This window comes from Paracoccus sp. 08, assembly GCF_024105395.1.
Classification (GTDB): Bacteria; Pseudomonadota; Alphaproteobacteria; order Rhodobacterales; family Rhodobacteraceae; genus Paracoccus; species Paracoccus marcusii.
This window is the reverse complement of sequence record NZ_WEKR01000009.1, coordinates 1-55198: the sequence shown is the minus strand read 5'-3', so window position 1 is coordinate 55198 and position 55198 is coordinate 1. Positions and strand designations below refer to the sequence as shown.

The following is a 55198-nucleotide window of genomic DNA, read 5'->3' as shown; positions in this document are numbered from 1 at the left end:
TCATGATCGGCACCGACGGCTTCCAGGAGGCCGACACGGTCGGCATCACCCGCCCCTGCACCAAGCACAACTGGCTGGTCAAGGACACGGACAAGCTGGCCGCGACCATCCACAAGGGTTTCCACGTCGCCACCTCGGGCCGTCCCGGTCCCGTGCTGATCGACATCCCCAAGGACGTGCAGTTCGCGACCGGCACCTATGTCGGGCCCAAGCAGGTCGACACGGGCCGCTATCAGCCGACGAAGAAGGGCGATCTGGGTGCGATTACCCGCCTGGTCGAACTGATCGAGCAGGCCGAGCGTCCGATTCTCTATACCGGCGGCGGCGTCATAAACTCGGGTCCCGGCGCCAGCCAACTGCTGCGCGAGCTGGCCGAAGCGACGGGCTTTCCGGTCACCTCCACGCTGATGGGGCTGGGCTGCTATCCGGCATCGGGCGACAAGTGGCTGGGCATGCTGGGGATGCACGGCACCTACGAGGCGAACCTGGCCATGCATGGCTGCGACCTGATGATCAACATCGGCGCACGCTTCGACGACCGGATCACCGGGCGGATCGCGGATTTCAGCCCCGGATCGGTCAAGGCGCATATCGACATCGACCCGTCGTCCATCAACAAGGTCGTGCGCGTCGACGTGCCGATCGTCGGGGACGTGGGCCATGTGCTGGAGGATCTGCTGAAGGTCTGGAAATCGCGCGGCCGCAAGACGAACAGCGCCGCGGTCCAGCAATGGTGGGGCCAGATCGAGCAATGGCGGGCCCGGAAATGCCTGGCCTATCGCCCTAGCGACACGATCATCAAGCCGCAGCACGCGCTGGAACGGCTGGAGGCGCTGACCAAGGGCCACGACCGCTACATCACCACCGAGGTCGGCCAGCACCAGATGTGGGCGGCGCAATACCTTGGTTTTGAAGGGCCGAACCGCTGGATGACCTCGGGCGGTCTGGGCACGATGGGCTATGGCCTGCCCGCATCCATCGGCGTGCAGATGGCCCACCCCGAGGCACTGGTGATCAACGTCGCGGGCGATGCCAGCTGGCTGATGAACATGCAGGAGATGGGCACGGCCGTGCAGTTCCGCCTGCCGGTCAAGCAGTTCATCCTGAACAACGAACGCCTTGGCATGGTGCGCCAGTGGCAGCAGCTGCTGCATGGCGAGCGTTACAGCCAGTCCTGGTCCGACAGCCTGCCCGATTTCGTCAAGCTGGCCGAGGCCTTCGGCTGCGCCGGCGCGCAGGTGCGCGACCCCAAGGATCTGGACGCCGCCATCCAGCAGATGATCGATTACGACGGCCCCTTCATCCTGGACGTGCTGGTCGAGAAGCACGAGAACTGCTTCCCGATGATCCCTTCCGGCAAACCGCATAACGAGATGCTGCTGGGCGAGGCCGAGACGCAGGGCGTGATCGAATCCGAAGGCGCGGTGCTGGTCTGAGACCGGCCGGAAAGAGAGCAGAACCATGAACGCTTTGAACATCCAGAAGGGCATGTCCAGCCATTCGGCCTATGACCTGCGCGACCCGCACGCCCCGCGCGAGGAGAGCCATACCTTGGCCGTCCTGGTCGAGAACGAGCCGGGCGTTCTGGCCCGGGTGATCGGCCTGTTCGCAGGGCGCGGCTACAATATCGACAGCCTGACCGTGGCCGAGGTCGACCACAGCGGCCACCGCTCGCGCATCACGGTGGTCACGCGCGGCACCCCCGAGGTGATCGAGCAGATCAAGGCGCAGCTGGGCCGCATCGTGGTCGTCCACGAGGTCCACGACCTGACGGTCGAGGGGCCGGTGGTGGAACGCGAACTGGGCCTCTTCAAGGTGCGCGGCACCGGCGACAAGCGCGTCGAGGCGTTGCGCATCGCCGAGATCTTTCGCGCGAACGTGGTCGATTCGACGTTGGAGAGCTTTGTCTTCGAACTGGTCGGCACGCCGTCCAAGCTGGAGGCCTTTGCCGATCTGATGCGTCCCCTTGGCCTGACCGACCTGGCGCGCACCGGGGTCGCCGCACTGTCACGCGGCGCCTGATCGCCCCCTCAGCGCGCGGCCCCACTGCGGGGTCGCGCATAGGTCGTCGCCGGGCGCCGGGTGGACGACGCCACGGATCCGCTTGGCACCGCATCCTGATGCGACACGACGCGCAGGGCTGGCCGCGACGGCTGCTGTTGCGAATCGGCCAGGATCCGCGGCAGCTGCAGACAGCTTTTCTCCGACAGCATGGTCACGTTCAGGGCATGGCGCAGATTGCCGACGGTCCGGGTTTCCAGTTCGACCAGATCACCGGGCTGGGGCCATTCGCCGGGCCCGACGAAATTCGCGGTTCCCTGCAGATAGGCCAGCGTTGCTTGATCTTCGCACCAGATGATCGCCTTTTCACGCGACCCGCTGCTCCATACGACAACCCCGATCATGGGCGCCCCTTCATAGAAAAGGCGCCGAAGCGCCGGATGGTATCGATTCAAGGATCTGTCTTGTGCAAACCTTTGCCGACTAAAGCAGAAAACCGCCGGTATGCCAGCTTTTTCCTTTCACCACGTGAATTTTATTGCAGCCGGAGGTTGTCGCGTTGCGGCGCAGGCACAACCCCACCACCAGCCCTAGCGGATGCGCCCCGCCTGCACGTCGGCGACCGCACGGCGGACCTGCGCCAGGCGTTGCGCGCGCGCCGGATGGGTGCCCAGCACGTGGTTTCCGGGATCGGGGATTCGCTGGAACAGGCCCGAACCGGAGATCGGATCATAGCCTGCGTTCAGCGTGATGATCGCGCCAAGATAGTCCGCCTCCAGCTCCCATTCCTTGGAATAGTAGCGTGCGCCGACCGATGCACCGATCTCCTGCGCGCGGGCGATGGCGCCGGTGTCGCCGCCATAGGCGGAGGCCAGGCTGCCAAGGACGACGGCCGCGGCGGTGGCCGCCCCGGACTTGCGATCCAGGKGGTTCAGGATGTGGTGCGCGGCCTCGTGCCCCACGACAAAGGCGATTTCGTCGGGATTCTGGGTCTGCGCGATCAGTGACAGGGTAAAGCCCACGACCGGGCGCCCGTTGCGGTCGACGGTCTGGAACGCGTTCGGCTCCAGCCCCGGGCGGTCGTCGACGACGAACAGGAAATCGCAGCTGATCGGCGCGGTGCGGCGGTTCAGGCAGTCTTGGCGGACGGCGGGCTCCATCCGGCGCATCACCTGGACAAAGCTGCGCGCAGCGCCGTCCGGCGTTGCCGCGTGCGGGGCCGACGGGGCCGGCAGGACCGGGACCTGCGGGACGGGCGCGGGCATGCGGGCCGTGCCGGGTGCGGGCAGCGGCGCACAGCCCGCGACGGCCACTGCCGCGATCAACCCTGCCAGCCAGCTGCGCGCCATCATCTGTCCCATCGTCCCTGCCCTGTTGCGCCGCCCCGGCGTCGGCGCGATCCTGTCGGCGCAGAATACCCCCTGCCCGTCCGGCGTAAACCCCGACCGCTTGCCGCAGCCCCCCTTTCACGCGATTGTCGGGCCTTTCCCAAGGAGATTCGGATGTTCACCATCGAACACGACTTCGACGCGACCGTGATCACCCTGATCGACGAGGCCGAGGCCCAGACACGCCCGCTGAACGAGGACGTCGTCATCCTGGGCTTTGACGACCGGGTGATTCTGGAACAGATGAGCGATGACGGCGAAGAGGTCGTGCGCATCACCCTGTCCATGCATCAGCTGACCGAACTGCGCCTTGCGCTGAACCTGCCCGAGGGCAATTACCGCATCGAAAAGGAAGGCTAAACGCCCGCCCGCGGCCAGCCTCTCGGCTACCGCCCCTGATCTTACAGGAGATCCGCATGGACCACCGCAACGACGCCGCCCTGCAGTTTCTGGCCACCCGCCGGTCCCACCCGCCCAAGATGATGACCGGCCCGGGCCCGGACCCTGACCAGCTGGCCGATCTGCTGACCCTGGCGGCCCGCGTGCCCGATCATGGCAAGCTGGAGCCGTGGCGCTTTGTCGTGCTGGGCCGCCAAACCCTGGAGGCAATGGCGCCGCTGCTGCGCGACGCGGTCCTGGCCGCGGGGCAGGATCAGGCGGCGGCGGACAAGGCGGCCTCGGCCATGGCATCGCCGGTGATCGTGGCGGTGGTCTTCTCCCCGGTCGACAGTTCCAAGGTTCCCGAATGGGAGCAGGTCCTGTCAACGGGCGCGCTGTGCCTGGGGCTGGTCAACGCGGCGCTGGCATCCGGTTGGGGCGCCGCCTGGCTGACGGGCTTTGCGGCGCTGGACCAATCCTTCGCGCAGGCCAATCTGGGCATCGCGGCGCATGAGCGCGTCGCGGGGCTGATCCATATCGGCACCCGCGGCGCGCAGCCCCCGGAACGCCCGCGCCCCGACATCGCCGCCAAGACCGAGTGGCGGCCATGATGCCCATTCGCGCGCTGCTGCGGGGTTGGGCCGACCTGCTGCGCCCATCGGTGTTGCGGCTGGTGCTGCTGGGCATCGGGCTGACGCTGGTGCTGTTCGTGGCCCTGCAGGCGGCGATCTTCTGGGCGCTGCGGCTGTGGCTGCCGGGCGGGGTCACGCTGCCCTGGCTGGGCCAGATCGAGTTCGGTCAGGTGCTGTCCTGGGGATCGCTGGCGCTGTTTCCGGTGATGGGGATCTTCCTGATGGCCCCGGTCGCCGCCGGTTTTGCGGGCCTCTTCGCGGAAACCGTTGCCGAAAAGGTCGAGGCGATCCATTACCCGGACCGCCGCGGCACGTCGCTGGACTTCTTCGACGGGCTGCTGGAATCCATGGCGGTCGTGCTGGCGGTCCTGGGGGTGCTGGTGATCAGCCTGATCCTGACGCCCTTCATCGGCCCCTTTGCGCCCCTGCTGTTCCTGGGCGCGAACGGCTGGCTGCTGGGGCGCGAGTTCTTTCAGATGGCCGCCCGTCGCCACCTGGACGAAGGCCCGGCCAGCGACCTGCGCCGCGCCCATTCGGCGCGCGTGACCCTGACGGGCGTGCTGGTCGCGGTGGGCCTGGTCATCCCCGTGGTCAACATCGCCGTGCCGCTGCTGGCGGCGGCGGCCTTCACCCACCTGTTCCAGATGATCAGCGGATCCACTGGTCCAGGTTCGAGATATCCGCGCGCGTGATCACGCCGCCCAGGATGATCCACGCCAGCACGGCCCAGATGGCGCTGGTGATGGCCGTGGTCCAGATCAGCTTGCGCCGCCAGTTCACGCCCGACGGCGCGCCCGCATGGGTGCCGGGAATGACCTCTCCGGCATCGGCCTGACTGCGCTGCCCGATGGGCATGACGCAGAACAGGGTCAGGAACCACAGCGAGGCGAACAGAACGATACCGCCGGTCAGGTTCATCAGATTTGCTCCAGTTCGATCAGGCAGCCGTTGAAATCCTTGGGGTGCAGGAACAGCACGGGCTTGCCATGGGCGCCGATCTTCGGCTCTCCGGTGCCCAGCACGCGGGCGCCTTGTGTCTTCATGTGGTCGCGCGCGGCGATGATGTCATCCACCTCGAAGCACATGTGATGGATGCCGCCCGACGGGTTCTTGTCCAGGAACCCGCGAATGGGGCTATCGTCGCCCAGAGGGTACAAAAGCTCGATTTTCGTGTTCGGCAGTTCGATGAACACGACGGTCACGCCGTGGTCGGGTTCGTCCTGGGGCGGACCGACGGTGGCCCCCAGGGTGGTCTGGTACTGTGCCGCCGCCGCCTGCAGGTCGGGGACGGCAATGGCGACATGGTTCAGGCGACCGATCATCGTCACATCCTCCGTTTCAGGCGGTTCTAAGCCCTGGGCGCGCCGCGGGAAAGGAAAAGCATCGCCGTTAACCGGTTCTTAGCGAATCGGGGCTTAACTGGGCGTGAAGACGTGGATGGGGACACAGACATGCTGACGGATATCACGGCCGACACGCCCAAGCCCTTGCCGCAATGGCGTTTGTCGCTGCCCAACAGACCGCTGACAGGCCTGACGGTGCTGGTGATCGAGGATTCGCGCTTTGCCAGCGAGGCCGTGCGGCTGCTGTGTCTCAAGTCCGGTGCGCGGATTCGCCGCGCGGATTGCCTGCGGTCCGCGGCGCGTCATCTGCGCAGCTATCGTCCGGCGGTGGTGGTGATCGACCTGGGCCTGCCCGATGGCGACGGGGTCGCGCTGATCGCCGAACTGCATGCCGCCGAACTGCGGGTGCCAGTGATCCTGGCGATGTCCGGCGATCCCGACCGCGCGTCCGAGGCGCTGGCGGCGGGTGCGGACGGGTTCCTGCCCAAGCCGGTCGAGAGCCTGGCGGTGTTCCAGCAGGCGATCCTGCGGGTGCTGCCCGCTGATACCGGGGCGATGACGCTGCGGGCGCTGCCCGACGACGTGATCCAGCCCGACCCCTCGGGCCTGCGCGACGATCTGGCCCATGTGGCCGAGGTGCTGTCCAGCGCCCATGACACGACCGAGATCGACTATATCGCCCGCTTCCTGGCCGGCGTCGCCCGCTCGGCGCACGACCCCGCGCTGGAGGCTGCGGCCACCGCACTTGCGCGCGACTATAACGCGGGCCACGCGCTTGCGACGGATCTGGCCCGCATCAGCGGCATGGTCCAGGACCGCCTGTCCCGCGTGGCCGAGATGTAGGATCAGGCGGTCATCCGCGGATCGGACCCCATGTCCAGTCCGGGAAAGACAGACCCCTCCAGGGTGGCACGATCGATGCCGAACTTGGCGTGCATCGCCCAGGCCGCATAGGCGCGAATGTCGCGAAGCGGCATCAGGTCGCGCCCGTCGTACAGGTCGCCCTCGGCCAGACCCGGCCAATCGCCCATCATCCGCCCGCCGCGCACGGCGCCCCCCGCCACCAGCAGCGTGCCCCCGGTGCCGTGATCGGTCCCCGCCGATCCGTTCTCGCGGACGGTGCGTCCGAACTCGGTCATCGCCATGACGGTGGTGCGGTCCCAGTTCGCGCCCAGATCCGCCTTCAGCATCAGGATCGTGTCGGCCAGCCGCCCCAGCATCCGCGGCAGCGACCCCGCCTGCCCCGCATGGGTGTCCCACCCGCCGATGGAAAAGCTGGCGATCCGCGTCTGGCCGTTCAGGCGGTCCGCGGCAAAACGCGCGATCTCCAGGTGGTCCTGTCCCGGCTTGCCGGTGGCAAGGTCCGGCGACAGGCTGGCCACGATCTCCATCGCCTGCGCACTGGCGTCGCGGAACAGCGGGTCATCGTGATAGATGCGCGTCAGCAGCTGTTCGGCCTGCTGGCTGAGGTCCATCTGCGCCTTGGGGGTCCAGCTTTTGGCCGGGGCCTGCCCCTGCAGAATGCGCATCTGCGAGACCCCTACAGAATAGGCGGTCTCCGACGCCTGCCCCGGCATCGCCTGCAGCAGCCGGTTCAGCCAGCCGTCCTGCTGGGCATCCAGGTCCAGGTCGGTGCCGGTGCCGGCCTCCAGCATGGTCTGGCCGTCGAAATGGCTGCGCTTGTCGCGATAGGGCGTCGAGACGGCGGGCGCGAAGGTCAGTTGCCCTGCCTGCCACAGCGGCATCAGCTCCGACAGGCCCGGATGCAACGCAAAGAACCCGTCCAGATCGCTGGCGCCGTGATCGGGTCCAAGCGACAGGGTCTGGCGCAGCCCCCGAAGTGCGGGGTCGCCATAGGGCTGAAACGCGTCCAGCCCGTCCATCGCGCCGCGCAGGATGATGACGACCAAGCGATTGTCGCCCGGCGCCGCCGCGAAGGTCGCCGACGACAGCAGCGGATGCGCGGCGGCCGAGCAGCCGATCAGCGCCGTCGATTTCAGGAACAGCCGCCGAGACAGCATCGCGTCACCTCCGGTTGAAATCGGCCGAGGCCAGGATCAGGGCCACGCCCTCGGCCTGGCTTTCGGCGCGCGGCACTGCCCAGGACAGCGCCTCGGACGCGGTGTCTCCCAAGGCCGCACGCAGCAACTGGCGTGCGTCGGGCAGCGGGTCGGTCAGCCGCGACGGCGCGCTCAGCGCCCAGGTGATGCGCATTGCCAAGCCCTGCGGGCTGGCCCAGGCCGCCTGATCCTCGGGCCAGCCGTCGGGCCCCAAGGGGCTGCCCCAGGCCTGCCCCATCGCGGTCATCGGCTGCAGCAACAAACGCTGCAGCTGGCCCGGCTTCATGTCGCGGACCTGCCGCCCGTCGACGCCAAGGCCGCGCAGGGCGGCCACCAGAAAGTCGAAGGGCTGCCGCATCTTCTGGCGGAACTGCTGCCGCAGTTCCGGCGCCTCTGCCAGCGCCAGATTCATCGCGCCCAGATCGCCGCCGGTATCGGCGAACACGGCCGCCAGCCGGTCGACCAGCGGCTGCGGCGGTTCGTCCGCGACGAAATGCACAGCCATCTTGCGGGCGATATGCCGGGCGGTCGCCGGATGGTGGGCCAGGTCGGCGATGACCCCGCGAATGTCGTCCAGACTGGCGCGCCCCCCGCCATAGCGGACGCCCAGAACCGTCTCGGCCCCCGGTTCGGACTGGCCGGGACGAAAGATGCCCGTCTGCCGGGGGTGATAGGCCAGTCCGGTCAGCAGTTCGGCCAGCTGCGTCACGTCCTGCTGAGAATAATCGGCCCCCACGCCAAGGCTGTGCAGTTCGATCATCTCGCGCGCCAGGTTCTCATTCAGTCCCAACGGCTTGTCGGGATTCCTGCGCGCGCGGGCCGAATTGGGGCCGACCGACCGGTCCTGATCCAGATAGCGCACCATCGCCGGATGGATTTCGGCCGCCATCATCATGTCGGCGAACCGACCGGTCAGATGCGGACGGATCGCATCCTGGACAAAGGCGTCGGTCATCAGGTTCCAATAGACCGTGCCACCGGTGACGGTGAAATGATCGGCCCAGAACCAGACCAGACGTTCCCCAAAGCCGGAAGGGTCATCGACTGCGCGCGCGAAACGGTTCTGGATCGCCGCACGATAGATACCGCCCAGCCTGCGCCGATAGGCGACATCGCGATCGCGGGCGGCAGGATCGCCGGCGCGGGCGGCGGCGCCAAGGTCAAGGCCCTTGTCCTGCCAGGCGCGGACCTTGTCCAGCGTCACGGCCTGCGGGCCGAACCGCGTGGCCGCCGCAACCGATGCCGCCATTCCCGCCGGGTCGGCCGGCGGTGTCAGGCGCGGCGACAGGCCAAAGCCAAGGCGGATCGCGGCGATTTCAGCATAGGACGGCATCGGGCGACAGGCTCCGGCTGGTGCTGCTGTGCAGCATCATGCCATGCCCGCCGCCCGGGGTCAGGTCACTCTTTCGGCAACGCGCGCAGACGCAGGTCACGCATCTGCTCGTTGGTGGGCTCTGACGGGGCGCCCATCATCAGGTCCTCGGCGCGCTGGTTCATCGGGAACATGATGACCTCGCGGATGTTCTGCTCGTCGGCCAGCAGCATCACGATGCGGTCGATGCCCGCGGCACAGCCCCCGTGCGGCGGTGCGCCATAGCGGAACGCCTTGACCATGCCGCCGAACCGCTTCTCGACCTCGGATGCCGGATAGCCGGCCAGCTCGAACGCCTTGAACATGATCTCGGGCTTGTGGTTGCGGATCGCGCCGCTGATCAGCTCATAGCCGTTGCAGGCCAGGTCGTACTGGTATCCCAGAACCTCCAGCGGGTCGCCGTTCAGCGCCTCCATCCCGCCCTGCGGCATGGAGAAGGGGTTGTGGCTGAAGTCGATCTTGCCGTCGTCGGTCTTCTCGTACATCGGGAAATCGACGATCCAGGCGAACTTGAACTGGTTTTCGTCGATCAGGCCCAATTCACGGCCGATTTCCGTGCGGGCGCGGCCCGCGACGGCCTCGAACTGGTCGGGACGGCCGCCCAGGAAGAAGGCCGCATCACCCTCGGCCAAGCCCAGCTGCGTGCGGATCGCCTCGGTCTTCTCGACGCCAAGCGCCTTGGCGATGGGACCGGCGGCCTCGGTCGAACCGTCCTCGGCGCGGCGCCAGATGATGTAGCCCATGCCGGGCAGCCCCTGCCCTTGCGCAAAAGCGTTCATGCGGTCGGCGAACTTGCGGCTGCCGCCGGTAGGCGCGGGAATGGCGCGGACCTGCGTGCCCTCCTGCTCCAGCAGCTTGGCGAAGATGCCGAAGCCCGACCCGCGGAAGTGATCGCTGACCACCTGCATCTCGATGGGGTTCCGCAGGTCGGGCTTGTCGGTGCCGTATTTCAGCAGGCTGTCGGCATAGGGGATCAGCGGCCAGTCGGCGTCCACGCGGCGACCGCCGCCGAACTCCTCGAACAGGCCCTGGATGACCGGCTGGACAGTGGCGAACACGTCCTCCTGCCGGACGAAGGACATCTCCATGTCCAGCTGATAGAAGTCGGTCGGGCTGCGGTCGGCGCGCGGGTCCTCGTCGCGGAAGCAGGGGGCGATCTGGAAATACTTGTCGAAGCCCGCGACCATGATCAGCTGCTTGAACTGCTGGGGCGCCTGCGGCAGGGCATAGAACTTGCCCGGATGCAGCCGCGACGGCACCAGGAAGTCGCGCGCGCCCTCAGGGCTGCTGGCCGTGATGATCGGCGTCTGGAATTCGGTGAAGTTCTGGTCCCACATGCGGTTGCGGATCGACCGGATGACCTTGGACCGCAGCATGATGTTGTTGTGCAGGCTGTCGCGGCGCAGGTCCAGAAAGCGATAGGCCAGCCGCGTCTCCTCAGGGTAATCCTGGTCGCCGAAAACCGGCAGGGGCAGTTCGTCCGCGGGTCCCAGCACCTCGATCTCGGTGGCATAGACCTCGATCTCGCCGGTGGGCAGCTTGGCGTTAACCAGCGACGCGTCACGCATCTTGACCCGGCCGTCGATGCGGATGACCGTCTCTGCCCGCAGCTTGTCCATCGCGGCAAAGGCCGGGCTGTCGCTGTCGGCCAGCACCTGCGTCATGCCGTAATGGTCGCGCAGGTCGACGAACAGCACGCCCCCGTGGTCGCGGACCCGGTGGACCCAGCCCGACAGGCGGACGGTGGTTCCGGCATCGGCGGCCTTCAGGTCGCCGCAGGTATGGCTGCGATAGGCGTGCATGAGCGTTTTCCCCAGTTTTTCAGCCCCCGCACAAAGCGCGGGCCGGGCGGGAAGTCAACCTCTTAGAGCGGGCCTTCAGAACGGCCGCACCACGTTGCCGCTGTAGAAATAGACGCCCATGCCGACGGCGAACAGCACGTTCCCGGCCACCGCGTGCAGCGCCCAAGCCGCCGGAAAGCCGTGCCGCAGATAGGCGCGCGCAAAGAACCAGCCGCCCACGAAGGTCATGATCGCCACGATCCAGGACCAGTACATCAGATGCGCGAACGAAAAGATGGCCGCGTTCAGCGCGATGGCCGCCCGCCCCTGGGGCAGGATCGCGCCGTAGCGGTGAAAGAACAGCGGTCGGAAGATCAGCTCCTGCGGCAGCGCCGACAGGATCGGATAGAAGGTCCAGATGACCAGCAGGAATTCGGGCCGGTTGCGGGGGATCGAGAACAGCGCTTCGGGGCGCATCCAGGCCAGGATCAGCCAGCCCGCCGCCAGCGTCGCCAGCGCGATGCCCGCCAGCTCCTGCCAGGGCATCCGCCGCCAGCCCCGCACCAGCACGCGCCAGCGGAACCCGCCGGTGATCCACAGCAGCGCCATCCCGGCCAGGCTGAACACCGCCAGCGCGGTGAACAGCTGATCGGGCGGCAGGAACAATGCGATCGCCAGCGGCGCCCCGACATAGAGCGCCGCGAACTCGACCTGCAGCCAGCGCCGCGGGGCTAGCGAACCAGACGCGCCTGCAACCATCGCGCCCAATCCGCAGCCGAGCCCGCAAAGGCGTTGATGTCCGTGTCACCGCGGATGCCCGGAACGATACCCGTGCCGGTATACTGCCAGAAGGTCCAGCGCTGGCCCGGATAGGTGACACTGGGATGATCCGCGACCGAGCGCAGCCAGAACTCGGCGTTCATGCGGCCCATCTGGTTCTCGCGATAGAAATCGACGGTGGTGTAGATGATCGGGCGCTGACCGTAATGGCGGCCGACGATCTGCATGAACACCTCGGCCTCGCGCAGAACCTCGGCGGCCGGGGGGCGGCGGGGGCAGTTGCGCGAATTGGTCCATTCCATGTCCAGGACGGGCGGCAGCGACCCGGCCTCGCGCGGGACGTTCTGGATGTACCAATAGGCGTTCTCGGCGCCCGAGCGGCAGAAATAGTAGAAATGATAGGCGCCCCGCGGGATCCGGGCCTGCGCGGCCTCGTACCAGTAGCGGCGGAAGTTCGGGTCGGCGTGATCGCCCCCTTCGGTCGCCTTGATGAAGGCGAAGCTGATGCCCGCGCCGCGCACCCGGTTCCAGTCGATGTCCCCCTGCCAGCGCGAGATGTCGATGCCGTGCACCGCATGCCCATAGGGCGCGCCGTTGCGCCACTGGTGCGGCGCGCGGTCGCCCAGCTGCGGGTTCGCCCCGGGTCCGGGCGCGACCTGGTAGCCGCCGGGCGCCTGCCCCCGCGGCGGCGTCCGTCCGCAGGAGACGGCGAATGTCACCACCGCCAACCCCAGTAACAGCTTTGTCAGAAATTTCATGCCTGCCCCTTCTTCTGTCCGAAGATACCGCCCGCGGCGCTTTGCGCGCCATTCTGTGGCCGTTATCTCAAACCCGTGAGGCAATGTCATCGGCCCAAGCCGGTCACGGTTGCGTCAGAAGAACGCCCGGACCGTTTCAGGTCCGGGCGCGGGGAACACGGAGTGTGGGCGCGGCTCAGTTCGCGGGGGCGGGGGCGTCGTCGCCTGCGGGCCGGTCGGCGGTGCCGGTGGGGGCGGTGGTACCATCGGCCGGGGTGTCCGCGCCGGGCGTGGTGGGTTCGCCGACATCCTCGCCCAGACCCTCGGCATCGCTGATCGGGGTGTCGGCGGGCGGGGCGGTCGTGGCGATGCCGTCTTCCTGTTCGTCCACGCCAGGCGTGAAGACGAAGAACACCAGTGCCGCCACGACCAGCGCGACGATGATGGCGATGATCGCGGGCTTGTGGTTGCGCGCGGCTTTTTCCGGCTCGTGGTTGTGGGACATGGGATCACTTTCCTGTTGGACTCGCAAGGAAACGTGGCCGGGGGTGGGCGGTTCCGCAACAGCTTGGCAAACCCTGCGCCCGTCTGCCATGAAGGCCCGACACACGCCCCGATCAGGACCCGCGCCGATGACCGATCCCACGCTGCCCCCCGGACTAGTCGCAGACGGACCTGCGACAGCACGCCGCGCCTTCGTCACCCTGGTCAGCAATGCCGCCTACCTGCCGGGCGCCGAGGCGCTCCTGCGTTCCCTCAGGCTGACCGGGACCTCCGCCGATCTGGCGGTGATGCACCGCGGCCTCGATGCGGATGCGCAGGCCCGCCTGTCGGCGCTTGGGGCCAGGCTGATCCGCGCCGACCTGCTGCCCACGTCGGACGCCTTCGACCAGGCCCACGCCCGCGACGCGCTGCATGCACGGGCCGCATTCCTCAAGGGCGGAAAGCCGGATTTCCATACCCCCTTGGACAATTTCATCAAGCTGCGCCTATGGCAGCTGGACTACGACGCCTGCGTCTTCATCGACGCCGACGCGATCGTGCTGCGCCCGGTCGACAAGCTGTTCGATTTCCCGGAATTCTGCGCCGCGCCCAACGTCTATGACGGGCTGGACGGGTTCGGCCGGATGAATTCGGGCGTCTTCACCGCACGCCCCGATCCCGCGACCTTCGCCGCGATGATGGCCCGTCTGGACCGGCCGGGCGCCTTCTGGCGGCGCACGGACCAGACCTTCCTGCAGGAGTACTTTCCCGACTGGCAGGGGCTGTCGATCCACCACAACCTGCTGCAATACGTCTGGACGCACATGCCGCAGCTTTGGGACTGGACCCAGATCCGCATCCTGCATTTCCAGTACGAAAAGCCTTGGCAGGATCACCCCAAGGCCGACAGTCTGCGCCCGCTGATCGACCTCTGGCGCCAGATCGCGGCAGGCGGACCCCTGCCCGACCTGAACGCCCTGCCCGGCCCGCCCGTCTGATGCGCGTGGCCCTGACCGGCGCGTCCGGGATCGTCGGGCGCTATGCCGCGCGCGCCCTGGGCCGGGCGGGCCACGACGTCACGCCCCTGGACCGGGCCCATGGTTGGGCGTTGGGCGACCCTGCGCCGCTGCAGGGCCATGACGCGCTGATCCACTGTGCCTTCGCCCACGCGCCGGGCCGCTATCGCGGCGGAGAGGGTGATGACCCCGCGGCCTTCATCGCTGCCAACCTGGACGGCACGCGTGCCCTGTTCGATCAGGCCGTGCGGCAGGGGGTCGGGCGGGTGCTGTTCCTGTCCTCGCGCGCGGTGCATGACGGTCATCCGCCGGGGATGCGCCTGCCCGACGACCTGCCCGCCGCGCCGACCACACTCTACGGCCAGGTCAAGGCCGGGGCAGAGGCGCATCTGACATCGCTGCCGCTGGCGGGCTGCGCGATCCGTGCGACCGGCGTCTATGGTCCCGGCCCCGCGCATAAATGGCGGACGTTGTTCGCCGATTACCTGTCCGGTCGCCTCATCACCCCGCGCATCGCGACCGAGGTTCACGCCGCCGACCTCGCCCGGGCGCTGGTCCTGCTTCTGTCGACGGGGGTGCTGCCATCCACCCTCAACTGCAGTGATCTTGTGCTGGATCACCACGACCTACTGGCGATCGTCCGCGACGCCACCGGCAGCCGTCACCCGTTGCCCCCGCGTGCCGATGCGTCACGCCTGCGCGTCCCGGACTGCACCGCACTGATCGGCGCCGGATGGCAACCCGGGGGTGATCGCCTGCTGCGCCACACGATCCGTCGATTGCTGCGGGACTAGGTCACGGATCAGCAATGCCTTCGGGGGGTCCGGGGGGCGGCGCCCCCCGGCGTCGCGGGACGCAATCAGCCTCGCCGGATCGACGCCATGCCCAGCACCCGCGCCCGCTTGCGCGGATCGCTGTCGAACAGCGCCGCCAGCTGCTCGGTGATCGCCCCGGCCAACTGCTCCGCATCGGTGATCGTCACGGCCCGCTGGTAATAGCGGGTGACGTCATGGCCGATGCCGATCGCCAGCAACTCGACGGCGCGGCGCTTCTCGACCATGGCGATCACGTCGCGCAGGTGGCGTTCCAGGAAGTTGGCAGGGTTGACCGACAGGGTGCTGTCATCGACCGGCGCGCCGTCCGAGATCACCATCAGGATCTTGCGTGCCTCGGGGCGGCGGGTCAGGCGCTTGTGCGCCCATTCCAGCGCCTCGCCGTCGATGTTCTCCTTCAGCAGCCCCTCCTTCATCATCAGCCCCAGATTGGGGCGGACGCGGCGCCAAGGCGCATCGGCGGACTTGTAGACGATGTGGCGCAGGTCGTTCAGGCGGCCGGGCTGGGCCGGACGGCCCGCGGCCAGCCATGCCTCGCGCGACTGCCCGCCCTTCCAGGCGCGTGTGGTAAAGCCCAGGATCTCGACCTTCACGTTGCACCGCTCCAGCGTGCGGGCCAGCACGTCGGCGCAGATCGCCGCGATGCTGATCGGACGCCCGCGCATCGACCCGGAATTGTCGATCAGCAGCGTCACGACCGTGTCGCGGAACTCGGTGTCCTTCTCGATCTTGAAGGACAGCGGCATGGTCGGGTTCGCCACCACACGGGCCAGGCGGCCGGCGTCCAGGACGCCCTCCTCCTTGTCGAACTCCCAGCTGCGGTTCTGCTGGGCCTGCAGGCGGCGCTGCAGCTTGTTGGCCAGGCGGCTGACGGCCCCGCGCAGGGGCTCCAGCTGCTTGTCCAGATAGGCGCGCAGGCGCTCCAGCTCGGCGATGTCGGCCAGATCCTCGGCGCGGATCTCCTCGTCCCAGGTCTGGGCAAAGACGCGGTAATCGGGGCTGGCCTCGCTGACCGGGGGCGGCAGGTCGGGCGGGCTGTCCTGATCGGGCATCTCCGCCTCGTCCGCCATCTCGTCCTCGGCGGTGTCGTCCATGCCGACCTGGGCCTGGCGCTCGTCCTGGGTCTGCTCCTGGCTGCGCTCGGGGCTGGCGTCGCTCTCCTCGCTGTCGTCCTGATCCTGCGATTCGCTGTCGCCGGATTCCTCGTCCTGCTCGGCGTTCTCGTCGCTGTCGTCATCCTCGGGCTGGTCCGGATCCTCGCCCAGCTGGTCACCATAACCCAGGTCGGTGATGATCCGCCGCGACAGCCGAGAGAACGCGGCCTGATCCGCCAGCGCGTCGTTCACGTCCGCCAGCGCCCCCGAGGCCTGGCTCTCGACAAAGGGCCGCCACAGGTCGGCGACATGCTGCGCGCCCGCGGGCAGCGCACGCCCGGTCGCCGCCTGGCGCAGGATGTAACCCGCCGCCACCGACAGCGGCGCATCGGCCGGGGCCTTGATCTGGGCATAGCCCTTCTTGTCGGCCTCGGCGCCGATCTTGGCGTCGATGTTGGACAGCGCCCCCGGCATGTCGCGCGCGCCAAGTGCCTCGCAGCGCGCGGTCTCCAGCGCCTCGTACAGCTCGCGGGCCATGGGGCCCGCGGGGGAATAGCGGGCATGGGTGCCCGCATCGTGGTGGCGCATCCGCATGGCCAGCGCGTCGGCCGTGCCGCGCGCCAACAGCACCTCGTCGCGGCCCATGCGGCGGCTGATCTGCGGCAGGCGCATCGTGTCGCCCGCAACCCCGGCCGGGTCCGCGCTGAAGGTCACGTTCAGTTCGTGTTCGCCCGCCAGCGCGCGCGTCGCCTCGGTCAGGGCCTTCTTGAACGGGTCGGCGGGGTTGTCGGATTTCTTCATCTGCGGATGGCCCCCTTGGCCGCGCGGGCCTCAGCCCGCCTTGGCGGCTGCGCTTTCCGGCAATTCCTCGTCGAACAGGCGCTGATAGAACTCTGCCACGGTCTGGCGCTCCAGCTCGTCGCATTTGTTCAGGAAGGTCAGGCGGAACGCGTATCCCACGTTGTCGAAGATGCGCGCGTTCTGCGCCCAGGAAATGACCGTGCGCGGGCTCATGACGGTGGACAGGTCGCCCTGCATGAAGGCGGTCCGCGTCAGGTCGGCCAGCGTCACCATCTGGTTGATGGTCTTGCGGCCCTTCTCGGTGTTGTAATGCGGCACCTTGGCCAGCACGATCGCGGCTTCGGCGTCGTGACGCAGATAGTTCAGCGTCGCGACCAGCGACCAGCGGTCCATCTGGCCCTGGTTGATCTGCTGGGTGCCGTGATAGAGGCCGGTCGTGTCGCCCAGGCCCACCGTGTTGGCGGTGGCGAACAGCCGGAAATAGGGGTTCGGCGTGATGACCTCGTTCTGGTCCAGCAGCGTCAGCTTGCCGTCGGCCTCCAGCACGCGCTGGATCACGAACATCACGTCCGCGCGGCCCGCGTCGTATTCGTCGAAGACGATCGCGGTCGGGTTCCTCAGCGCCCAAGGCAGGATGCCCTCATGGAACACGGTGACCTGCTTGCCGTCGACAAGCTTGATCGCATCCTTGCCGATCAGGTCGATCCGGCTGACATGGCTGTCCAGGTTCACGCGCACGCAGGGCCAGTTCAGGCGCGCCGCGATCTGTTCGATATGGGTGGACTTGCCCGTCCCGTGATACCCCTGGACCATGACGCGGCGGTTGTAGGCAAAGCCTGCCAGGATCGCCATCGTCGTGTCGGGATCGAACTTGTAGGTGCTGTCGATCTCGGGGACGCGATCCGTGCGGTCGGCAAAGCCCTTGACCTTCATGTCGCTGTCCAGACCGAACACCTCGCGCAGGTCGATCTCTTCGGTGGGTTTCGCGTTCATGTCCAGCATCGGCCCTAGCCCTTTCCATCACATCGGCGCATTGATCGCGCATTCGGGCAACGGGTGCAAGGCACGGCGCGGGCGGCCGCCACCCCGTGCGCGCGTTGACGCGCGAGGGTGTGCTTCATAAGGTGCCCACAACCCTTGGAAGGATGCCCCGGTTTTGACAGACGCACGCCGTTCCGAACTGGAAACCCTGATCGCCCGCACCGCCATGGGTGATCGCGACGCCTTTGACCGCCTGTACGACGCGACATCGGCCAAGCTGCACGCCGTGTGCCTGTCCGTCCTCAAGGACCGCCCCGAGGCCGAGGAGACCCTGCAGGAGGTCTATATCCGCGTGTGGCAAAGCGCCGCGCGCTATGCCTCGAACGGGCTGTCGCCGATGACCTGGCTGATCACCATCGCCCGCAACCGATCCATCGACAGGCTGCGTGCCCGCGGATCACGACCGGTGACCGCGCCCGAAGATGCCGCGGCCTTCGTCGCCTGCAGCGCGCCGGGTCCCGAATCGGCGACGATCATGGCCCAGGAACGCCGCATGCTGGATGACTGCCTGGCCAGGCTGGCCGAGGCGCAGGCGGGCGCCGTGCGTGCCGTCTACCTCGAGGGGGTCAGCTATGCCGACCTGGCCGCGCGTGAGGGGCTTCCCATCAACACCGTGCGCAGCTGGCTGCGCCGCAGCCTGCTGCGACTGAAGGATTGCGTAAGCCAATGACCGACGACGCCCCGCTGACCCCGTCCCAGGAAGACCAGGCGCTGGCGGCCGAGCTGGCGCTTGGCCTCTTGGACGGACCCGAGGCCGCCGCCGCGACGGCCCGCATGTCCACCGACCCGGATTTCGCCCGCATCGTCCACGACTGGTACGAACGCATGGCCGGCATCGCCGAGGCGCTGACCCCGGTCATGGCCCCTGCCCGCGCGCGCCAGGCGATCCGCGAACGGTTGGGCCACGTCACCCCGCCCCTGGCCAACGACCCGACCGAACGGCGGGCCTGGTGGCGCGGTCCGATGGGCGCGCTGGCCGGGTTGCTGGCCGTCGCCGCGACCGCCGCGTTCCTGTGGCTGCCCGGGCTGCAGCAGCCCGCCGCCCCCGCCTATCAGGCACAGCTTGCGACCCAGGATCAGGCCCTGCGCGTCGCTGCCCGCATCGACGGGCGCGACATGGAGATCGCGCTGGAAAGCGGCGCCGCCCCCGATGACCGCGACTGGGAGATCTGGTGGGTGAAACCCGACGGCTCGGCCCCGGTATCGATCGGGCTGGTCCCGCGCGACGGCACCCTGCGCATGACGCTGCCGGACGGGCTGGACCCCTCGGCCGACATCCAGATCGCGCTGTCGGACGAACCGGCGGGCGGATCGCCGACCGGCCAGGCGACCGGGCCGGTCGTGGCCATCGCGCCGCTCACGTCCTTGTGATCGCGGATTGACCGGGGGGTTGCGCAACTAACCCGCGCCTGCCGCGTGTTTGGGACTGTCGGGCGCAGAAATGCCGCCCAGAACCAAAACCGGAGGAAGTCCATGACCACCCGCTTTACCAAAGTCGGCGCTTCGATCATCGCTGCCACCATCGCGCTTGGCGCACCGGCCTTTGCCCAGAACACCATGGTGGGCGGCGCCGAGATGTTCCCGAACCGCAACATCGTCGAAAACGCCGTGAACTCGGCCGACCATACCACGCTGGTCGCCGCCGTGCAGGCCGCGGGCCTGGTCGAGACGCTGTCGGGCCCGGGCCCGTTCACCGTCTTCGCCCCCACCAACGCGGCCTTCGAAAAGCTGCCCGACGGCACCGTCGAGGACCTGCTGAAGCCCGAGAGCCTGCAGACCCTGCAGACCATCCTGACCTGCCACGTCGTCCCGACCGAGGCGATGTCGTCCGCCGTGGGCCGCATGATCCAGCAGGGCGGCGGTTCGGCCGCGCTGGAGACCGTGGGCGGCTGCACGCTGACCGCCAGCATCCGCGCCAGCGACAACGCCCTGCAGATCACCGACGAGAACGGCAACGTCGCCACCGTCCTGATCCCCGACGTGGACCAGTCGAACGGCGTGATCCACTCGATCGACACCGTGCTGCTGCCGGCGTCCTAAGACGCCCCGCAGGACCTGCCGTCCCCCGACAGGCAGGTCATGGCCCGCGCAGTCCCCTCTGCGCGGGCCTTTTTGCATGCCGATCCGTGAGTGATGGTGAAACCGCTTGCCTCGACGCGCGTTGCCGGGTGCTGATGGGCTGCGGCACGGCGCCGCATCGGGCCAATTTCCGAAGGGACACTGCATGAGCGGGTTGATCGCGCTTCTTGACGACGTAGCGGCAATTTCAAAGGTGGCGGCGGCATCGATCGACGACGTGGCGGGCCAGGCGGCCAAGGCGGGCGCCAAAGCCGCGGGCGCGGTCATCGACGACGCGGCGGTGACGCCGAAATACGTCCACGGCTTCGACGCAAGCCGCGAGATCCCCATCGTCTGGAAGATCGCCCGCGGATCGCTGTTCAACAAGCTGGTGATCCTGCTGCCGGTCGCGCTGCTGCTGTCGGCCTTTGCGCCTTGGGCCATTCCGCCCCTGCTGATGCTGGGCGGCGCGTATCTGTGCTACGAGGGCGCGCACAAGGTCGCGCACCTGTTCCACAAGACCGACACCCATGACAGCGAAAAGCACACCCATCCCGACACCGACGGTGCCGCGCTGGAGGAGGCCCGCGTCGCCGGCGCCATCAAGACCGACTTCATCCTGTCGGCCGAGATCATGACAATCGCCCTGTCCACCATCCCGACCGACGACAGCCTGCTGATGAAGGCGGTCATCCTGGCGCTGGTCGCCGTGGCGATCACAGTCGCGGTCTATGGGTTCGTGGCGCTGGTGGTGAAGGCCGACGATGTCGGGGTGCACCTGGCACAGCGCCGCACCGGCGCCGTCGCCGCCCTGGGCCGCGGCATCGTCAAGGTCATGCCCGGCTTCATGAAGACGCTGACCGTGGTCGGCACCGCCGCGATGATCTGGGTCGGCGGGCAGATCATCGTGCACGGCCTGGAGCAGCTGGGCTGGGGCGCGCCCTATCACCTGATCCATGACTGGGCCGAGGCCGCCGCCGCCGCCGTGCCCGCGGCCCCCGGCGTGGTCGCATGGGTTGTCACCGCCTTTTGCGACGGCGTCATCGGCCTGATCCTGGGACTGGCCCTGCTGCCGGTGGCGACCAAGGTCATCAACCCGATCATCGGCGCCGTGATGGGGGCATTCGCGCAACTTCGTAAAAAACCGAACGCCAACGAAACCCGTTGACCCAAACCTCCCGACGTCACAAGACTGTCACATGAGCGTTGCGATGCTGTCGTGAACTGCCGATAGGCGGGGTCAGCATCGCAACTCTGTAAGGGAGGGAAGACAACATGATCCGATACGGAACCGCATCCGCTGTGGCGCTGGTGGCGTCGCTGACTGCCGCGCAGGCAGAAACGAACATCGAATGGTGGCACGCCATGGGCGGCGAGCTGGGCGCGAAACTGGAGGAGATCGCCCAGGGCTTCAACGACAGCCAGGACGAATACACCGTCACCCCCGCCTACAAGGGCACCTACCCCGAGACGATGACCGCCGCGATCGCCGCGTTCCGCGCGAACCAGCAGCCCGCCATCGTCCAGGTGTTCGAGGTCGGCACCGGCACCATGATGGCCGCCCAGGGCGCCATCGTCCCGGTCCACGAACTGATGGAGCAGCACGGCCAGGCCTTCGACCAGGCGGCGTTCCTGCCGGCCGTCGTCGGCTATTACACCGATGCCGACGGCAACATGCTGTCGATGCCCTTCAACAGTTCGACGCCGATCCTGTACTACAACAAGACCGTGTTCGAGAAGGCGGGCCTGGACCCGAACACCCCTCCCAAGACCTGGGCCGAGCTGGAGCAGTTCAGCAAGCAGATCATGGAATCGGGCGCCGCGACCTGCGGCTTCACCACCCAGTGGATTAGCTGGGCCCAGACCGAGAACCTGTCGGCCTGGCACAACCAGCCCATCGGCACGCTGGAGAACGGCTTTGGCGGTCTGGACGCGCGCCTGTCGCTGAACGGTCCCGTTCAGGTGAAGCACTGGGACAACCTCAAGCGCTGGTCCGACGAAGGCATCTTCAAGTACGGCGGCCCGGTGGGCGCTGACAACGCGGCCCCGATGCTGTACTCGCAGGAATGCGCGATGATGATGGGCAGCTCGGCCAGCCGTGCAGGCGTCATCGCCAACTCGACCGCGTACGAGGTCGGCTATGGCATGCTGCCCTATTACGACGACGTCGAGGGCGCACCGCAGAACTCGATCATCGGGGGCGCCTCGCTGTGGGTGCTGTCGGGCAAGACGGACGAGGAATACGCGGCGACCGCGGCGTTCTTCGAATACCTGACCCAGCCCGAGGTGCAGGCCGATTGGGCATCCTTCACCGGCTACCTGCCCATCACCGCCGCCGCGCGTGAGCAGATGGCAGGCTATTATGCCGAGAACCCCGGCGCCGACACCGGCATCAACCAGATCACCCTGAACGAGCCGACCGAGAACTCCAAGGGTCTGCGGTTCGGCAGCTATGTCCAGATCCGCGGCGTCATCGACGAGGAGTTCGAGCAGCTGCTGTCGGGCGACAAGGACGCACAGGGCGCGCTGGACGCGGTTGTCAGCCGCGGCGACGCGCTGCTGGAAGAGTTCCAGGCCCAGAACCAGTAACGTCCCCACCCTCCTTCGGCCGGGGCCGCGCATCAGGCGCGGCCCCGGTCTTTTCCCGTTTTCGCCCCAAGGTCCCGCGATGAAGCGCACCATTTTCCGAAACCAGCTGCTGCCATGGCTGCTGCTGGCCCCCCAGCTGATCATCACCTTCATCTTTTTCCTGTGGCCCGCCGGTCAGGCCATCCGTCAAAGCTTTCTGCGCGAGGATGCCTTCGGTACCCGGACGACCTTTGTCGGACTGGAAAACTTTGCCCGCCTGTGGGGCAGCCCCGAATATCTTAACAGCCTGCAGGTGACGGCGGTCTTCGCCATCTCGGTCACGGTGCTGTCGATGGGGCTGTCGCTGCTGCTGGCGATCGCGGTGGACCGGATGATCCGCAGCACGCGTGTCTATACGACGCTGCTGGTCTGGCCCTATGCGGTGGCGCCTGCGGTCGCGGGCATCCTGTGGTGGTTCATCTTCAATCCGACCATCGGCATCATGCCCTATCTGCTGGGGGGCTTGGGCTATGACTGGAACCACATCCAGGACAAGGGCGACGCCATGACGCTGGTCGTCATCGCCAGCGCGTGGAAACAGATCAGCTACAACTTCCTGTTCTTCCTGGCAGGGCTGCAGGCGATCCCGGCCAGCCTGCGCGAGGCCGCGGCCATCGACGGGGCGGGTCCGGTGCGGCGCTTCTTCGACATCACCTTTCCGCTGCTGTCGCCGACGACGTTCTTCCTGCTGGTCGTCAACATCGTCTATGCGATGTTCGACACGTTCGGCGTGATCGACGCCACGACCGAGGGCGGCCCGGCACAGGCCACCAACATCATGGTCTACAAGGTCTATTTCGACGGCTTCGTCGGGCAGAACCTGGGCTCGTCCGCCGCGCAGTCGGTGGTTCTGATGGCGCTGGTCCTGGTGCTGACGGTGATCCAGTTCCGGTTCGTTGAGAAGAAGGTGGCCTACTGATGATCGAGAACCGTCCCTTCCTGAACCTGGCCGCCCACCTGACGCTGATCCTGGGCGTCTGCGTCGTGGCGCTGCCGGTCTGGGTGGCCTTCGTGGCCTCGACCCACAGCGCGACCGCCTTCATGTCGGGCACCATCCCGATGTGGCCGGGCGACCAGATGATCCAGAACTACAGCCAGATGCTGGGCGCGGGCGTGTCCACCAGCGGCACGCCCCCGGTCGGCGTGATGATGTTGAACAGCCTGATCATGGCGCTGGCCATCGCCATCGGCAAGATCGTCATCTCGGTCCTGTCGGCCTTCGCGGTGGTCTATTTCCGCTTTCCGCTGCGCGGCCTGGCCTTCTGGTGCATCTTCATCACGCTGATGCTGCCGGTCGAGGTGCGCATCGTGCCCACCTTCCAGGTGGTCGCCGATCTGGGCATGCTGAACAGCTATGCCGGCCTGTCGATCCCGCTGATCGCGTCGGCCACGGCCACCTTCCTGTTCCGCCAGGTCTTCCTGACCATCCCGGACGAGCTGACCGAGGCCGCCCGCATCGACGGCGCCGGGCCCATGAAGTTCTTTCGCGACATCCTGCTGCCCTTGTCGCGCACCAATATCGCAGCCCTGTTCGTGATCCTGTTCATCTATGGCTGGAACCAGTATCTCTGGCCGCTGCTGATCACGACCAGTTCGGATTATTACACCATCGTTGCGGGGATCAAGCGCATGGCAGATGCCGTGGACGGTCTGCCGCAATGGCACCTGGTCATGGCGACCGCGATGCTGGCGATGATCCCACCCGTGATCGTGGTGGTCGCCATGCAGCGCCTGTTCGTCAAAGGTCTTGTCGAGACGGAGAAATAAGATGGCATCCATCACCCTCAACAATGTCGGCAAGGTCTATGCCGGCGGCGCCCGCGCCGTGGGCGGCGTCAATATCGACATCGCGGATGGCGAATTCCTGGTCCTGGTCGGCCCGTCGGGCTGCGGAAAATCCACGCTGCTGCGCATGGTCGCGGGGCTGGAGAGCATCACCGAGGGCGAGGTCCGGATCGGCGACCGCGTGGTCAACGAGATCGAGCCCGCCGATCGCGACATCGCCATGGTGTTCCAGAACTATGCCCTGTACCCGCACATGTCGGTGCGCCAGAACCTGGCATACGGCCTGAAGAACCGCGGCACCCCCAAGGCCGAGATCGAGCGGCGCGTGGGAATCGCCTCGGACATCCTGCAGATCGGCCCGTTCCTGGACCGCAAGCCGCGCGCCCTTTCGGGCGGCCAGCGTCAGCGCGTCGCCATGGGCCGCGCCATCGTGCGCGAACCGGCCGCGTTCCTCTTTGACGAGCCGCTGTCGAACCTGGACGCGAAACTGCGCGTCGCCATGCGGCTGGAGATCAAGGAGCTGCAGAAGCGCCTGCGCACGACCTCGATCTATGTGACCCATGACCAGCTGGAGGCGATGACGCTGGCCGACCGGCTGGTGGTGCTGAACGGCGGGCAGATCGAACAGATCGGCACGCCGCTGGAGGTCTATCGCCGCCCGGCATCGGCCTTCGTCGCCAGCTTCATCGGCAGTCCGGCCATGAACCTGATCGAGGCCAGCGCCGTCCCGCACCTGCCCGGAACCGGGCATGCGGGCCATGTGGGCATCCGCCCCGAGGATCTGAGCGTCACCGCCGACGGCCCGATCGAGATGTCGGTGCTGGCGGTCGAGGAACTGGGCGCGCAGCGGCTGGTCCACGGCAAGACCGGCGATGCCCGCATCACCATCACCCTGCCGTCCGATGCCCCCCTGTCCGATCACATGCGCCTGTCCTATCGCCCCGGCGGGCTGCACCTGTTTGACAAGGTCAGCGGCAAGCGCATGGACTGACTAGAATGAAACGTGAACATCCGACCCTTGCGGGTCGGGCGTTCCGTGCTACCTTGGGGTGAACCAACGCGGAAAGGTCGCCCCATGTGCCTGTCGTTCGGCTGCTCTCACCACAATCCCATCGCCTGCATCGTGCCGCCCTATATGCTGCGGGTGCTGGCGCTGCGGGGTGACCCCGCGACGGCGGACATGGCGCGCACGCTGCTGCGCCATGACGAACAGCTGCGCGAGGAGCGCGCGGCCTGGGCCAGCCTGCCGCCCGCGCCGCAGGGCATCGCCCCCGATCCCGACCTGTGCTGCCCCGACCGCCGCATCCATGACGGCGAATTCCGCGCCGCCCTTCCCGGCCGCCTGGTCCGGGCCGAGGGCGACGCGCCGTCCGGCATCGCGGATGCCGACTTGGCCTATGACAGCGCCGGCCAGGTCTTCGCGATGTTCGCCGAGGAATACGGCCGCAATTCGCTGGACGGACGCGGCATGCCGCTGGTGGCGACGGTCCAGCACCGCCGCAACTACAACAACGCCTTCTGGGACGGGCAGCAGATGGCCTATGGCACGGGCGACGGCAAGATCTTCCGGACCTTCCTGCAGCTGTCGGTCATCGCGCATGAGATGACCCATGGCGTCATCCAGCATTCCGGCGGGCTGATCTATGAGAACCAATCCGGCGCGCTGAACGAACATGTGGCCGACGTCTTTGGCGCGCTGGCCGAACAGCGGGTGCTGGGCCAGACCGCGCATCAGGCCGACTGGCTGATCGGGCGCGGCATCCTGGGCGCGGGCATCAACGGCGTGGCGCTGCGCAGCATCAAGGCACCGGGCACGGCCTATGCCGACGACCTGCTGGGCACCGATCCCCAGCCCTGGCACATGGATCAGTTCAACACCACGACCGACGACAATGGCGGCGTGCACATCAATTCGGGCATTCCGAACCATGCCTTCTACCTGTTCTGCAGCTATCTGGGCGGCAACGCGTGGGAGCTGCCGGGCCGCATCTGGTACCGGACGCTGCAGGACCTGAACAATCCGATGGCCAGCTTTTCCGATTTCGCCGACCAGACCCTGCGCAGCGCGGCAGCACTGACGGGCGCGGGCAGCCAACAGGCGCTGCTGCTGCGGCGCGCGTGGAAACTTGTGGGAATCGCGGTCTGATCCTATGATCCGCGGACCGGAGGACCGCATGATCATAGAGATCCGCAGCCACGGCGGCTTTGGCGGCATCACTGCCGCCACCTCGCGCCGCATCGACACCGACGCCCAACCCGAACCCCGGGCGCAGGAACTGTGCGCGGCCTTCCACCCCAAGGCATTGGCCGACATGGCGGCCACCCCCTGTCCCGGCTGCCCGGACCGGATGCGCTATGCGATCACCGTGACGGACGCGACCGGCCCGCACGCCATCACTCTTTCTGAGGGTCAGATGCCCCCCGAGATGCTGGACCTGCTGGACGATCTTTAGATCCAGCCCTTCCAACGCAGGAACAGCCATGTCCCCAGGGTCGTCCCGCCCATCAGGATCAGGGCAAAGGCATAGCCCCAGGGTTCGTCCAGTTCCGGCATGTTCGTGAAGTTCATCCCATAGACGCTGGCGATCAGCGTCGGCGGCAGGAACAGCGCCGCGACGACCGACAGGATGCGGACCGTGTTGTTCTGTTGCAGGTTGATCAGGCCAAGCGTGGTGTCCACCGCCAGGCTGACCCGCCCGCCCAGGAAATCGGCATGCACCTCCAGCGCCTGGATGTCGCGCATCTGGGCACGGGTGGCGGCGCGCAGGCGGCCCTCCTCGGGGCGGTCCTCCAGCGTGGCGGTATAGAACGCCTGCATCCGCTCGACCGTCAGCAGGGCCAGGCGGACGCGCGCCATCGTCTCGGCCTCGCGTCCGACATCCTGCAGCGCGGCCTGAAGCCGGTCCGAGGCCGCGGCGACCGCGCGGCGTTCGAACACCGCGGCGGTGGTCTGGTCCAGCGTGCGGCCCGCCCCTTCCAGGATGTCGGCCAGCCGGGCGATGATCTCCTCGACAAGGCCCAGGAACAGGCGGTCGGGCGTGCCGCAGCCTAGGGTCGAGCGTTCGGCGCGTTCGGGATAGGTCAGGAACGGCCGCGGCGAATGGTGGCGCACCGTCACCAGCCGGTCCGTCGACAGGATGAACGTCACCGGCATCGAGATCCGGTCACCCCCGGCGCGCTCTCCCGGCAGCATCGCGGTCATGTAGTCCAGCCCGTCCTCGCGATAGAGGCGGTTGGACAGCTCGATCTCCTCCATCTCGGCCAGGCTGGGAACAGGCACGCCAAGCACGCGCAGCTGCGCGATCTCGGCGTCGTTCGGCTGGATCAGGTCAATCCATGCCGCGTCCGCGACATCGCGTTCTGCGGCAAGGCGCACCAGGCGACCGTTCTCGATGGAATAGGCGTAATACATGCGACGCTCCGGTCGGTTCGCCCCCGTGGTGCCCTACCGCGGACAAACGATCAAGCGGATGTGGAAAGGGGCGCCCCGGATGGGACGCCCTTGATCAACCGTTGCGGCACGGCGATCACTTGTCGCGATAGTAATCGTCAATCTCGCGGTCGGCCTGGTCCTTGGTCCAGCCGTATTTTTCCTGCAGCTTGCCGGCCAGCTTGTCCTTGTTGCCGTCGATCTGATCCAGCTCGTCGTCGGTCAGTTCGCCCCATTTGACCTTGGTCGCGCCTTTCAGCTGCTTCCATTTGCCTTCGATGATATCCCAGTTCATATCCGCCTCCTTTTCAGACGTTCATATGCCGGAATAACGCCCGCAGCCGTGGCAGGTTCCTAGCGGACAAGGTCCGGCGGAACGCCGCCGTCGATATGGGCCTGCAGGTTCGCCAGCGCGCGCAGGCCCATGCGGGTGCGCGTGTCGTCGGTGGCCGTTCCCAGATGCGGCAGCAGCGTGGCATTGGGGGCATCCAGCAGGGCCTGGGGCACATGAGGCTCCTGCGCATAGACGTCCAGGCCCGCGCCCGCGATGCGGCCGTCCACCAGGGCTGCGATCAAGGCGTCCTCGTCCACCACGTCGCCGCGGGCGATGTTGACCAGCACGCCTTGGGGGCCCAGGGCGTCCAATTCGGCCGCGCCGATCAGGCCGCGCGTGGCCGCACCCCCCGGCACGGCGATCACCGCCACGTCGCAGGCCGCAAGCATGGCGCGCAGATTGCCGATCTGGCGGGCCGGAAAGTCCAGCCCCGCGACGGCCGAACGGTTGAAGAACACCACCTCCATCCCGAAGCCCAGATGCGCGCGCCGCGCGATGGCCTGACCGATCCGGCCCATGCCGACGATGCCCACGGTGCGGCCCGACATCTCGGCGCCCAGCAGCTGCGTGGGGTTCCACCCGGTCCAGCCGCCCGCGCGCAGCAGGCGTTCGCCCTCGGACGCGCGGCGCAGCACCATCAGCATCAGCGTCAGCGCAATGTCGGCGGTGGCGTCGGTCACCACGTCGGGCGTGTTCGTGACCGCCACACCGGCGGCGCGGGCCGCGGCGATGTCGATATGGTTGAACCCCGCGCCGAAATTGGCCAGCAGCCTGCAGCGCAGATCGCCCTGGAAGGCCTCGGCCCCGAACGCATCGCCAAGGGTCGGGATGATCGCGTCATAGTCGCGCATCGCCTGCCCCGCCTGATCGACGGTCAGGGGCGTGTTGTCGCGGAAGGTCGCGTCGCAGGCCGCGCGGATGGCGGCGGTGGCGCGGTCGGTCATCGGGCGGGTGACAAGAACCTTCAATAGAGGCGGCCTCCGTTGGGGACGGTCAGGTCGGGGCGGATCAGCACGACCTCATTGTCGGGGTCGGGCACGCCCAGGACCAGCACCTCGGACATGACGGGGCCGATCTGGCGGGGCGGAAAGTTCACGACGCACAGCACCTGCGTGCCGACCAGCGTCTGGGGGTCGTAATGGCGGGTGACCTGGGCCGAGGACTTGCGCTCTCCCAGATCGCCCAGGTCCAGCCACAGCTTGATCGCGGGCTTGCGCGCTTCGGGGAAGGGTTCGGCGCGGGTGATGGTGCCGACGCGGATGTCGACCTTCAGGAAATCGTCAAAGGTGATCATCCGCGACCCAGCTCCCGCCCGCGTTCGGTCGCGGCCGCCACGGTGCGCACCATCAGCGGCATCAGGCCGGTGCCTTCGTCCATCAGCACCGCCAGCCCCGCCGCTGTCGTCCCGTTGGGAGAGGTCACATTGCGGCGCAGCACGGCCGGGTCCTCGTCCGCATGGACGGCCAGCGCACCGGCGCCGGCTACGGTCATGCGCGCCAGTTCCAGCGACAGCGCGGGCGACAGGCCCTGCGCGGCACCTGCGGCGGCCATGGCCTCGATCAGGTGGAACACATAGGCCGGGCCGCTGCCCGACAGGCCGGTGACGGCGTCCATCTGACCCTCATGCTCCAGCCGGACGACGCGGCCCACGGCGCGCATCAGCGCCTCGGCCAGGTCCAGGTGCGCGGGCGTTGCGGCACCGTTGCCGATCATCGCGGAAATGCCCTGACCGATGGCCGCGGGCGTGTTGGGCATCACCCGGATCACGGGGGCGCCGGGAAAGGCCGCCTCGAAGGTCGCGATGGTGGTGCCCGCCGCGACCGATATCACCAGGCTGCCCGACAGGTCCGGCATCGCGGCCAGCGCGCCGCCCATCATCTGCGGCTTGACCGCCAGCACGACCACGGCCGGATCAGCCGGCAGGTCCGCATTCACGCGCAACCCGCGGTCCTGCCATTCCGGTGCCAGGTTCGGGTCGATGACCGTGACCGCGCCCGCGTCCAGCCCGCGCGCCAGCCACCCCTGCAGCATCGCCCCACCCATGCGGCCGCATCCGACCAGGACCAGTCCGCGCGCGTTGATGTCGTCGAAATCGTTCATGTCAGGCCCGTCCGTAGGTTTCGCCTAAGGCAATCTCCAGCGCCGCGGCGGGCGAGGTGCCGCCCCACCCGGCCAACTGGAACGAAGGATAGAACCGCTCGCACGCGGCCAGGGCGGTGCCGATCATCCGGTCCACCTGTTCGGGCGACGCGATCGCGTCCCCCGCCAGCACCAGCCCGTACCGCCAGACCATCTGTCGCTGCGGCGCGCAGAAGGTGAAGGCCCCGTCCCAGACTCGGTCGTTGGCCAGGTTGATCGTCTGATAGATGGCCGGCATGCGGTCCGCCGGCGGGTCCATGTCGAAGCTGCAGATCAGCCGCAGGACCGCGTCGCGGGGCGACCATGCCAGGGTCAGCGCATAGCGGCGCCACTGGCCGTCCACATCCATGACGATCTGATCCTCGGCCAGGCGGTCGAACTCCCAGGCATGGTGGGTGGCCACGGCCTCGACGATGTCGATGGGGTGGATGCCGTCGATGCGCATGGTGGAATCGATCTGCGTCATGGTCTGCCTGTGGCTGCGGTCTTGCGCCGCGGTGGTCCTTGGGTGGCCACACAACACCGGGGGTCGGCGGCCATGGCGCTTACAACATATCGTGGTCGGCTTTACCACTGGTGTAAAGTCCGAATTGCCCCCGCGGCGGTGGTATCCTAGCAGGGGCGGACAGGACCAAGGGGGCGGCATGGCACGCGATCACGGCGGCAATCTGGATGCGGCGCAGGCACGGTTCGGCACGGGCGACTGGATCGATCTGTCGACCGGTATCAACCGCAGGCCCTGGCCGGTCCAGCCCCTGTCGGACACGGCCTTTCGCGCGCTGCCGATGGCCAGGGCGGAACGGGCGCTGATCCGGGTCGCCGCGGAATGGTTCGGCTGCGCGGACGACCATGTCCTGCCGATGGCGGGGGCCACGGCCGCGATCCAGCTGGTGCCGCGCCTGCGGCCCGCGGGCCATGCCGCGGTGCTGACGCCCAGCTACAACGAACATGCGGCCAGCCTGACAGCTGCGGGCTGGCGCGTCACCCCCGCCCCCGACCTGGACAGGATGGATGGCGCCGACCTGGCCGTCGTCGTGAACCCCAACAACCCCGACGGGCGGGAATGGTCGCCCCTGGTCCTGGCCGCGCTGGCACGGCGGGTCGGCCTGCTGATCGTCGACGAAAGTTTCGCGGATGCGCGCCCCGACCTGTCGCTGGCCCGGTCCCTGCCCGCCAATGCGGTGGTGCTGCGCAGCTTTGGCAAGTTCTGGGGTCTGGCCGGGCTGCGGCTTGGCTTTGCGCTGGCGGACCCGGCCCTGCTGTCGCCGCTGCGCGAGGCCGCGGGCCCTTGGTCCGTCAGCGGCCCCGCGCTGGAGATCGCGACCGCCGCCATGGCCGACCGGGCCTGGGCCGACGACACCGTCACCTATCACGCCGAAGCCGCGCTGAACCTTGACCGGCTGGCCGCGCGCGCGGGCTGGCGGCCCTTGGGCGGGACGCACCTGTTCCGTCTGTACGACACGCCGGACGCGCAGGCGGCCCAGGACACGCTGGCCCGCGCACATGTCTGGACCCGGCGCTTTCCCTATTCGGACCGCTGGCTGCGGCTTGGCATTCCCGGCAGCCGGGACGAGTTCGCCCGCGCCGGGCAGGCCCTGACCGGCTAGCGCTTGCGCAGGAATTCCGTGCGCAGGACCAGGCCCCTGATGCCGTCGTGGCGACAGTCGACCTCTGCCGGGTCGTCGGTCAGGCGGATGCCGCGGATCACGGTGCCCTGCTTGATCACGGTGCTGCTGCCCTTGACCTTCAGGTCCTTGATGACGACCACCTGGTCGCCGTCGGCCAGCGGCGTGCCCGCGCTGTCGCGCACGATGCCGGCGGCGGCGGCCTCGGCCGCGACCTCGGCGGCGGGGCGCCATTCGCCCGTGGCCTCGTCATAGACATAGTCGTCATCGGCCATGGTCTGCCCTTTCGCGGCTGGCGGCGCAGGGTGCCGCCCGTCACGCCTTAGGGCGCGGGGGCGGGCCGCGCAACCTCTGGCGCAGGGCGCGGGGTTTGGCCATGATGGGCCTGCGAAAAGGATGCCCCCGATGATGCGACTTGCTCTGTTCCTGACGATGCTGGCCGCCCCCGCGGCCTTGGCCGACGCGCCGCTGATGGTGCTGGACCGCACGCAGCTGCCGTTCGACCTGGGGCCCGGGAACCCCGCCAACAGCCCCGCACGGCCGGGCAATGCGCCCCATGCGGCCTGGAACTCGGCCGGAAATACCGCGAACGCGCCGACCGCACCGGGCAACCGCCCCAGCGACCGCGTGAACGAGGGGAGAGTGATCTTCACCTMGGACGGGTCGGTGGTGGGCTATTACGCGCCGAACGCGGTCGGGGTGCTGAACCTGTTCGACACCCAGGGCCGGCGCATCGCCTATCGCCCGGCGCGGGGCACGAAAAGCCTGTTCACTGTGCAGGGCGCCTGGTGCGGCACGGTCGACGGGCAGCGCGACGGCAGTCTGGTGCTGGCGGTCACGCCGGATTGCGCGCGCCAGTTCATGCGCTGACACCCTATCGTCACATTCCGTCCCTAGACCGCAGCAAAGCCACCGGAGACGCAGATGAACGACTACAAGGACTGGCTGCAGGCAGAACTGCAGGAGACCCTGGACGAGGATATCGAGCTGGAGATGGAGGACGCCGCCCTGTCGGCCGAGATCCGGCGCATCTATCGCAGCCACCATCCCGACCAGATGGACCGCAAGCTGTATTTCCGCGAACTGCTGCGCCTTCAATCCGAACTGATCCGCCTTCAGGACTGGGTCAGCCACAACAACGAACGCGTCGTGGTCCTGTTCGAGGGGCGCGACAGCGCCGGCAAGGGCGGCGCCATCAAGCGCATCACGCAGCGGCTGAACCCGCGCGTGGCCCGCGTTGTCGCCCTGCCCGCCCCGTCCGACCGGGAGAAGACGCAGTGGTATTTCCAGCGCTATGTCCCCCACCTGCCGGCGGGCGGAGAGATCGTGCTGTTCGACCGCAGCTGGTACAACCGTGCGGGCGTCGAACGCGTCATGGGCTTTGCCACCGAGGATCAGGTCGAACAGTTCTTCCAGGACGTGCCCGAATTCGAACGCATGCTGGTCCGGTCGGGCATCCGGCTGGTCAAGTACTGGTTCTCGATCACGGACGAGGAGCAGCAGATGCGGTTCCAGATGCGCATCCACGACCCACTCAAGCAGTGGAAGCTGTCGCCCATGGACCTGCAGTCCCGCGTCCGGTGGGAGGCCTATACCAAGGCCAAGGAGGACATGTTCGAACGCACGAACATCCCCGAGGCGCCCTGGTACATCGTGCCCGGCAACGACAAGAAGCGCGCACGGCTGAACTGCATCGACCACCTGCTGGGCCTGATTCCCTATGGCGACGTGGACCACGAACAGATCACCCTGCCCGACCGCGTCTTCAACCCCGATTATGAGCGCGACGCGGTCCCCCGCGAGCTGTATGTTCCGCAAAAATACTGAACCGGGGCGATGATGCTGGAATATCATGTCTATGACGTCTTCACCGACCGGCCCTTTGCGGGCAATCCGCTGGCCGTGGTCATGGGGGCCGATGCCCTGAGCACGCGGCAGATGCAGACCATCGCCCGCCAGTTCAACCTGTCCGAGACGATCTTCGTCATGGCGCCGCGCGATCCCGCACACCGCGCCCGCGTCCGCATCTTCCTGCCGCTGGCAGAGATCCCCTTTGCGGGTCACCCCACCATCGGCTGCGCGCTGCACCTGTCGGCGGGCGACGGCGATCTGGTGCTGGAGGAGGAGGCCGGGCCGGTCCCCGTGACCATCCGCAACGGTCTGGCCGAATTCGCGGCCCCCGTGCTGCCGCAGCTGGGCGATGCGGTTGCCGCTGACCTGGCGGCGGCGGGCCTGGGCCTCGGCGCGGATCAGGTGGGTTTCGACACGCACCGCCCGGTCGTGGCCCATGCGGGTCCGGCCTTCATCTTCGTGCCGCTGCGCGATGCGCAGGCCCTGGCGGATGCCCGCCCGGCCGGGGCCGCATTCGAGGCGCTGACGGCACCGGTTGGCAAGGTCTATGCCTATGCCCCCGACGGCGCAGGGTTTCGCGCGCGCATGTTCGCCCCCGGCAGCGGCGTCCCCGAGGACCCCGCCACCGGATCGGCCACCGCGACCCTGGCCGCCCCCCTGCTGACCGCAGGCGTCCTGCCCGAGGGAGAGACGCGCCTGTCCCTGCGCCAGGGGGTCGAGATGGGGCGCCCGTCGCAGCTGGGCCTGCGCATCGCCGTCAAGGGCGGCGCGCTGGCGCAGGTCTGCGTGTCCGGCCGTGCCGTTCCCGTGGCCCAAGGCCGCATCCGCATTCCGGAGGACACATGACCAAGGCTTATTGGATCGCCCATGTGACGATCGACGACCCGGAGGCCTATGACGCCTATCGCCGGGCCAATGCGGAGCCCTTTGCCGAATACGGCGCGCGCTTCCTGGTGCGCGGTGGCCCGCAGCAGGTGGTCGAGGGCCATGCCCGCCCCCGCAGCGTGGTGATCGAGTTCCCGTCGCTGGAGGCGGCACAAGCCTGTTACGACAGTCCCGGCTATCAGGCGGCCAAGGCGCTGCGCGAGCCGGTCTCTGCCGCAGATGTGATCATCGTCGAGGGCTGGCCCGGCTAGACCGCGGCCGTCTGCAGGGGCATCCTTCGGCCATGTTCATGGACCTACTGACACGCCTGATGGGCGATACCGCCGCGCCGATCGACCGCGACGATGCCGAACTGGCCATCGCCGCGCTGCTGGTGCGCGTGGCACGGGCCGACGATCATTACGATCAGGCCGAACGCGACCGCATCGAGCAGGTCCTGTCCCGCCGCGGCCTGACTGCGGCCGAGGCCGCCGCCCGCCGCGCCCAGGCCGAGGCGCTGGAGGCGGAGGCCAGCGACACCGTCCGCTTCACCCGCCAGATCAAGGACCGCATCGCGCTGGAGGATCGTCGTGCCGTTCTGGCCGCGCTGTGGGAGGTCGCCTATGCCGACAACAGCCGCGGCGCGGATGAGGACAGCCTGATCCGCCTGGTCTCCAGCCTTCTGGGCGTGACCGACCGCGAATCGGCCGAGATCCGTCAGCAGGTGCTGGCCCGGATGGGCCTAGAACCCTAACCGGTCGCGCAGCCCGAACCACGCCATCCCCGCCACCAGCAGCGGCTTGCGCAGGGCCGCACCGCCCGGAAAGGGCCGGGTGGGAACGGCGGCCATGGCGTCGAACCGTTCGGCTTGGCCCGCCACGGCCTCGGCCATCAACTGCCCCGCCAGCGTGGCCATCGCCACGCCATGCCCGGAATAGCCGCTGGCCGACAGGCAGTTCGGCGCGGGCCGGGTGAAGCAGGGCATGCGGTTCATGGTGATGGCCAGCGTCCCGCCCCAGGCATGGGTCAGGGGCACGTCCTGCAGCTGCGGATAGACCGACAGCAGATGCGGGCGGACCACCGCCGCAATGTCGCGCGGAAAGCGGTAGGTGACCGTCTCTCCACCGCCGAAGACCAGCCGCCGGTCGTCGTCGACGCGCCAGTAGTTCACCACGAACTTCGTGTCCGCCACCGCGATGCGGTCCGGCAGGATCTCGGGGTGATCATCCAGCGGCGGGGTCGCGACGATATAGTTGTTGATGGGCATGACCCGCGCGGCCACGCCCTGGTCCAGATCGCCCAGATAGCCGTTGCAGGCCAGGATCACGTGATCGGCCCGCAGCACGCCCTGATCGGTGCGGATAATGCTGGGCGCACCATGGGTCAGGCCGGTGACCTGCGCGCGCTCATGGATCACGACGCCTGCCTCCTGCGCCAGCCGCGCCATCCCCAGGGCCAGCGCCAGCGGCTGGACGTGCCCCGCGCCGCGGTCCAGATCGCCGCCGACATAGGCCGTGCTGCCCAAGGCCGCCGCCAGCCCGTCGCGGTCCAGGGGCGTGACTCGGTCGTAGCCGTAATGCCGTGCCAGATGGTCGGCCATGTGGCGCGCGTGTTCGACCTCCGCCCCGCTGCGGCAGGCATGGGCGATGCCGTCGCGGACCCGCACGCCCGCTTCGGCGGCGATGGTGCGGACGGCGGCCTTGGCCTCCTCGGCCAGATCCCACAAGCGGCGGGCCATGTCGCGGCCCAACTGCGCCTCCAGCCAGTCAACTTCCTGCCGCTGGCCGGACCCGATCTGGCCGCCGTTGCGGCCCGAGGCGCCGAACCCCACGCGCTGCGCCTCCAGCACCCGGACCGACAGGCCCCGCCGCGCCAGATGCAGCGCGGCCGACAGCCCGGTATAGCCCGCCCCGATCACCGCGACATCCGCCCGCGCCTCGCCCCGCAGGGGCGGCAGGTCGGGCTGCGGCCCGCACTGGTCGGCATAGAGGCTGGGCGGATAGGCCCCTAGCCGGTCGTTCAGGTGCAGCAGGTTCATACGTTCAGCAGCAGATGTTCGCGTTCCCACGGGCTGATGACCTGCAGGAACTCCTTGTATTCGTTGCGCTTGACCGATTCGTAGACCGCGCAGAAATCCTCGCCCAAGACGCCGCGCATGGGCGCGCTCTCCGACATCAGGTCCAGCGCGTCGCCCAGGTTGTAGGGCAGCTCGTCCTCGGACATGTAGGCGTCGCCCAGGCATTCGGCGCGCGGGTTCTCGGCTTCCAGCAGGCCCAGATAGCCGCAGGCCAAGCTGGCCGCAATGCCCAGATAGGGGTTGCAGTCCATGCCCGCCAGCCGGTTCTCCAGCCGCCGCGCCTCCGGCCCCGAGATCGGCACGCGCAGGCCGGTGGTGCGGTTGTCGCGCCCCCATTCCAGGTTGATGGGCGCCGCGAAATCCGGGACATAGCGGCGATAGCTGTTCACATAGGGCGCCAGCAGCGCGATGGCCGCGGGCAGGTGCCGCTGCATTCCGGCGATGAAATGCAGGAAGGCCGGGGTCTCGCGGCCTTTTTCATCGGAAAAGATGTTCTGGCCAGTGGCGATGTCCGTGATCGAGTGGTGGATGTGCATCGCGCTGCCGGGTTCACCCTCGATGGGCTTGGCCATGAAAGTCGCAAAGCAGTCGTGGCGCAACGCAGCCTCGCGGATCAGCCGCTTGAAATAAAATATCTCGTCCGCCAGGGCCACCGGATCGCCGTGGTTCAGGTTGATCTCGACCTGGCCCGCGCCGCCCTCCTGCAGGATGCCGTCGATCTCGAAGCCCTGGGCCTCGGCAAAATCGTAGATGTCGTCGATGACCTTGCCGTATTCGTCGACCGCCGACATGGAATAGGCCTGTTTCGCGGCGGCCCGCCTGCCCGTGCGGCCCATGGGCGGGATGATCGGCTGGTTCGGGTCGATGTTGCGGGCGACCAGGAAGAACTCCATCTCGGGCGCCACGACCGGGTTCCAGCCTTTGTCGCGGTACAGCTGCACCACGCGTTTCAGCACGTTGCGCGGCGCGATGGGCATGGGGTTGCCCTGCTGGTCGGTCGCGTCATGGATGACCTGGATGGTCCAGTCGGCGGTCCAGGGCGCGGCGGTGGCGGTCGAATAATCCGGAACCATCACCATGTCCGGTTCGGTGAACGCGCCCGACGGGTTGTCGGCCCATTCCCCGGTGATCGTCTGCAGAAAGATCGAGTTGGGCAGGTAGAACTGGTTCTGCCGCGCGAATTTCGACGCAGGCATTGCCTTGCCACGGGCCACGCCCGCAATGTCGGCCACGATGCATTCGACCTCGTCCAGGCGGCGCCCGGACATGAAGTCGCGCGCGGCCTGGGGCAGTTTCTCGGTCCAGTCGCTCATGCGGCACCTTTGTCGGCTCGCGCCAGAGCGCGGGGTTGCTTGAAGAAGGCCTCGATCCGGTCGGCCAGCAGGGACGCGCCATCGGCCTGCCCCATGCGGGCCGCAGCCCCGGCCAGCAGGTCGTCCGGCACGACGCCCTTGGCGCGGGTGTCCATCAGCCCTTGGATGAAGTCGTCGCCGAATTCCGGATGCGCCTGCACGGTGAAGGCCCGGTCGCCATAGATCAGCGCGGCGTTTTCGCAGAACGCGTTGCGGCCCGCGACATGCGCGCCGGGCGGCAGGGTCACGACCTGATCCTGGTGCCAGGCGTTCAGCGTGACGGGCTGGCCGCCGAAATCGTAATCCTGCGCGCCCACGGCCCAACCGCCGGGATGCTTGACCACGGTGCCGCCCAGGGCCTGCGCGATGATCTGATGACCAAAGCAGATGCCGACCATCGGCACGCCTGCGTCATGGACGCGGCGGATGAAATCCTCCAGCGGCGGGATGAAGGCGTGATCCTCATAGGCCCCGTGGCGCGAACCGGTCAGCAGCCAGCCGTCGGCATCGTGGATGTCCTGTGGAAACTCCATCCCCTCGACATGCCAGGTGGTGAAGTCGAATCCGCGCCCGGCCAGCAGGCGCACGAACATGTCCGGATAGTCGCCCAAATCCCGCTTCAGCTGCGCCGGCGACTGGCCGCATTGAAGGATGCCGATCCGCATGAAAAACCTTGATGTTGCTTGTGTCCGAAGCCTAGTCGCCCCGCAGGGGGGGCCGCAAGGGGGGCGTTTGCGCCTTTTGGCGGTCTGGCCGCGCGGACGCACAGGCGCTAGGCTGCGCGCAACGGAAAGGATGCACCCATGCCCCATCAGCGCCCCGAGATCGACCCGGACGGCCTTGACGAATTCTCGGTCGTGTTCACCGACCGGTCACTGAACCACATGTCGAAACGCTTTCAGCAGGTCATGCGCGACCTGTCGGCGGGTCTGTGCGAGGTCTATGGCGCGGCCCAGGTGGCGATCGTACCGGGCGGCGGCAGCTATGCGATGGAATCGGTCGCGCGCCAGTTCGGGCGCGACGCGCATGCGCTGATCGTCAGGAACGGCTGGTTCAGCTATCGCTGGAGCCAGATCTTCGACGCGGGCACCTTTGCCCGCGAGGTGACCGTGGTCAAGGCCCGCCCGCAAGGGAACGCGCCCCAGCCCGCCTATGCGCCCCCGCCCATCGACGAGGTCGTGGCCCGCATCCGCGAGACGCGCCCCGACGCGGTCTTTGCCCCGCATGTGGAGACCTCGGCCGGGCTGATCCTGCCCGACGACTATATCACCGCGCTGGCCGATGCCGCGCATGAGGTGGGCGCCCTGATGGTGCTGGACTGCATCGCGTCGGGTGCGATCTGGGTCGACATGCGGGCCACGGGCGTCGACGTGCTGATCTCGGCCCCGCAAAAGGGCTGGTCGGCGTCGCCCGCCGCAGGCCTTGTCATGTTGTCCGATCGCGCCGCCGAACGGCTGGCCACCACCGACAGCGACAGCTTTGCGCTGGATCTGAAGAAATGGCGCGCGATCATGCAGGCCTATCTGGATGGCGGCCATGCCTATCACGCGACCATGCCCACCGACGCGCTGCTGGGCCTGCGCGACGCGATGGAGGAGACCCGCGCGATGGGGTTCGCCGCCGCGCGCGACGCGCAATGGCGCCTTGGCCGGGCGGTCCGCGACGAACTGTCCGCGCGCGGCATCCGCTCGGTCGCGGCCGAGGGGTTCCAGGCGCCGGGCGTCGTGGTCAGCTATACCGACGACCCCGAGGTCAAGTCTGGCAAGGCCTTTGCCGCCCTCGGCACCCAGATCGCGGCGGGCGTGCCGTTGGCCGTGGATGAGGGGGCCGACTTCTCGACCTTCCGCATCGGGCTGTTCGGTCTGGACAAGCTGCGCGATGTCGACGCCGTGACCATGTGGCGACAGGACCCCGACATGACGCTGACGATCGACCTGGAAAGCCCGCTTGGGCCCGACTTGGACCTGCTGTTCCAACGCCACACTGCCGAGATGCATGCCGATACCCCGCCGGGATCGATCCACATGATGCCCAAGGAGGCGCTGGAGAACCCCGCCATCGCTTTCTTCGTCGTGCGCGACGCGGGCCAACCTGTGGCCATGGGCGCCATCAAGGATCTGGGCGCATCCGAGGGAGAGCTTAAATCCATGCACGTGCTGTCCGAACAGCGGGGGCGGGGCGTATCGCGGATGCTGCTGCGGCACATGCTGGGTCACGCACGGAAGGCGGGCTATGCCAAGCTGTCGCTGGAAACCGGCGTGCAGCCGGGATTTGTCGCGGCACGCGGCCTCTACGCCCGCGAGGGGTTCACGGAGTGCCCGCCCTTTGGCAGCTATCGCGCCGACCCGCATTCGGTCTTCATGACGCTGATGTTGTAATGCAAACGGCGCGCATCCTGCGATGCGCGCCGTCGTCTTCCTGTCGATCAATCAGTGCTCGTGCGTGGGCAGAGCCTTCAGATCATCCTTGGTCCAGTTGGTCCGGGCATGCACGGTGCCGCTTTCGTCGCGCATGAAGTCCAGATCGGTCGCCGGAATCATGACCGGCTTGGCGCCGATGCCCAAGAACCCGCCTACGTCCAGCACGACCTTGGCCGATGCACCCATGCCATGCGTGTGCGACACGCTGCCGACGGTTTCGTCGCCCGGGCCATAGACGGTGGCGCCGTCCAGAACGGCCTCGGTCAGTTCGTCGTGGGTCAGTCGCGTGTGATTTGCGTGGTCCATGTCGACCTCCTTCAGGTGGTGTGGCACATCAACACCGGCCCCGCGGGTGCCGTTCCATCGTCATGGGATGGCCCTGCGCACAAGTTCGTGCTTGCCGGGGCGATTAGCGTCTGGATTGCCGATGCGCCTGCCGCTAAGAAAGGCCAGCCCGCGGGCCCCGTAGCTCAACTGGATAGAGCAATTGACTTCTAATCAATAGGTTGCAGGTTCGAATCCTGCCGGGGTCGCCATTTTCCGTTTCAGCTCAGACCCTTACCGCACCAATCGGTGCATCTTTTCCTGTCCATAAGGACAGGATGACGCCGCCACCGACTTCAGACAAAAGAGGCTTATCGGCCGGGCGTCCTTGGTGGTTGGTTTAAAGAGTTCAGACGCCCGGCCGATCTGTCACCCCTGCGGTCAAGTGCCATCCGCGGGCGTCCCCAGATCCCACCACAACCCCGCCATGATCGCCAGCGCCTGTCGCGACAGGCTTTGCAACGCATGTTCGTCGGGCGCGTGCTGACAGCAGCCGCGATAGGAATGGGGCACCCAGATCGTCGGCAGGCCCAAGATTTCCGCAAAACATTCGTTGGGCAGCGATCCGGCCAGGTTCGGCAGCAGATGCGGGTCCTGCCCGGTCGTCCGCCGGACCGACACCGCGACCCGGCGCACCCAGTCATGGTCGGGCATCAGCCGCGTGGCATGGGCGGGATCGCCGTCCCGCGGCACGATGCGCACCGCGTGATGGCCGTGGCGGTCCAGGTGGCGGCGCAGCGCCGGCAGGATGTCGCTCGGATCGGTCCCCACGACATAGCGCAGCTGGCAGGTCGCCCGCGCGCGGCCCGCGATGGCGTTCACGGGTGCGTCGGGCACGCCGGCGGTCATCGCCAGCACCGCAAAGCTGTTCCAGCCAAAGGCGCGTTCGGTGGGTGTCAGCCCGACTTCTCCCCAGTCGGCATCGACCTGGGGGCCGCCCGCCTCGATCACCGGCAGGTCGCGCAGGGCGTCGCGCAGCGCGGGCGTCAGGCTGTCGGGACGCCATTCCGGGACCTGGATCTGGCCGCGCCGATCGCAGATCGTGGCCAGCGCATGGGCCAGGATCATCGCCGGATCGGCCAGAAGACCGCCCCAGTTGCCCGAATGATGCGCCCCCGACCGCAGCTCCAGCACCAGATCAAAGGCCAGCGCCGCGCGCGATCCCATGAACAGCGTCGGCACGTCGGCCTGCAGGCGCGGGCCGTCAGACGCGATCAGCACATCGGCCGCCAGCGCATCGGCATGGTCCCGGCAAACCTGGGCCAGGCCGGGCGATCCGGTCTCCTCGGACATCTCGAAGATGATCCGCATGTTGAAGCCCAGATGCCCGCGCGTGTCGATGACCGCCTGCAGCGCGGCCAGGTTGATCAGGTGTTGCCCCTTGTTGTCGGCCGCGCCACGGCCATACAGGCGGTCGCCCTCGGCGGTCAGGACAAAGGGCGACAGCCCGTCGCGCCACTGGTCGGTCTGGGCATGGACCACGTCGCCATGACCATAGGTCAGGACCGTGGTCAGGGCCGGATCCTCGATCCGTTCCGCGATCAGCAAGGGGCCGCCGCGCGGGTCGGGGTTGTCCAGCACCCGCGTGGCGAAGCCCAGACCGGACAGGCGCGGTATCATCGCCTCGGTCAGATAGCGGTCCAGATGGGGCCGCTGCGCCGGGTCCTGGCTTTCGGTCGGATGTGCCACCAAGGCCGCCAGATCGGCCTGGAATCCGCCCTGGTCGAAATAACCTTCGGCGCGGGCGACCGCATCCTGTCGCGCATCGGTCATGGGCGGGCCTCCGGGCGGTATCCGGCGGACGCCTCGATCAGGTGGGTGGTATAGGGCTGGGCGCCCTGCCCCGCCCGCAGATGGGACGCCGGCAGGATCTCGACGATGCGGCCGCGCTGCATCACGGCCAGCCGGTCGCACATATGGGCGATCACCGACAGGTCGTGGCTGACCATCAGATAGGTCAGCCCGTGTTCGTCGCGCAGATCGGCCAGCAGGTTCAAGATCTCGGCCTGGACGCTGACGTCCAGCGCGCTGGTCGGCTCGTCCAGCAGCAGCAGGCGCGGCTCCGCCGCCAGGGCGCGGGCGATCGCCACGCGCTGACGCTGTCCCCCGGACAGCTGGTGCGGATAGCGGAAGCGGAACCCCCGGCCCAGACCCACGTCGTCCAGCAGCTTGACGATGCGCTGGTCGATCCTGTCCATGCCCTGCAGGCGCAGGGTCTCGGCCAGGACAGCATCGACGGAATGGCGCGGATGCAGGCTGGCATAGGGGTCCTGGAACACCATCTGGACGGTGCGAAAGAACGCCCGGTCGCGCCGCTCTCCCTTCTGAGCCTGACCGTCGACCGCGATCCGGCCGGACCAGCCGGGGATCAGACCTGCGATGGCGCGCAGGATGGTCGACTTGCCCGAACCGCTTTCGCCGACCAGGCCAAAGCTTTCGCCCTGCGCCACGTCGAAGGCCGCATTGTGAACGGCGGTGACGCGGTCGGGCTCCTGCCCGAACCAGACGGTCAGATCGGCAACGCTCAGCATCTCAGGGGCCTTTCACGACGGGGTCGCGCCAGCTGTCCTGGCGCTGGAGGACGGACAGGCGCGACACCGGCGCGTCCAGCCGCGGCAGGCTGTCCAGAAGCCCGCGGGTATAGGGGTGCTGCGCCCGGTGCAGGTCGCGGGCGGGCAGCGTCTCGACCACGCGGCCGGCATACATGATCAGCACGCGGTCGCAGAACTGCGCCACCAGGTTCAGGTCATGGCTGATGAAGATCAGCCCCATGCCGCGGTCGCGGACCAGCCGGTCCATGATGTGCAGCACCTCGGTCCGGACCGACACGTCCAGCGCGCTGGTCGGTTCGTCCGCGATCAGGATGTGCGGATCGGGGGCCAGCATCATGGCGATCATGATGCGCTGACCCATGCCGCCCGACACCTCGTGGGGATAGCTGTCCATGACGCGTTCGGGGTCACGGATCTGCACGGCCTCAAGCATCTCCAAGGCCTTTGCGCGGGCGGCGGCGCGGGGCGCGCGCGCGTGCAGGCGATAGGCCTCGATGATCTGCTGGCCCACGGTCATCACCGGGTTCAGGCTGAACTTGGGGTCCTGCATGACCATGCTGATGCGCCCGCCGCGGATGGCGCGCATCTGCCGGTCGGGCAGGTTCAGGATGGACTGGCCCTCCAGCTCCATCCGGGCGGCCTCGACCCGACCGGGCGGACGCACCAGGCCCAGGATCGCGCGGCCGGTCATGGACTTGCCCGACCCGCTTTCGCCCACGACGCCGAGGCGTTCGCGGCCCAGGTCGAAGTCGATGCCGCGCACGGCCTGAAACTCGCCCTGCCGGGTCGGGAAGGTGACGCGCAGGTCGCGCACGGACAGAAGGGGTTCGGTCACGACTTGTCTCCCTTGGGGTCCAACACGTCGCGCAGCCCGTCGCCCAGCAGGTTGAAGGCCATCGACACCAGAAAGATCGCGATGCCGGGCATGGCGGCGACCCACCAGAAGTCGAGGATGTAGCCCCGCCCGTCCGAGATCATCGCCCCCCATTCGGGCAGCGGCGGCTGTGCGCCGAGGCCCAGAAAGCCCAGGCCCGCCGCCGACAGGATGATCCCCGCCATGTCCAGCGCCACCCGCACGATCAGCGACGACAGGCACAGCGGCCAGATGTGGCGGATCAGCAGGCGCAGCCGCCCCGCCCCCTGCAGGCGCGCGGCGGCGATGAAGTCGGCGTTGCGGATGGTCAGCGTCTCGGCCCGCGCCAGGCGCGCATAGGGCGGCCAGGCGGTCAGCGCCAGTGCCAGCACCGCGTTGCCGATGCTGGGCCCCAGGGCCGCGACGAAGGCCAGCGCCAGGATCAGCTTGGGGAAGGCCAGGAAGATGTCGGTCACCCGCATCAGCACCTGGTCCACCCAGCCCCCGGCGAACCCCGCCACCGTGCCGATCAGCAGCCCGATGACCGGCGCGATCAGCGCGACCGTGCCCACGATGAACAGCGTGATGCGCGAGCCGTGGATCAGCCGCGAGAGGATGTCGCGCCCCAAGGCGTCGGTGCCCAGCCAATGCGCGGCCGACGGCGGCTGCAGCCGGTCGGCCAGGTTCTGGGCATAGGGGTCCTGCGGCGCGATCCAGGGCGCCAGGATCGCCATGCCGATCAGCAGCGCCAGGATGATCAGTCCGACCATCGCCAGCCTGTTGGCGCGGAAGGTCAGCCAGCCCTGATAGATCGCGCCAAGCCGCGCCTGGCGGCGGGTCTGGGGCGCGTCGGACAGCAGCCAGTCGCGGCGTGTCATGGCGCTCATGTCGACCTCGGGTCCAGGAAACGGTACAGGATGTCGCTGAACAGGTTCAGCACGACGAAGCACACGCCCACGACCACCGTGCCGCCCAGCACCGCGTTCATGTCGCCCGACAGAAGGCCGCGGGTGATGTAGCTGCCCAAGCCCGGCCAGCTGAAGATGATCTCGGTCAGGACCGACCCCTCCAGCAGAGAGCCGAAGGACAGCGCGATGACCGTCACCAGCGGGATCGCGATGTTGCGGAAGGCATGGCCCCAGATGACGGCGCGTTCGGACAGGCCCTTGACGCGGGCGGTGGTGATGTATTCCGCCGACAGCTGTTCCAGCATGAAGCTGCGCGTCATGCGGCTGATATAGGCCAGCGAATAATAGCCCAGCAGGCTGGCCGGCAGGATGATGTGAGAGAACGCGTCGCGGAATGCGCCCCAGTCCCCGGCGATCAGGCTGTCGACCAGGATCATGCCGGTCACGTTCGGCACCATCCCGTCATAGATGATTCCCTGCCGCCCCGGCCCCCCGACCCAACCCAGCATGCCATAGAAGATCAGCAGGCCCATCAGCCCCAGCCAGAAGATCGGCATCGAATAGCCGACCAGCGCCACGACCCGCGCGACCTGGTCGATGACGCCGCCGCGCCGCGCCGCCGCGATCACGCCCAGGGGCACACCGATCACGACGCCGATGAAGGTCCCCAGGGCCGCCAGCTCGAAGGTCGCGGGAAAGACGCGGGCGATGTCCTGTGCCACCGGCTGCCCGGTGGAGATGGACCGTCCGAAATCGCCGCGCAGCACGTCGCCCACATAGGACAGGAACTGCACGATCAGCGGCTGGTCCAGACCCATCGCGACATAGGCGGCGTCGTACTGGGCCTGGGTGGCGCGGTCGCCCACCMCCTTCAGCACCGGGTCGATCGGCATGACCCGCCCGATGATGAAGGTGACCAGCAGCAGCCCCAGGAGCGTCAGCGCCAGCGACAGGACGGTCCCCGCCACGCTGCGCACGCGCCTGCGGGTCAGGGCGCGGCGCCGCGACGATGCGGTCGCGGCGCCGGTCGGATCGGTCAGGGCCATTTATTCGCCCTTCGTCACCTGACGATACATGACCGACGAAATGGCGCCGCCGCTCCACCAGTTCTGGACGCCGTCGCGCAGGCCGACCTGTTCGATGCGCTGGAACAGCGGCACGATGGGGGCCTCGGCCTGGTACTGGCGCTGGATGTCCTGGTACATCGCGGCGCGGGCGTCGGCGTCCTGCTCCAGGGTGGCTGCGACAGTGGCCTCGTTCATCTCGGCCGGCACCTCATAGGCGTTGCGCCAGGCCAGCAGGCCCACGGCGGCGGCCTCGTCGCTGTTGTCGGGGTTATAGGCGAAGGTCGCGGCATTGGTGTTCGGGTCCGAATAATCCGGGCCCCATTCGCCCAGGAAGATCGGCACCTCGCGGGCGCGATAGGCGTCCAGCACCTGCGCGCCGGTCATCTGCTCGATCTCCAGGGTCAGGCCGACCTGGGCCATCGACGCCTGCAGGGTCTGGGCCACGTCCACGTATTCGCGCAGGTCGCGCACGCGGGTGGTGATGGTGCCGCCCTCGATCCCCGCATCGGCCAGGATCTGGCGGGCCTTCTCGACGTCATAGGTCCAGGGCTGCTCGTCCAGCACGCCCAGATAGCCCTGGGGCAGGAAGGTCTGGTGGGTGACGAACTGACCCTTCAGGAAGCTGCCGGTGATGCCTTCGTAATCGACGAGGTGCTTCATCGCCTCGACCACGGCGGGGTTCGACAGCAGCTCGTCCTTCTGGTTCAGGCCCATGTAGAGGATGCGGCCGCGCGGCTCGTCCTGGATGGTCACGCCCTCGACCGCGGCGATGGATTCCACATCCGTCGGCGTCAGGTTGCGCGCCACGTCGATGTCGCCCTGCTCCAGCAGCAGCCGTTGCGCGCTGGATTCGGCGACGTTGCGCACGATCACGCGCTTCATCTCGGGGGCGCCCTGCCAGTATTCCTCATAGGCGGTCAGCTGCACCGCCTCGTTCGGACGCCAGGCCGACAGCACATAGGCGCCCGACCCGGCTTCGTTCGTGTTAAGCCAGGCATTGCCCATGTCGCCGTCGACCTCGTTGGCCATGACGGTCTCCATGTCGACCACGCTGGCGATGTTGGCGGTCAGGCAGTTCAGCACGAAGGTCGGCGCATAGGGCTTGTCCATCGTCAGCGTCAGCGTGTTGCCGTCGGCGGTGATCATCTGATCGACGTTGTCGGCGGTAAAGCCGAACTGGGTCAGGATGAAGGCCGGGGTCTTGTCCAGCTTGACCGCGCGCTGCAGCGACCAGGCGGCGTCCGCGGCGCGCACGGGGTTGCCCGAATGGAAGGTCGCATCCTCGCGCAGCGTGAAGGTGATGGACAGGCCGTCCTCGGACACCGCCCATTCGGTCGCAAGGCTGGGCTGGAAGCCCGCGTCCGGGTCCAGCGGGTTGAAATCGACCAGCCGGTCATAGGTGTTGTTGTTGACGTCGTTGCCCGCGAACTCGAAGCTTACCGCCGGGTCCAGGCTGATGATGTCGTCGATCGTGTGGGCCACGACCAGGGTGTCGGCCGGCGTCTCGGCCCAGGCCGCGGGTGCAAGCGCCAGCGCCGAGGCCAGAAGCATGGCGCGCATGGTCAGGGGATATGTCATGTGAGGTTCCTGTCGGTGATCGGCCCCCGCTGTGTCGCGGGGTTGCATGTCATGCAGCCTGCCGCAGGCCCGTCCGGCATTCAATGCCAATCTGACGGCCGGCCCGACGGGAAGGACCTAGCCCGCCCTGACATCCCCGACGACCGGCCCGTCCAGCGCGGACGCGTCGCGCAGCGGGTGATCGGCGCTCATCACCTGTCCGCTGACGCGGTTCCGCCCGGCCAGCTTGCTGCGATACAGCATCCTGTCGGCCCCGGTCAGCCAGAAGGCGTTGTCGCTGCCCATGTCGCAACGCCCGGACGCCACGCCGATGCTGATCGTCACCACCTGCCCCACCTGCGACGCGCGGTGCGGGATGGCCAGCGCCTCGACACCGGCGCGCATCGTCTCGGCCAGGTGAAGGGCGCCGTCCAGGTCGGTGCCGGGCAGGATGCAGGCGAACTCCTCGCCGCCATAGCGCGCGCACAGGTCGCCCGACCGGCGGATCGCCTGCGCCAGCGCCTGCGACACGGCCTTGAGGCAGATGTCGCCCTCGGGGTGGCCATAGCTGTCGTTGAAGCCCTTGAAGTGATCGATATCCAGCATCAGCACCGCGATCAGACCGCCGTCGCGCGCCTGCCGGTGCAGCTCCGCCTGCAGGCGGCGTTCCAGCATGCGCCGGTTGGCCAGCCCCGTCAGCGGATCGCGCAGCGCCTGTTCGGTCAACTGGTCGCGCATCCGCTTCATCTGGACGTGGTTGCGCACGCGCCGCTGCAGGGCGGCCGGGCGGACCGGCTTGGTGACATAGTCGATCGCACCGACCGCCAACCCGCGCAACTCGGCCTCGTCATCGCCCAGGGCGGTGGCGAAGATCACCGGAATGTCGCTGAGCAGCGGGTCGGCCTTGAAGATGCGGCACAGCTGATAGCCGTCCATGCCGGGCATCACCACGTCCAGCAGGATCAGGTCCGGCCTGCTTTCGCGGGCCACCTGCACGGCCTGTTCGCCGGACAGGGCAAAGCAGATCTCGTATTCGTCCTCCAGCACGGCGGTGACGATCTCGATGTTGGCGGGTTCGTCGTCGATCACAAGGATGACGGGGCGGTTGTCCATGTTCATATCCCTGGTTGACCGGTGTCGGGGTGGGGGCCGTTCAGCAGCGCATCCGCCGCGGCATAATCCAGCCGCAGCAGCGCGCGGCGCACGGGATGGTCGTCCATCGCCATGCGGTCCAGCTGCAGCGCCTCGGCCAGCGCGTCAAAGCTGGCACGGGCGGCCATGCTGCGACGGCGGACCTGGTCGCGCAGATGGCCGCGCAGCTGGGCAATCCGCGCGCTGTCGCCGGCCGGGGTGGGCGGCGACGCGGCCGCGTGGGGCGTGCCCGCCGCCGCCGTCAGGCTGTCGGCGGCGGCGATCGCCGCAGCCAGCGGGCCGGACAGCTGCGCCAACAGCGCGTCGATGCCGATCGTGTCATCGGCCTGCAGAGACGCCTCGATCTGCCCGGCAAGGGCCGCGATCCGGGGCAGCTCCAGCGAGGCCGCGACCCCCTTCAGGGTATGGGCGGCGCGATGCGCGTCCTGTCGTCGTCCGTCTTCGATCAGCTGCGCGATCTGCGCGACAGCATCGCGGTTCCCTTCGGCAAAGGACAGGATCAGGCGGCGCAGCAGCGGCCGCTTGCCGTTCACCCGCGCCAGCGCGGCGGGGATGTCGAAGGGCGGCAGGTGGTCGGGCAGGTCCGCGGCGCCAACCCCCTCGGCCCGCGGGGCCGGGGCGGCGGCGGTGGGCACGATCCGCATGTGGCGTGCCAGCACCGCGATCAGGCGCGCGGGATCGACGGGCTTGGTCACGTGATCGCACATCCCCGCCTTTATGCAGGCGCGGCGTTCGTCGTCATAGGCATGCGCGGTCAGCGCGATGATGGGCAGGGCCTCGGCCGTGTGCGTCAGGCGGATCTGCCGCGTGGCGGTCAGCCCGTCCATCTCCGGCATCTGCATGTCCATCAGCACGGCGGCATAGCCCGCCGCACCGGCCTCGACCATCCGGCAGGCGACAAGCCCGTTCTCGGCGCAATCGACCAGCAGGCCCGCATCACCCAAAAGCGCGACCGCGATCTCCTGGTTGATCGGATTGTCCTCGACCAGCAGCACGCGTTGACCGCGCATCGCCTCGGGCAGAAGGGGGGCGGCGGGCAGGTCGGGCGCGACCTCGGGGACATGGCGTTCGGCCAGCCCGGGCAGCTGCTTGAGCGCATCCAGTAGGTTGCGCGCGTTGATGGGCTTGGCCAGGAACAGGTCGATCGTCTCTCCGCCGGCCTCGGCCATGACGGCGTCGACGCCGTGCGCGGTCATCACCATCGTGGCGGGCATCCCCCGTAGATCCMCCCGCCGCAGCGCGCGCAGCGTCTGCAGCCCGTCCAGATCAGGCATCTTCCAGTCCAGGATCACCAGGTCATAGGGATGGCCCCGCTGATCCGCCGCCTGCACCATGTCCAGCGCCGCGCGGCCCGAGGGCGCTAGGATCACCCGGATCTGCCAGCGGGCAAAGATCGCCTCCAGCATCTTCAGCGCGATGGGGCTGTCATCCGCGATCAGGATGCGCAGGGCGCGGATCACGCTGCAGGGCATGATCGCTTCGGCGGCGTCCACCTGTCCGATCCCCAGGCACAGCGAGAAGGTGAACCGGCTGCCCTGCCCCGGCACGCTCTCCGCGCGGATCCAGCCGTCCATCTGCTGGACGATCTGCTTGCAGATCGCCAGCCCCAGCCCCGTCCCCCCGAACCGCCGCGTGGTCGAGCTGTCGGCCTGCGTGAACGGCGTGAACAGCCGGCCGACCTGGTCGGGCGTCATGCCGATGCCGCAATCGCTGACCGAGATCTCGACCCGGGCCTGGTCGTCCTGCCGTTCGACCAGGCGGGCGGTCAGCACGATCTCTCCATCCTCGCTGAACTTGGTCGCGTTGCTCAACAGGTTCAGCAGCACCTGGTTCAGGCGCAGCTCATCCCCGACCAGCATCTCGGGCAGGCGTTCGTCGATCTCCTGGCGCAAGGTCAGGCGGCGGGCGGCCATGGTGTCGGCCACCATCTGGACCTGGCATGACATCGCCGAACGCAGGTCGAAGGGCCGCGCTTCCAGGGTCAGTGCCCCCGCCTCGTTCTTGGAAAAGTCCAGCAGGTCGTTGATCAGACGCAATAGGACGCCCCCCGCGGTGCTGATCCGGCTGACATGCTCGCGCTGGCGCGGTTCCAGCGTGGTTCGCTGGACCAGGTGGCAAAAGCCCAGGATGGCGTTGATGGGGGTGCGGATCTCGTGGCTCATGTTGGCCAGGAACATGCTCTTGGTGCGGTTCGCCTCCTCGGCCTCGCGGGTGCGTTCCTCCAGCGCGGCGCTTTTTGCCACGATCTCGTCGCTCATTTTGCCGATGCGGTCGAAGGACTGGACGACCTTGTCGCTGACCCAGACCAGAACCGTGGTCTGAAATGCCACGATGGCCCCGTGCAACAGCACCCGCGCCACGTCGCCGTCGGTCGAGAACACGGCATTCGGCAGCAGATAGAACAGCACCAGATGATGCACGGTGATCGCCGCTGCCGACATGATCAGGGCCGACCGGTCGAACCATGCCAGATTCAGCGCCAGCACGGCATAGAAGTACATGTGCATGTCCATCTGCCAGGCGTGCCCCTCGAACGCCAGCAGGAACAGCGCAGGCTCGCCCACCAGGGCCACGGCGGCGATGTTGCGCGTCACCGGCCGAGTGCGGCGCAGCCGCCACAGCAGGTGATAAAGCGCGGCAAGCCCCCCGGCCAGCGCCATCGCCGTAAGCGGTGACATGCTGCCCACCCACGCCGCGGCCAGGCCGATCACCGGGACATGCGCCCAGAACAGCGTGACCAGCATCCGGCCATAGCGCGCCCGCAGCGCGTTCAGTTCGACGTTCATCGTGCCCCCTCCGCGTCCGACGCGACGCATCCCAAAGATCCCGGCGCGGGCAGCACCAGCCATGCGCCCCGCTGGCGGACGCGGTCCTCGAACCCGTCGTCGCCCGACAGCACGACCGACAGGCCGGGCAGCGCGCCAAAGGCGATCACCCCGCCCCCGGCGGCATGGACCAGGTCCAGAACCTGCGCCCGATGCAGGCCGGGACGGGTCATGACAAGGAACTGTCCCGGCGCGCCCGGGCGGGTCAATGCATGGCCCGCCAGCGCGACCAGCCCCGCCAGCGCCAGCGCCAGCGCCGGCAAAAGCGCGCTCACCGCACCCCCCTCGCTTTCGCGCGCCGTCATGTCGGCACCGGTTCCAGATGTCACGATGTGCTCCTGCCCTATCCTTGGACTGCACAATATCTTGCATCGCGTCGTCCGTCCGCAGACCGGTCGAATGCAAGAATGTCCAAAACGATGCGGTTCATACGGAACCACTGGCGTCACCGTGCGCCCACGGGGGGTCCGGGGGCGCGCAGCCCCCGGCCACCGCGGGACGCAATTCGCGTGCACCGGCCCTCGCAGACGGGGCGCCGAACCCCGTCCCCGCCCGGCGCTGTCATGGCTGCCTAAAAATCATGGGACAAACCGGATCAGTCGCCCCGCACGACTGTATTTCCCTATTCTGAGATGGGGCAGTAGCGGCAGGCCAGTCGATCGTCGCTGCATCTTGAAGTGTGTGATCTCAAAAGCATTGCCCACCCGCGGGGTCGTTTGATCGACCGGCCCTTGCTTCCTGCGTGCTGCTCGTGCCCAGTACTCCCTCCACCGGATGCCATAAATGACAGTGCCGCACCGCCCATCGCTTTCCGTGACGTTGATTGCGGAATCCACGCGCGGTGCTCCGCTTAGGCGGTGGTCGGGCAATCAAGGATGTACAGCCCCGGACATCTCCGCGTCCCGGGCATTCCGGTCGAACCCAGTACCTGACCGACACTTCACCTGGACGAGGGCTTTCGACGCCGTGCAGCTTTGAAGACGCGGGTCAGGCCATGGACCTGTCGGCCTATCCGACCTAGGGTCGCTGCGCCGGCACGTTACACGCGCCCCGTCACCGGCCATGCGGCGGCTCCGGACAGGCACGGTCCGGATCAACCGCCATGGTCGCTGGTGCGATCATGCTCTGTCGGCCGGGGCCTGCGGGTAACCGGGCATCGGCAGCGATCCGGGCTGCACCGCCTGTCGCGAACGTGGCCAACACAAGACCGTGCCGAATGAAATCTGAGGAGCCCTCCATGACCCACCGCATCGCCCTGATCCCCGGAGACGGCATCGGCATTCCCGTGACCGAGGCCGCCCTGCGCGTCATGGAGGCCGGCGGCGCCGACATCGCGACCGAGAGCTTTCCCTGGTCCTGCGATCATTACCTGCAGCACGGCCGCATGATGCCCGAGGACGGCATCGAGACCTTGCGCGGCTTCGATGCCATCTTCCTGGGCGCCGTTGGCTGGCCGGCCCGCGTGCCCGATGCCGTGTCGCTGCACGGGCTGCTGCTGCCCATCCGCAAGGCCTTCGTCCAATACGCCAACATCCGCCCGCACCGCCTGCTGCCCGGCGTCGAGGGACCGCTGAAGACCCGCGATTTCGACATTCTCTGCATCCGCGAGAACACCGAAGGCGAATATTCCGGCGCTGGCGGCCGCGTCCATCAGGGCACCCCGGACGAGGTCGCGGTCGAGACCTCGATCTTCACCCGCGCGGGCGTGGAACGCATCCTGCGCTTCGGCTTCGAACAGGCGCAGGGGCGGCGGGGCAAGCTGGCCTCGGTCACGAAATCCAACGCGCAGCGCCACAGCATGGTCTTCTGGGACGAGGTCACCGACGAACTGGCCGCCGAATACCCGGACGTCGCTGTCACCCGCTACCACATCGACGCAATGTGCGCGCGGATGGTCATGGCCCCCGAGAGCCTGGACGTGGTGGTCGCCTCTAACCTTTTCGGCGACATCCTGACGGATCTGGGCGCGGCGATCCAGGGGGGCCTGGGCTTCGCGGCCTCTGCCAATATCGACCCGACGCGCCGCAACCCGTCGATGTTCGAGCCCGTCCACGGCTCGGCCCCCGACATCGCGGATCAGGGGATCGCCAACCCTATGGCGGCGTTCTGGTCGGCGGCGATGATGCTGGACCACCTGGGCCAGACCGCCCCCGCCGCCCGCATCATGGCCGCACTGGAGGCCGCCACCGCCCGCGGCATCGGCACCCACCCGGGCCGCGACACCACCGACGCCGTCACCACGGCCGTTCTGGCGCAGCTGTAATGACCGCACCGACCCGCGCTCCCCGTCGGTCTCTACCGACCCAAGCCCGGCGATCCGGCGAGCGCTGACAGATGCGTGGGTCGGTGCCGATACCAGCGCCACAGAAGATCCTGACCTCGCGCCGGGCATTCCTTGGGCACAGTCGCGGTTATCGAACCGAACATGGTTGAACGACGATGACTGGTGCCGCCCGTGCCAGCAGTCGCATATCTATGCAAAACGCCGTTCTGCGAATGCTTTTGCAAAACACCATAGCGGTGATTCCTGGACACACTGCGCTGATTCTGGCGCTGTCGAAAGGCTAGTCAGCATCGTAATTCCGGGTCTGGATTGTTACTGATGCTAATCTCACGCCTTGGTTCGCTGAGGTGACCCATCGACAGATAGCCAGTTCCGTCCAGCGACGGTACTACTGCCTAAGCGCGGTTTTACAGTAGGACCGTTGATCAACGTGATGATCACGACAAGATTGCTCCGGTCGTGCGTCGATAATGTTGGGAAAGTATACTGCCCTGACAAACGGACGTTATGGCAGTTGTAATTGTGCTTTTGGTGAAACTGCGGAACACGACGTCCGGCGTCGTCGCACGTCGTGATAAACCTGCCAGAGGGCCTTGCCGTCATTCGGGCCGACAGTATGCGGCCAGTCCGCCGCTTTCGTTGGATTGACATGTGTAAGAGCACGGTGGTGAACGATCAACGGATGCCTTCATTACTACGCCTCTCGGCGGAGAAAGCATCTACGTCCTTGTCGAGGCGAGGCTAGTCAGTTGCACGGAGACCATGGCAGCGTAGCAGTCCTAACGACGCGACATGCATGCATATCAATTTTTGGATAGCATGCTCCGTAGGCCTAACCAGCAAATCTCTGCATGGTCCGAGCATTCCTCCCTTCCATCGCAAAACCGACAGAAGGGCTGAATTTATAGAAAGCGGAACAGGAAAAAGCGCCGCTGGAAACGTGTCTTATCCCATGATGCCGTCACCGGTTATCATCGAATTGTGCCGCAGCAGCCATATTCACCCCGCGGTCTTGATGGCGTCCAGCTACGGACGCGCGAGAGGACACTGAATTGTCGGAACTCGGATATCGCCCGATAGCGTCACGAGTACGACTTACTTTGACGCCGAGGATGAAGCCTGGCCTAGGGTCAGGACCCATTAATCGGGTTTCGACCCCCTTGCCGGCGTGTTTCACGCTCCCGAACTGATGGGGGCATGCTGAGCAATCTTTTTTGGCTGAGTGACGAGCAGATGGCGCGGCTGCGGCCGTTCTTTCCAAAGAGCCATGGCCGCCCACGGGTCGATGATCGGCGGGTCTTGAGCGGGATAATCTTCATCAATCGTAATGGCTTGCGTTGGTCCGATGCGCCGCCAGAGTGTGGTCCACCGAA

The 55198-nt window shown here is 67.8% G+C and carries 59 protein-coding genes, 1 tRNA gene and 1 pseudogene (1 of these 61 cut by a window edge); 29 read left to right on the top strand and 32 right to left on the bottom strand.

The window, feature by feature from the left end; genetic code table 11:
* Positions 1–1436 carry the 3' portion of an acetolactate synthase 3 large subunit gene (locus tag GBO37_RS04840; RefSeq protein WP_045981602.1) on the top strand. It extends 319 nt beyond the left edge of the window, so 1436 of the gene's 1755 nt are visible here — the last part of the coding sequence; the start codon falls outside the window, past its left edge; it ends in the stop codon at positions 1434–1436.
* Between the two features lie 25 nt (positions 1437–1461).
* Positions 1462–2022, top strand: a complete 561-nt coding sequence (gene ilvN / locus GBO37_RS04835; RefSeq protein ID WP_045981603.1) for an acetolactate synthase small subunit — start codon at positions 1462–1464, stop codon at positions 2020–2022.
* An 8-nt stretch (positions 2023–2030) separates the two neighbouring features.
* On the opposite strand, the gene GBO37_RS04830 is transcribed toward ilvN, so the two are convergent.
* Together GBO37_RS04830 and GBO37_RS04825 are read right to left on the bottom strand one after the other, a co-directional pair.
* Positions 2031–2405 (bottom strand): hypothetical protein, encoded by a 375-nt coding sequence (locus GBO37_RS04830; protein ID WP_252927544.1) that lies wholly within the window; start codon positions 2403–2405, stop codon positions 2031–2033.
* Between the two features lie 186 nt (positions 2406–2591).
* A complete protein-coding gene (locus tag GBO37_RS04825; protein WP_252927543.1) occupies positions 2592–3362 on the bottom strand; it encodes a M48 family metalloprotease in 771 nt (256 codons plus the stop codon).
* Between the two features lie 141 nt (positions 3363–3503).
* On the opposite strand from GBO37_RS04825, the gene GBO37_RS04820 reads away from it, so the two are divergent.
* The 3 genes from GBO37_RS04820 to GBO37_RS04810 are packed head-to-tail and all read left to right on the top strand — an operon-like array spanning position 3504 to position 5091.
* Positions 3504–3749, top strand: a complete 246-nt coding sequence (locus GBO37_RS04820; protein WP_042246064.1) for a hypothetical protein — start codon at positions 3504–3506, stop codon at positions 3747–3749.
* Between the two features lie 56 nt (positions 3750–3805).
* On the top strand, positions 3806–4378 hold the full coding sequence (locus GBO37_RS04815) for a nitroreductase (RefSeq protein ID WP_252927541.1): 573 nt from the start codon (positions 3806–3808) through the stop codon (positions 4376–4378).
* Positions 4375–5091 (top strand): EI24 domain-containing protein, encoded by a 717-nt coding sequence (locus GBO37_RS04810; protein WP_252927540.1) that lies wholly within the window; start codon positions 4375–4377, stop codon positions 5089–5091. The genes GBO37_RS04815 and GBO37_RS04810 overlap by 4 nt, the downstream gene beginning before the upstream one ends.
* Here the strand turns inward: GBO37_RS04810 and GBO37_RS04805 are convergent.
* On the bottom strand, positions 5048–5317 hold the full coding sequence (locus tag GBO37_RS04805; protein ID WP_045981605.1) for a DUF1467 family protein: 270 nt from the start codon (positions 5315–5317) through the stop codon (positions 5048–5050). The two genes, GBO37_RS04810 and GBO37_RS04805, sit on opposite strands and share 44 nt — an antisense overlap.
* A complete protein-coding gene (gene mce, locus GBO37_RS04800; RefSeq protein WP_042246072.1) occupies positions 5317–5721 on the bottom strand; it encodes a methylmalonyl-CoA epimerase in 405 nt (134 codons plus the stop codon). Before mce ends, GBO37_RS04805 begins: the two co-directional genes overlap by 1 nt.
* 129 nt (positions 5722–5850) lie before the next feature.
* Here mce and GBO37_RS04795 point away from each other — a divergent pair, with 129 nt between their 5' ends.
* Positions 5851–6585 (top strand): response regulator, encoded by a 735-nt coding sequence (locus GBO37_RS04795; RefSeq protein WP_081994695.1) that lies wholly within the window; start codon positions 5851–5853, stop codon positions 6583–6585.
* Positions 6586–6587: 2 nt separating this feature from the next.
* On the opposite strand, the gene GBO37_RS04790 is transcribed toward GBO37_RS04795, so the two are convergent.
* From GBO37_RS04790 to GBO37_RS04765, 6 genes are all read right to left on the bottom strand, one after another.
* Positions 6588–7763: a DUF1501 domain-containing protein gene (locus tag GBO37_RS04790; RefSeq protein WP_252927539.1), complete on the bottom strand. Its 1176-nt coding sequence runs from the start codon at positions 7761–7763 to the stop codon at positions 6588–6590.
* A gap of 4 nt (positions 7764–7767) precedes the next feature.
* The gene (locus GBO37_RS04785; protein ID WP_252927536.1) at positions 7768–9135 is read right to left on the bottom strand and encodes a DUF1800 family protein; all 1368 of its coding nucleotides are present in this window, start codon (positions 9133–9135) and stop codon (positions 7768–7770) included.
* A gap of 65 nt (positions 9136–9200) precedes the next feature.
* Positions 9201–10976, bottom strand: coding sequence for an aspartate--tRNA ligase (gene aspS / locus GBO37_RS04780; protein ID WP_252927535.1), 1776 nt, complete (start codon positions 10974–10976; stop codon positions 9201–9203).
* A 75-nt stretch (positions 10977–11051) separates the two neighbouring features.
* A complete protein-coding gene (locus tag GBO37_RS04775; protein ID WP_046000981.1) occupies positions 11052–11714 on the bottom strand; it encodes a CPBP family intramembrane glutamic endopeptidase in 663 nt (220 codons plus the stop codon).
* Positions 11687–12493, bottom strand: a complete 807-nt coding sequence (locus tag GBO37_RS04770) for a GH25 family lysozyme (protein WP_139598450.1) — start codon at positions 12491–12493, stop codon at positions 11687–11689. Before GBO37_RS04770 ends, GBO37_RS04775 begins: the two co-directional genes overlap by 28 nt.
* 175 nt (positions 12494–12668) lie before the next feature.
* Positions 12669–12977, bottom strand: a complete 309-nt coding sequence (locus GBO37_RS04765) for a tripartite tricarboxylate transporter TctB family protein (protein WP_148912037.1) — start codon at positions 12975–12977, stop codon at positions 12669–12671.
* Positions 12978–13104: 127 nt separating this feature from the next.
* Here GBO37_RS04765 and GBO37_RS04760 point away from each other — a divergent pair, with 127 nt between their 5' ends.
* Both GBO37_RS04760 and GBO37_RS04755 read left to right on the top strand, forming a co-directional pair.
* Entirely contained in the window at positions 13105–13953 is an 849-nt protein-coding gene (locus GBO37_RS04760; protein ID WP_252927533.1) for a glycosyl transferase, read from the top strand.
* Positions 13953–14765 (top strand): NAD(P)-dependent oxidoreductase, encoded by an 813-nt coding sequence (locus tag GBO37_RS04755; protein WP_252927532.1) that lies wholly within the window; start codon positions 13953–13955, stop codon positions 14763–14765. The genes GBO37_RS04760 and GBO37_RS04755 overlap by 1 nt, the downstream gene beginning before the upstream one ends.
* A gap of 65 nt (positions 14766–14830) precedes the next feature.
* Here GBO37_RS04755 and cobT read toward each other — a convergent pair whose 3' ends face one another.
* Positions 14831–16699: a cobaltochelatase subunit CobT gene (gene cobT, locus GBO37_RS04750; protein WP_148912034.1), complete on the bottom strand. Its 1869-nt coding sequence runs from the start codon at positions 16697–16699 to the stop codon at positions 14831–14833.
* A gap of 30 nt (positions 16700–16729) precedes the next feature.
* Positions 16730–17701: a cobaltochelatase subunit CobS gene (gene cobS / locus GBO37_RS04745; protein ID WP_045981614.1), complete on the bottom strand. Its 972-nt coding sequence runs from the start codon at positions 17699–17701 to the stop codon at positions 16730–16732.
* Between the two features lie 154 nt (positions 17702–17855).
* Here cobS and GBO37_RS04740 point away from each other — a divergent pair, with 154 nt between their 5' ends.
* From GBO37_RS04740 to GBO37_RS04695, 10 genes are all read left to right on the top strand, one after another.
* Entirely contained in the window at positions 17856–18410 is a 555-nt protein-coding gene (locus tag GBO37_RS04740) for a sigma-70 family RNA polymerase sigma factor (protein ID WP_045981615.1), read from the top strand.
* Positions 18407–19111, top strand: coding sequence for an anti-sigma factor domain-containing protein (locus tag GBO37_RS04735; RefSeq protein ID WP_127898932.1), 705 nt, complete (start codon positions 18407–18409; stop codon positions 19109–19111). The genes GBO37_RS04740 and GBO37_RS04735 overlap by 4 nt, the downstream gene beginning before the upstream one ends.
* 102 nt (positions 19112–19213) lie before the next feature.
* Entirely contained in the window at positions 19214–19780 is a 567-nt protein-coding gene (locus tag GBO37_RS04730) for a fasciclin domain-containing protein (protein ID WP_046000986.1), read from the top strand.
* 184 nt (positions 19781–19964) lie between these two features.
* Positions 19965–20966 carry a DUF808 domain-containing protein gene (locus GBO37_RS04725; protein WP_045981618.1) on the top strand — a complete coding sequence of 334 codons (1002 nt, stop codon included), beginning with the start codon at positions 19965–19967 and terminating at the stop codon, positions 20964–20966.
* Positions 20967–21073: 107 nt separating this feature from the next.
* Positions 21074–22387 (top strand): sn-glycerol-3-phosphate ABC transporter substrate-binding protein UgpB, encoded by a 1314-nt coding sequence (gene ugpB, locus GBO37_RS04720; RefSeq protein WP_252927530.1) that lies wholly within the window; start codon positions 21074–21076, stop codon positions 22385–22387.
* A 79-nt stretch (positions 22388–22466) separates the two neighbouring features.
* Positions 22467–23345: a sn-glycerol-3-phosphate ABC transporter permease UgpA gene (ugpA, locus tag GBO37_RS04715; RefSeq protein ID WP_045981620.1), complete on the top strand. Its 879-nt coding sequence runs from the start codon at positions 22467–22469 to the stop codon at positions 23343–23345.
* Positions 23345–24193, top strand: coding sequence for a sn-glycerol-3-phosphate ABC transporter permease UgpE (gene ugpE / locus GBO37_RS04710; RefSeq protein WP_045981621.1), 849 nt, complete (start codon positions 23345–23347; stop codon positions 24191–24193). The genes ugpA and ugpE overlap by 1 nt, the downstream gene beginning before the upstream one ends.
* A 1-nt stretch (position 24194) precedes the next feature.
* Positions 24195–25202, top strand: coding sequence for a sn-glycerol-3-phosphate import ATP-binding protein UgpC (locus tag GBO37_RS04705; RefSeq protein ID WP_045981622.1), 1008 nt, complete (start codon positions 24195–24197; stop codon positions 25200–25202).
* A gap of 84 nt (positions 25203–25286) precedes the next feature.
* Positions 25287–26357: a M4 family metallopeptidase gene (locus GBO37_RS04700; RefSeq protein ID WP_252927527.1), complete on the top strand. Its 1071-nt coding sequence runs from the start codon at positions 25287–25289 to the stop codon at positions 26355–26357.
* Between the two features lie 28 nt (positions 26358–26385).
* Positions 26386–26664: a protealysin inhibitor emfourin gene (locus tag GBO37_RS04695; RefSeq protein WP_045981624.1), complete on the top strand. Its 279-nt coding sequence runs from the start codon at positions 26386–26388 to the stop codon at positions 26662–26664.
* On the opposite strand, the gene GBO37_RS04690 is transcribed toward GBO37_RS04695, so the two are convergent.
* The 6 genes from GBO37_RS04690 to GBO37_RS04665 all read right to left on the bottom strand — a co-directional run bounded on the left by GBO37_RS04690 (position 26661) and on the right by GBO37_RS04665 (position 30580).
* Positions 26661–27623: a magnesium transporter CorA family protein gene (locus GBO37_RS04690; protein ID WP_045981625.1), complete on the bottom strand. Its 963-nt coding sequence runs from the start codon at positions 27621–27623 to the stop codon at positions 26661–26663. The genes GBO37_RS04695 and GBO37_RS04690 overlap by 4 nt on opposite strands.
* Positions 27624–27738: 115 nt before the next feature.
* Positions 27739–27936 carry a CsbD family protein gene (locus GBO37_RS04685; RefSeq protein ID WP_045981626.1) on the bottom strand — a complete coding sequence of 66 codons (198 nt, stop codon included), beginning with the start codon at positions 27934–27936 and terminating at the stop codon, positions 27739–27741.
* Positions 27937–27995: 59 nt separating this feature from the next.
* Positions 27996–28943 (bottom strand): D-glycerate dehydrogenase, encoded by a 948-nt coding sequence (locus tag GBO37_RS04680; protein WP_252927525.1) that lies wholly within the window; start codon positions 28941–28943, stop codon positions 27996–27998.
* Positions 28940–29269 carry a tRNA-binding protein gene (locus GBO37_RS04675; protein ID WP_252927523.1) on the bottom strand — a complete coding sequence of 110 codons (330 nt, stop codon included), beginning with the start codon at positions 29267–29269 and terminating at the stop codon, positions 28940–28942. The genes GBO37_RS04680 and GBO37_RS04675 overlap by 4 nt, the downstream gene beginning before the upstream one ends.
* Entirely contained in the window at positions 29266–30075 is an 810-nt protein-coding gene (gene proC / locus GBO37_RS04670) for a pyrroline-5-carboxylate reductase (protein ID WP_252927520.1), read from the bottom strand. Before proC ends, GBO37_RS04675 begins: the two co-directional genes overlap by 4 nt.
* Position 30076: 1 nt before the next feature.
* Positions 30077–30580, bottom strand: a complete 504-nt coding sequence (locus GBO37_RS04665; protein WP_252927519.1) for a YbjN domain-containing protein — start codon at positions 30578–30580, stop codon at positions 30077–30079.
* Between the two features lie 178 nt (positions 30581–30758).
* On the opposite strand from GBO37_RS04665, the gene cobD reads away from it, so the two are divergent.
* Positions 30759–31721 (top strand): threonine-phosphate decarboxylase CobD, encoded by a 963-nt coding sequence (gene cobD, locus GBO37_RS04660; RefSeq protein WP_252927518.1) that lies wholly within the window; start codon positions 30759–30761, stop codon positions 31719–31721.
* On the opposite strand, the gene GBO37_RS04655 is transcribed toward cobD, so the two are convergent.
* Entirely contained in the window at positions 31718–32014 is a 297-nt protein-coding gene (locus tag GBO37_RS04655; protein WP_045981632.1) for an alkylphosphonate utilization protein, read from the bottom strand. The genes cobD and GBO37_RS04655 overlap by 4 nt on opposite strands.
* Positions 32015–32144: 130 nt before the next feature.
* Here GBO37_RS04655 and GBO37_RS04650 point away from each other — a divergent pair, with 130 nt between their 5' ends.
* Genes GBO37_RS04650 through GBO37_RS04630 form a run of 5 tightly spaced genes read left to right on the top strand, consistent with a single transcriptional unit; the run spans position 32145 to position 35208 of the window.
* The gene (locus GBO37_RS04650) at positions 32145–32609 is read left to right on the top strand and encodes a hypothetical protein (protein ID WP_252927517.1); all 465 of its coding nucleotides are present in this window, start codon (positions 32145–32147) and stop codon (positions 32607–32609) included.
* Between the two features lie 54 nt (positions 32610–32663).
* Entirely contained in the window at positions 32664–33566 is a 903-nt protein-coding gene (ppk2, locus tag GBO37_RS04645) for a polyphosphate kinase 2 (RefSeq protein ID WP_045981633.1), read from the top strand.
* A 9-nt stretch (positions 33567–33575) separates the two neighbouring features.
* A complete protein-coding gene (locus GBO37_RS04640; RefSeq protein ID WP_252927516.1) occupies positions 33576–34436 on the top strand; it encodes a PhzF family phenazine biosynthesis protein in 861 nt (286 codons plus the stop codon).
* Positions 34433–34726 (top strand): DUF1330 domain-containing protein, encoded by a 294-nt coding sequence (locus GBO37_RS04635; RefSeq protein ID WP_173404219.1) that lies wholly within the window; start codon positions 34433–34435, stop codon positions 34724–34726. Before GBO37_RS04640 ends, GBO37_RS04635 begins: the two co-directional genes overlap by 4 nt.
* Positions 34727–34764: 38 nt before the next feature.
* Entirely contained in the window at positions 34765–35208 is a 444-nt protein-coding gene (locus GBO37_RS04630) for a TerB family tellurite resistance protein (RefSeq protein WP_371927483.1), read from the top strand.
* On the opposite strand, the gene GBO37_RS04625 is transcribed toward GBO37_RS04630, so the two are convergent.
* Genes GBO37_RS04625 through GBO37_RS04615 form a run of 3 tightly spaced genes read right to left on the bottom strand, consistent with a single transcriptional unit; the run spans position 35197 to position 38548 of the window.
* A complete protein-coding gene (locus GBO37_RS04625) occupies positions 35197–36492 on the bottom strand; it encodes an FAD-binding oxidoreductase (RefSeq protein ID WP_252927514.1) in 1296 nt (431 codons plus the stop codon). The genes GBO37_RS04630 and GBO37_RS04625 overlap by 12 nt on opposite strands.
* Positions 36489–37844: a glutamine synthetase family protein gene (locus tag GBO37_RS04620; protein WP_252927513.1), complete on the bottom strand. Its 1356-nt coding sequence runs from the start codon at positions 37842–37844 to the stop codon at positions 36489–36491. The genes GBO37_RS04625 and GBO37_RS04620 overlap by 4 nt, the downstream gene beginning before the upstream one ends.
* Positions 37841–38548: a type 1 glutamine amidotransferase gene (locus GBO37_RS04615; RefSeq protein ID WP_252927512.1), complete on the bottom strand. Its 708-nt coding sequence runs from the start codon at positions 38546–38548 to the stop codon at positions 37841–37843. The genes GBO37_RS04620 and GBO37_RS04615 overlap by 4 nt, the downstream gene beginning before the upstream one ends.
* A 138-nt stretch (positions 38549–38686) precedes the next feature.
* Between GBO37_RS04615 and GBO37_RS04610 the strand changes: the two are divergent.
* Positions 38687–39769 (top strand): annotated as a pseudogene (locus tag GBO37_RS04610) (aminotransferase class V-fold PLP-dependent enzyme); the annotation flags it as partial.
* Between the two features lie 9 nt (positions 39770–39778).
* On the top strand, positions 39779–40261 hold the full coding sequence (locus GBO37_RS04605; RefSeq protein ID WP_371927488.1) for a GNAT family N-acetyltransferase: 483 nt from the start codon (positions 39779–39781) through the stop codon (positions 40259–40261).
* A 51-nt stretch (positions 40262–40312) separates the two neighbouring features.
* Here the strand turns inward: GBO37_RS04605 and GBO37_RS04600 are convergent, their stop codons facing one another.
* A complete protein-coding gene (locus GBO37_RS04600) occupies positions 40313–40609 on the bottom strand; it encodes a PRC-barrel domain containing protein (protein WP_252927510.1) in 297 nt (98 codons plus the stop codon).
* 153 nt (positions 40610–40762) lie between these two features.
* Between GBO37_RS04600 and GBO37_RS04595 the strand changes: the two genes are divergently transcribed.
* Positions 40763–40839: transfer RNA gene (locus GBO37_RS04595), tRNA-Arg, on the top strand.
* 169 nt (positions 40840–41008) lie between these two features.
* On the opposite strand, the gene GBO37_RS04590 is transcribed toward GBO37_RS04595, so the two are convergent.
* The 9 genes from GBO37_RS04590 to GBO37_RS04550 all read right to left on the bottom strand — a co-directional run bounded on the left by GBO37_RS04590 (position 41009) and on the right by GBO37_RS04550 (position 51870).
* The gene (locus GBO37_RS04590; protein WP_252927508.1) at positions 41009–42400 is read right to left on the bottom strand and encodes a M20 family metallopeptidase; all 1392 of its coding nucleotides are present in this window, start codon (positions 42398–42400) and stop codon (positions 41009–41011) included.
* Positions 42397–43158, bottom strand: a complete 762-nt coding sequence (locus GBO37_RS04585) for an ABC transporter ATP-binding protein (RefSeq protein WP_252927506.1) — start codon at positions 43156–43158, stop codon at positions 42397–42399. Before GBO37_RS04585 ends, GBO37_RS04590 begins: the two co-directional genes overlap by 4 nt.
* A 1-nt stretch (position 43159) precedes the next feature.
* Positions 43160–44014, bottom strand: a complete 855-nt coding sequence (locus GBO37_RS04580) for an ATP-binding cassette domain-containing protein (RefSeq protein WP_252927504.1) — start codon at positions 44012–44014, stop codon at positions 43160–43162.
* Positions 44011–44919 carry a nickel transporter permease gene (gene nikC / locus GBO37_RS04575; protein ID WP_252927503.1) on the bottom strand — a complete coding sequence of 303 codons (909 nt, stop codon included), beginning with the start codon at positions 44917–44919 and terminating at the stop codon, positions 44011–44013. The genes GBO37_RS04580 and nikC overlap by 4 nt, the downstream gene beginning before the upstream one ends.
* A complete protein-coding gene (locus GBO37_RS04570) occupies positions 44916–45986 on the bottom strand; it encodes an ABC transporter permease (RefSeq protein ID WP_256479796.1) in 1071 nt (356 codons plus the stop codon). Before GBO37_RS04570 ends, nikC begins: the two co-directional genes overlap by 4 nt.
* A complete protein-coding gene (locus tag GBO37_RS04565; RefSeq protein ID WP_252927501.1) occupies positions 45987–47585 on the bottom strand; it encodes an ABC transporter substrate-binding protein in 1599 nt (532 codons plus the stop codon).
* A gap of 117 nt (positions 47586–47702) precedes the next feature.
* Positions 47703–48677, bottom strand: a complete 975-nt coding sequence (locus GBO37_RS04560; protein ID WP_217845587.1) for a diguanylate cyclase — start codon at positions 48675–48677, stop codon at positions 47703–47705.
* 2 nt (positions 48678–48679) lie between these two features.
* Positions 48680–51502, bottom strand: a complete 2823-nt coding sequence (locus GBO37_RS04555; protein WP_252927499.1) for a response regulator — start codon at positions 51500–51502, stop codon at positions 48680–48682.
* On the bottom strand, positions 51499–51870 hold the full coding sequence (locus tag GBO37_RS04550; RefSeq protein WP_252927497.1) for a hypothetical protein: 372 nt from the start codon (positions 51868–51870) through the stop codon (positions 51499–51501). The genes GBO37_RS04555 and GBO37_RS04550 overlap by 4 nt, the downstream gene beginning before the upstream one ends.
* A gap of 908 nt (positions 51871–52778) precedes the next feature.
* Here GBO37_RS04550 and GBO37_RS04545 point away from each other — a divergent pair.
* On the top strand, positions 52779–53804 hold the full coding sequence (locus GBO37_RS04545; RefSeq protein WP_252927495.1) for a tartrate dehydrogenase: 1026 nt from the start codon (positions 52779–52781) through the stop codon (positions 53802–53804).
* A 1221-nt stretch (positions 53805–55025) separates the two neighbouring features.
* Positions 55026–55198 (top strand): transposase (locus GBO37_RS04540; RefSeq protein ID WP_252927593.1); only part of this gene is annotated, 173 nt, incomplete at its 3' end.

Bases quoted from the DNA above. Each gene is read 5' to 3' on its own strand.
- ilvN (WP_045981603.1), top strand. From the start codon at position 1,462: ATGAACGCTTTGAACATCCAGAAGGGCATGTCCAGCCATTCGGCCTAT.
- GBO37_RS04830 (WP_252927544.1), bottom strand. From the start codon at position 2,405: ATGATCGGGGTTGTCGTATGGAGCAGCGGGTCGCGTGAAAAGGCGATC.
- GBO37_RS04820 (WP_042246064.1), top strand. From the start codon at position 3,504: ATGTTCACCATCGAACACGACTTCGACGCGACCGTGATCACCCTGATC.
- GBO37_RS04815 (WP_252927541.1), top strand. From the start codon at position 3,806: ATGGACCACCGCAACGACGCCGCCCTGCAGTTTCTGGCCACCCGCCGG.
- GBO37_RS04810 (WP_252927540.1), top strand. From the start codon at position 4,375: ATGATGCCCATTCGCGCGCTGCTGCGGGGTTGGGCCGACCTGCTGCGC.
- GBO37_RS04805 (WP_045981605.1), bottom strand. From the start codon at position 5,317: ATGAACCTGACCGGCGGTATCGTTCTGTTCGCCTCGCTGTGGTTCCTG.
- mce (WP_042246072.1), bottom strand. From the start codon at position 5,721: ATGATCGGTCGCCTGAACCATGTCGCCATTGCCGTCCCCGACCTGCAG.
- GBO37_RS04795 (WP_081994695.1), top strand. From the start codon at position 5,851: ATGCTGACGGATATCACGGCCGACACGCCCAAGCCCTTGCCGCAATGG.
- GBO37_RS04790 (WP_252927539.1), bottom strand. From the start codon at position 7,763: ATGCTGTCTCGGCGGCTGTTCCTGAAATCGACGGCGCTGATCGGCTGC.
- GBO37_RS04785 (WP_252927536.1), bottom strand. From the start codon at position 9,135: ATGCCGTCCTATGCTGAAATCGCCGCGATCCGCCTTGGCTTTGGCCTG.
- aspS (WP_252927535.1), bottom strand. From the start codon at position 10,976: ATGCACGCCTATCGCAGCCATACCTGCGGCGACCTGAAGGCCGCCGAT.
- GBO37_RS04775 (WP_046000981.1), bottom strand. From the start codon at position 11,714: ATGGTTGCAGGCGCGTCTGGTTCGCTAGCCCCGCGGCGCTGGCTGCAG.
- GBO37_RS04770 (WP_139598450.1), bottom strand. From the start codon at position 12,493: ATGAAATTTCTGACAAAGCTGTTACTGGGGTTGGCGGTGGTGACATTC.
- GBO37_RS04765 (WP_148912037.1), bottom strand. From the start codon at position 12,977: ATGTCCCACAACCACGAGCCGGAAAAAGCCGCGCGCAACCACAAGCCC.
- GBO37_RS04760 (WP_252927533.1), top strand. From the start codon at position 13,105: ATGACCGATCCCACGCTGCCCCCCGGACTAGTCGCAGACGGACCTGCG.
- GBO37_RS04755 (WP_252927532.1), top strand. From the start codon at position 13,953: ATGCGCGTGGCCCTGACCGGCGCGTCCGGGATCGTCGGGCGCTATGCC.
- cobT (WP_148912034.1), bottom strand. From the start codon at position 16,699: ATGAAGAAATCCGACAACCCCGCCGACCCGTTCAAGAAGGCCCTGACC.
- cobS (WP_045981614.1), bottom strand. From the start codon at position 17,701: ATGCTGGACATGAACGCGAAACCCACCGAAGAGATCGACCTGCGCGAG.
- GBO37_RS04735 (WP_127898932.1), top strand. From the start codon at position 18,407: ATGACCGACGACGCCCCGCTGACCCCGTCCCAGGAAGACCAGGCGCTG.
- GBO37_RS04730 (WP_046000986.1), top strand. From the start codon at position 19,214: ATGACCACCCGCTTTACCAAAGTCGGCGCTTCGATCATCGCTGCCACC.
- GBO37_RS04725 (WP_045981618.1), top strand. From the start codon at position 19,965: ATGAGCGGGTTGATCGCGCTTCTTGACGACGTAGCGGCAATTTCAAAG.
- ugpB (WP_252927530.1), top strand. From the start codon at position 21,074: ATGATCCGATACGGAACCGCATCCGCTGTGGCGCTGGTGGCGTCGCTG.
- ugpA (WP_045981620.1), top strand. From the start codon at position 22,467: ATGAAGCGCACCATTTTCCGAAACCAGCTGCTGCCATGGCTGCTGCTG.
- ugpE (WP_045981621.1), top strand. From the start codon at position 23,345: ATGATCGAGAACCGTCCCTTCCTGAACCTGGCCGCCCACCTGACGCTG.
- GBO37_RS04705 (WP_045981622.1), top strand. From the start codon at position 24,195: ATGGCATCCATCACCCTCAACAATGTCGGCAAGGTCTATGCCGGCGGC.
- GBO37_RS04700 (WP_252927527.1), top strand. From the start codon at position 25,287: ATGTGCCTGTCGTTCGGCTGCTCTCACCACAATCCCATCGCCTGCATC.
- GBO37_RS04695 (WP_045981624.1), top strand. From the start codon at position 26,386: ATGATCATAGAGATCCGCAGCCACGGCGGCTTTGGCGGCATCACTGCC.
- GBO37_RS04690 (WP_045981625.1), bottom strand. From the start codon at position 27,623: ATGTATTACGCCTATTCCATCGAGAACGGTCGCCTGGTGCGCCTTGCC.
- GBO37_RS04685 (WP_045981626.1), bottom strand. From the start codon at position 27,936: ATGAACTGGGATATCATCGAAGGCAAATGGAAGCAGCTGAAAGGCGCG.
- GBO37_RS04675 (WP_252927523.1), bottom strand. From the start codon at position 29,269: ATGATCACCTTTGACGATTTCCTGAAGGTCGACATCCGCGTCGGCACC.
- proC (WP_252927520.1), bottom strand. From the start codon at position 30,075: ATGAACGATTTCGACGACATCAACGCGCGCGGACTGGTCCTGGTCGGA.
- GBO37_RS04665 (WP_252927519.1), bottom strand. From the start codon at position 30,580: ATGACGCAGATCGATTCCACCATGCGCATCGACGGCATCCACCCCATC.
- cobD (WP_252927518.1), top strand. From the start codon at position 30,759: ATGGCACGCGATCACGGCGGCAATCTGGATGCGGCGCAGGCACGGTTC.
- GBO37_RS04655 (WP_045981632.1), bottom strand. From the start codon at position 32,014: ATGGCCGATGACGACTATGTCTATGACGAGGCCACGGGCGAATGGCGC.
- ppk2 (WP_045981633.1), top strand. From the start codon at position 32,664: ATGAACGACTACAAGGACTGGCTGCAGGCAGAACTGCAGGAGACCCTG.
- GBO37_RS04640 (WP_252927516.1), top strand. From the start codon at position 33,576: ATGATGCTGGAATATCATGTCTATGACGTCTTCACCGACCGGCCCTTT.
- GBO37_RS04635 (WP_173404219.1), top strand. From the start codon at position 34,433: ATGACCAAGGCTTATTGGATCGCCCATGTGACGATCGACGACCCGGAG.
- GBO37_RS04630 (WP_371927483.1), top strand. From the start codon at position 34,765: ATGGACCTACTGACACGCCTGATGGGCGATACCGCCGCGCCGATCGAC.
- GBO37_RS04625 (WP_252927514.1), bottom strand. From the start codon at position 36,492: ATGAACCTGCTGCACCTGAACGACCGGCTAGGGGCCTATCCGCCCAGC.
- GBO37_RS04620 (WP_252927513.1), bottom strand. From the start codon at position 37,844: ATGAGCGACTGGACCGAGAAACTGCCCCAGGCCGCGCGCGACTTCATG.
- GBO37_RS04615 (WP_252927512.1), bottom strand. From the start codon at position 38,548: ATGCGGATCGGCATCCTTCAATGCGGCCAGTCGCCGGCGCAGCTGAAG.
- GBO37_RS04605 (WP_371927488.1), top strand. From the start codon at position 39,779: ATGTGGCGACAGGACCCCGACATGACGCTGACGATCGACCTGGAAAGC.
- GBO37_RS04600 (WP_252927510.1), bottom strand. From the start codon at position 40,609: ATGGACCACGCAAATCACACGCGACTGACCCACGACGAACTGACCGAG.
- GBO37_RS04590 (WP_252927508.1), bottom strand. From the start codon at position 42,400: ATGACCGATGCGCGACAGGATGCGGTCGCCCGCGCCGAAGGTTATTTC.
- GBO37_RS04585 (WP_252927506.1), bottom strand. From the start codon at position 43,158: ATGCTGAGCGTTGCCGATCTGACCGTCTGGTTCGGGCAGGAGCCCGAC.
- nikC (WP_252927503.1), bottom strand. From the start codon at position 44,919: ATGAGCGCCATGACACGCCGCGACTGGCTGCTGTCCGACGCGCCCCAG.
- GBO37_RS04565 (WP_252927501.1), bottom strand. From the start codon at position 47,585: ATGACATATCCCCTGACCATGCGCGCCATGCTTCTGGCCTCGGCGCTG.
- GBO37_RS04560 (WP_217845587.1), bottom strand. From the start codon at position 48,677: ATGGACAACCGCCCCGTCATCCTTGTGATCGACGACGAACCCGCCAAC.
- GBO37_RS04545 (WP_252927495.1), top strand. From the start codon at position 52,779: ATGACCCACCGCATCGCCCTGATCCCCGGAGACGGCATCGGCATTCCC.